Below are 57,671 nucleotides of genomic sequence, written 5' to 3'. Positions count from 1 at the left end.
AGATAGTCCAAGCCGCTTGGCTTTTGCCGGTAAACGTTCCCACTGCAAGGTCCGGGAACCAGGTCAGCAGGGAGGGCCGCGGGGTGCCTGCGTAGTTGTAGTAGCCCATGGGATCGTCCGTTATCGTCCCGGTCGTAGCCTTGCTGAACGCCAGCGACTGGTGAAAGGTCCACTTCGGCTCGGTCTGCGGGAAACCGCCGATGTTTCCGCAGTAGTGGGCATGCCCGACCGTGTAGACGGCCGTGTCCGAGGCAAACACTCCATATGAATCCCCGTGGCAGTCTTCCACCCAGTTGATCTGGCCCCCGTTCCAGCTGGCCGAGAACGAGCCCTCGAGGTTGCCGCCCGTGCCAAACACGTATCCGCTCCCGTACACATTCGTTCCGTCGGTCGTCAGGCTGAAAATGGAAGCCTCCGTTCCACCATTGCGCACGAGCCCGTTAACCGCCCAGGGCAGGAGCGCGCCGGTCGAGGTGTCCAGGGCCGCCATTCCATAGCCGGGGTCACTCGAAGCGTTGATGCTGGTGAAATTCCCGCCGACCACGACTTTGGCCCCGTCAGGGGAGATGACCATGCAGGTCACATCTCCGCCTGCCACGACCGGATTCCAGCTCAGCAGTGCAGCGTCCGAGGCCCGGACCGCGGCAAGGCGTGTCCTGCTGACCGATCCGACGCCGGTGAACCAGCCACCCATGAAGACAGAAGTGTTCGTTGCCGCCAAGGCATTGACGCGCGAATTAACCTGCGGCGCGAAACTGGTGATCAGCGCCCCGGTGACCGGGTTGAGTGCTGCCACGTACGGGCGCGACACGCCATTGACCTGAGTGAACGCACCCCCGACGTAGATCCGGGAACCATCAGGCGAGGCGGTAATCGTCTTGGCCTGGCTGTTCAGGCTCGCCACGAAAGTTGTGTTGAGCTTTCCCGTGGTTATGTCATAGGCAAGAATGTTGTTGCGCGCCACCGTGTTCGTACCGGGGGCAGAACCGGCCGGCCGCGCGGTCGTGAAACTGCCCACCACATAGACCGTGTTTCCCACGACCAGCTGCTGCCAGGCCACACCGTCTATCTGGACCGTGGGCAATGCATCCGCGGACACCGTAGTTGGGGTGGCCGGGTTGGTCGGGTCCAAGGGTGCAGTGTCGGCGCTGGCGGCTGGCACAGGGAACACTGCGATCGCCAGCATCATGGCAACCGACACACCCGCCGTCAGCACTCTCCTGCCGGCTTCCCGCAAGGACCGCATTGTCCAAACTAACGGCGGCCCGCTGGGTGCAAGGTTCTTCTCCGCGCGCGGCCGCGCAGAAACACTTCTGGATCTCTGCACGATGCTCATGACTTTCCTCCTGATGTTGGCACGGCACCGGTAAAGGCCGCGATAGGTGAAGAAACTTGATGATTTAGATAGATCTGCACGTGGTCACGCTGGTCCAGCGGTAGTGAGAACACGAAGACAGCAGAAGCCGCGGCACCGGCATCGACAGAGGCCGGAAACCTCGTGGCCCCTGGCCCGCTCAACTGCAGGGCCGGTACCCGCTTTGCGCCTCCCTCTACGTGAATGAAAGCGTTTTCGAGGGAGAGCGCCTGGGCGGAGTGGTTCGTAACGGTAACCGTGAACCGAATCGCAGGTCCGGCGATGTCCCCGGGGACCACGGCCTCTCCGGCCACAGCCCTAAGGCCGGCGATCGTTGCGGTCACGCCGGGCCGCAGCGAGGCCGAGTCAGTGAAGGCCACGGGTGCGGAAACGAGCTGCGGCGTAGCAGCAAGTTCTGCCTCGGATTTGCCCTTCGCGGCTGCTTCGCCGGTGGCGCTCGGCGCCGGTGCTGCAGCTTTGCCGGTGGTGCTCGGAGCCGGTGCTGCAGCCGTACCCGGCGCAGCCTTGTTCGCGTGCGGAGTCGGCGTCGCCGCCGGTGGGGGCGGGGCGGCACCGGCCTGTGTCGCATCCACCGCGCTTGGGGATGTGCTGGCGGCAGACAGGCTGGATCCCCAGATACTCCCGCCGACCAGAATCCCCACCAAGGCAAGTCCGATGGCCAGGGTCTTTTTCCTTCTCCGGTCTTCGGGAGAAGGGTTTCCTTCGGTTTTCGTGCTGTTCATGATTCGCTCCGAGTTGAGACCGGTTGGGACACTGACAGGCTTTTCATATCGCCGAACCACCGGACTGAAGCCAGAACGAGGTGCATGGTGTTGGCGACGAAAAACAAGGAATAGATGGTGAAGAAGAGAGGCGGTGCGCCCAGTAGGACGAAAAGCAAACACAGCACGCCGTAGTCCGTAGGGGCCAGGAGGACGGACTTAACTGCCGAACCCCGCCTCCGAATGGCCTGCCGGCCCGACTTGAGGAGGACGATTGCCTTGAGCTGGTCATTGAGGATCATGGCGAAGAACGAAACCGTCCCGACGATGGCGTATCCGATGGGCACCAGGAGCCAGGCTTCCGGATGGAGCTGGAAATGACGGAAGGCCACCACCAGAACCGCGAGGTGCAAACTGACGATCTTCGTGCTGTCCACTACGTGGTCCAACCACTCACCGGCCACAGTCCCGCCTCCCCGGAGGCGTGCCAACTGCCCGTCGGCTGAATCGAAGATGTATCCGAGCGCCAAGGCACCCCAGACGGTGACCCCAACCCACCAAGTTGGGGTGGCCAGCGCCAGCAGAAAGATTCCCCCGAAGGTGAAGACTGCGCTAATGCCGGTGACCTGATTTGGTGTCATTTTTGCCCGATATGTCAGCGCGGCGGCATATCGGCCCAGCCTCCGGTTGACCAGGATCGAATACGGTGGAGCCCCCGCCGCAGCGGCCTTCTGGGCAGCGCCCAGCGCCGCCAGAGTTTCGTGGAAACTGGGCCGTGACGGTGAGATCCCTGTCTGCTGCGCGCTTCCGGGGCTCACGAGGCCACCCGACTTTCGTCCGGGACCTGGCTGACCGACGCGGCTCTATTGTTGCGTCCGCGGCCCTGCGCACGGGTCAGTGTCCGGGAATCCAGCGCGTAGCACAGGGCCTCATACCCGTCGGTCACGACGTCCCAGTCATACCGGGCGGCGATTTCCCGGGCTTGGCTCCCCCTGGTTCGAATTCCGGCAGGGCGTGCTTCCGACTCCTCCGCCAACCGCGCGACGTCGTCCGGGTTCCGGAAGTATCTGCCGGCTGAACCGAGCACTTCCCGGTTGAAGTTCACATCGAAGGCGTTCGTCGCCGCGCCGGCACCTATGGCCCGGAGCAACGAAGGATTGGTGCCTCCTACCGAGTGCCCGTGCCAGTAGACCAAGGCGTTGGCATAGAGTTCATCCAGCAAATCCTGGTCCCACACTCCGCCAAGGAATTTCACCCTCGTGTCCGCGGCTTCCCTGATTTTTTGGTCGTATCCATGGCCATAGGGCGTTGAGCCGACGACGATCAACGGAAGCTTGGCAGAGCTGCGGACATAGCCTTCCACGATCGTGTGAACGTGATTTTCCGGTTCCAGTCTGGCGACCACCAGATGGTATTGGCCGGAGACCAGCCCGACGGACGCCAGCTGCCTGGGCTCCTGAGGCGCCAGTAACGGCGCCCCGTAGGAAATCAACTCGGTGGCAGCATCAAAGGTGGTCCGGTAGTAGTCGCGAATCCCGGCGGCATCCGCGATCAGGGCATTGGAGAACCGCACTGCAAATCGCTCGGCCCAGCGGTAATACCGTTTCCCGACCGGTCCCCATTTGGCGCGCTTCCATTCGAGCCCGTCCATGTGGGTGGCAACCGGAAGTCTGGCCAGCCTAAGCAGCGGGAGCCAAGGCGCATTGGCTGCATTGAAAACTATCGTGGCGTCCGCCCTGCGGGCCAGAAGGTGGGCAACCGACAGCCCGGTGTGGCTCAGGGTTTCGAGTGACCGCCGGCGAAGAGCGGGCAGATGCACAAGCCGCATCCCGTCAAATTCCTTAACAGCCTTGTCCGGGCTGTTTCCGGTTCGGCAGTAAACGGTGACCAGGTGTCCGCGCTCGGCAAGCCGGCGTCCCACTTCCTCTACGCAGGTTTCGAACCCGCCATAATGGGCGGGCACACCCCGTGTACCCACCAAAGCAATGCGCAAACCTGCACGCCTAGGCGTTGCTTCATTCACTTTTACCCCCACGAATTATGTATTCCTGTTGATGGAGACCGTGCTGTTGATGGAGACCGTGCTGTTGATAGAGACCTATGGAGACCGTGCCGAGACCAGTCGCGATCGGAAATGGCTGCCTAGGGCAGGCTTTGTCGAGTTCCCAGCTCCCGGGGTGCGGAATTCAGGAGTTCCAGCGTCCGACGGAGCGCGGAGCTGGACGTGTGCATTGTGTACGGGAAATAGACGACCTCCACCCCTACAGCCGCAAACTCCCGCTCCAGGGCCAGGCCTTTTGGCGTGCCCCTCCAGTCGTCCCCCTTGAAGAAGACGTCGAACGGCCTGCAACGCCACGTGTCGATCTTGCGGGGAAATGTCTCCGCTATCGCTTCGTCTACATATCGGATGTGCCGGACGATTTCCAGGCGCTCCGCCAAGGGAATCACCGGCGCGTTGCCCTTTGTTTTGATCAGCAATTCATCAGTAACGACGCCGGCGATCAGGAAATCACACTGCGCCTTCGCATGACGAAGCAAATTTAGATGGCCGACATGGAATAGATCGAAAGCCCCGGCTGCGTAGCCAACTCGAGTAGTCATCGCATCTCCTTCAGTAAGCGCCGACTGGGCTGCGCATGGCTCTGAAAGTTCTCCACATGATGATGAGGTCACCGGTGAGCGACCAGTTCTCCACGTAGTAGAGGTCCAAACGGATGCTCTCCTCCCACGGAAGGGTGGAGCGGCCGTTGATCTGCCACAATCCCGTTATTCCAGGCTTAATTAGCAGGCGACGGTTGGTGAACTTCTCGTAGCCCTCGACTTCCGTGGGCAGCGGTGGGCGGGGTCCGACCAAACTCATTTCGCCGGTAAGGACATTCCAGAACTGTGGGAGCTCGTCCAGGGAGTACTTGCGCATCCAGTGCCCGCACTTGGTGATGCGTGGATCATTCCGGATCTTGAACAGCAGACCGGAACCTTCATTGAGATCACGCAGGGCGTCAAGATCAGTTTCAGCAGTCTGAACCATCGACCGGAACTTCAGCATGTGAAAGGGCACGCCATTTCTGCCCGCCCGGAGCTGGCGGAAGATGATGGGACCTGCGCTGTCCCGTTTCACGATGATGGCGAGAACCAGCAGGAGCGGCGACAACACCAGCAGTGCGAGAGAAGCGGCGGCGATATCCACCGCACGTTTCAGAACATGCTTGCCCCCCGTGTACTGGGGAAGCTCCACGTGCACTAGAGGCAATCCGTCGACAGGTCGCCAATGGATTCGGGGACCGGCAACGTTCGTGAGGCTGGAGGCCAGGACGAGTTCCGTTCCCGTAGCCTCCAGCTTCCACCCCAGTTCCCGGATGTACTTGCTGCCACCGGGGACCGGACCTGCGACGATGACGGCGTCCGCGCCGGCGACTGCGACCATCCGCGAGACATCGGCCAGGGTCGATACAACCGGGACCCGATACCATGGAGGCCGCAGCTCCATGGACTTGTCCAACGTCGGCAGCGCCACTCCCGAAATGTGGTATCCGGCGGTTGAGTTCTTTGCGATCTGGTTGATCACGTACTCGACGTCAGTCGCCTCGCCGATCACAATCACTCGGGAAAGGTACTTTCCCTGGATCCGCTTCTGGTTCAGCCACTTGCGCCAAAGCCATCGGTTGCCTGTGAGAAGCAGCAACCCCAGGGGCAACGCGACGGCGAAGTAGCCACGCACCACGTCAAACCGGACAAAGACCATCGCTATGGCCAGCGCGCCGAACAGTTTCAGGGTGGCTTGGGCCACTCGCTTGTACTCCGCGGCGCCGACACCAAACGTCCGGCTGTCGCGGGTGTGGTAAACCTCCAGGACAGCGATCCAGGCCACAAGGAGCAGCGTGGAGACCACCAGGTATCGCGCTTCAAAGTCCCCTCCGGCGGAAGTCGTTGCATCGGCGCCGAACCGGAACACGTATGCCGAAGCCACCGACACGACAATCGCTGCCGTGTCGGTGATTCGAAGGCGGTTGGCGAAGTCCCTCCACCGCTGGGTGGCGGCGCTTCTTGGGGCGGCACTATTAATCGGGGATTTGTCGTCCCAAACCGAGTGCTGAGGCCTCGCTGAACCGTGCGTGGGTGCCTGGATCCGGACCGAATCCGCCCGGGCCGTAGTGTGGAATGGGCGGCGCCGCTGCCTGACTTCGCTCACGGCCGCCGCCGCCCAGTGCCAGCAGGTTTAGCATCCCTTTGGAAGACGGCGGCGATGTGCTTGGAGACGGCACCTGGCCGGCAAAGTCCATCCGTTGACAACCTAGGATGGACTCCCATCAACGTCAGATCAAACATAGCGGGACCTTCTAGCAACTGGGTTGGCTGTGGTCCCCCCAAGTAAAATAGATGACTTTAGGGGGCGCACGAGTGGGCTCTACCCCTCTTTGATTTGCTGACCACTCGCCACGACGTGCTTGAATTACCCGGATCTGAGACGGGGCTACCCGTTCGACGGCGGACTTTGTCCCCGAAATCTTCTGGCGCCTGAAGAAAATGGCGCCAGCATCGGACAGGCAATGCGGCAAAATCTGGGTTGCTCGCGGGTCCAATGTTCTACCGCGCCGCCAGACTGAGGTAATGTAAACCTCGTTGTTCGGGCCTATCGACTGAAATTCAGGACAGTCCCACTGCGGCTGTAGCTCAATGGTAGAGCGCTAGCTTCCCAAGCTTGATACGCGGGTTCGATTCCCGTCAGCCGCTCCAATCGTCCCCCGCGCTTCCGCGCCGCTCTCCCGCGCTTCGGCGTCAGACATCCCCCGGCTCCCATTAGGTAGCTACCTGTATGGTCAGAAGTCAGGAACCTCTTCGGTTCCGCTACAGGAGCAATCATGGCTGACAAGTCCCCCCGTCAAGCAGCATCCAAAAAAGCCGGCAAATCCATCAAGGAAAAGCGCGCTGACAAGAGGGCCGCTTCAGCGCCGGCCAGCTCCCTCGACAAGGTGACCGCCGCCAAGACGGCGAGCCCCAAAAAGAAGTGACCGGTTCCTCGAACCACCTCACCCTCGGCGTCCTCGCCAGCACGCGCAAACCGGACGAGCGACGCCTCCCCATCCACCCCCTGCACCTGGACCGCATCGCACCGGAAATCCGGGACCAGCTGATCCTCGAGGAAGGCTACGGCGAGCGCTTCGGCCTTTCCGACGCCGAGCTCGCGCCCCTCGTGGGCCGCATCGCGCCGCGAAAGCAGCTGCTGGCAGAAGCCGACGTCGTCCTCCTGCCCAAGCCGCAGCCCGAAGACCTGGCCGAACTCCGCGACGGGCAGGTCCTTTGGGGCTGGCCGCACTGCGTCCAGGACCGGGCCATCACCCAGCTGGCGATCGATAAGAAGCTCACGCTTATCGCCTTCGAGGCCATGAACCACTGGGCCAGCGACGGCGGCTTCGGCCTGCATGTCTTCCACAAGAACAACGAGCTCGCCGGCTACTGCTCCGTGCTGCATGCCCTGGCGCTGACCGGTTCCACTGGAGACTATGGCCGCCGGTTGAGCGCCGTCGTGATCGGCTTCGGGGCCACCGCCCGCGGCGCTGTCACGGCGCTGAATGCCCACGGCGTCCATGACGTGCAGGTGCTGACCAACCGTGGGGTTGCCGCGGTTGGCTCACCCATACACTCGGTCCGGATCGTGCAGTTCGACCACGACCACAAGGCGCCGTTCCTGAGCCAGGTTATTACCGAGCGCGGGCGCGTGCCGCTGGCGCCGTTCCTCGCCGGCAGCGACATCGTGGTCAACTGCACGCTGCAGGACCCCAACGCGCCGCTGACCTACCTCCGCACCGAGGACCTGGCCGCCTTCCGGCCCGGCAGCCTGATCGTGGACGTGTCCTGCGACGAGGGCATGGGCTTTAGCTGGGCGAAAACCACCACCTTCGCCGAGCCGATGTTCCAGGTGGGTCACCACATCGACTACTACGCCGTGGACCACAGCCCGTCCTATCTCTGGAATTCCGCCAGCTGGGAAATCAGCGAGGCGTTGCTGCCGTTCCTCGAGACCGTGGTTTCGGGCCCCGGGGCTTGGGCGGAGAACGAGACCCTCCGCCGCGCGATAGAAATCCGCGACGGCGTGGTCCTCAACCCGGACGTGCTGCAGTTCCAGCAGCGGGAGCCGGAGTTCCCGCACCGCTCCCTGGCGCGCTAATATAGCTAGCTCCTGACGATCCGCAGCAGCCTACGCCGGTCCTTCAGGTCCACCTTGAGCATCAGCTGATCCCGGCGTGCCAGCACGACGGCGACTGTCGCCGCCGCGAGCGCCGGCACCCCGCCGGAGACCAGGATGGCGGTCTGCGGATCCACGTGTTCGGCCAGCCAGCCGATCATCGGCCCGCCGATCGCCTGCCCGCCGATCAGCACCATGATGTACAGGCTCATGACCCGCCCGCGGATGGCCAGGTTGGAACTGATCTGGACCAGCTGGTTGGCCGCCGTCAGGAACATCAGGCACCAGAACCCCGCCAGCACCATCGCGGCGCCGAACCACGCCATCGACGGAGCCAGCGATGCGAGGCAGAGCATCAGCCCGTACATCCCGGCGCCCAGCATCACCGAGCGCAGCCGCAGTTCGCGCCGCCGGGCCGAGGTGATGGCACCGGCCAGCGCGCCGAGCGCCACGAGGGTGTTGAGCAGCCCGTAGCCGCCGGCTCCGGCGTCGTACACGCGGTCGGCGAACGCGGCCAGCAGCACCGGCAGGCTCATCGCGAACACCGCGATAAACCCGGCCATCAGCCAGGGCCAGTAGATAGTGGGCTTGCTGAGCGCATAATTCAGCCCCTCCTTCAGCATGCCCTTGCGCTTGGCGGTCGGGGCGCTGATGTACAGCTGGTCCTTCCGCAGCGTGAGCAGCATCGCCACCGTGGAGCAGCACGCGACGGCGTTGGCGGCAAAGGCCCAGCCGGCGCCCACGGCGGTCAGCAGGATCCCGGCGATCGCAGGGCCGATCAGGCCGCCGAGCTGGAAGATCGTGGAGTTCACGCTGATCGCGTTTCGGAGGTAGCCGGGGCCCACGAGTTCGTTGACGAACACCTGACGGGCCGGCTGGTCCAGTACGGTCACGAGGCCCAGCACCAGCGCAATCGCGTAGACGTGTCCCACCTCGATTCGCTGGCTGAGCGCCAGGACGGCAAGGGCCGCGGCCAACGCGGCGGTCATCGACTGGCACAGCAAGAGGATCTTCCGCTTCGCGAAGCGGTCGGCCATCATGCCGCCCCAGGGGCCGAGGAACAGGGACGGCAGGAACTGCAGGGCCACGGTGATGCCGACGGCGGTAACGGAGCCGGAGAGCTGGAGCACCAGCCAGTCCTGGGCGATTCGCTGCATCCAGAGCGCAATCACGGCGATGAAGTGCCCAATCGCGAAGATGCGGAAGTTGCGGACCTTCAGCGAAATGAATGTGTGGCGCCAGGGCAGACGCTCGTTGACGACGGCGAGTGGTTGGGTGATGGTGTCCGGCAGGGAAGCTGCGTTCGCCTCTAACGGCGGAGGGGGTGCCACGGAAAAGTCCTCAAAAGAGCGGGTGAGCGGGATGGACTTAACGCTAGGCTGGCCCCAATAGATTATGGAAGCCTATTCCACGCATAACTCGCATTACAAAACGCAATGCCGGGTTTGCTACACCCGATTCGGGAGACCCCCATGTTCGAACCCGCCCAGCTCCGCTCGTTCCTGGCCGTGGCCGAAACCTTGAGTTTCACCAAGGCCGCGGAACGCCTCGGCCTGGCCCAGCCCACGGTCAGCCAGCACGTGCGCAAGCTGGAGTCAGCCGCCAAGCGGGTACTGATTGCCCGGGATACCCGGGATGTGCGGCTGACCGATAATGGCGATGCCATGGCCGGTTTCGCCCGAAGCATCCTCGCCGCGCACGACTCCGCCGCCCGCTATTTCTCCGGCTCCGCCATGCGCGGGCGCCTGCGCTTCGGCACGGCCGACGACCTCGCCATCACCGGCCTGCCCCGCATCCTCCGGGAGTTCCGGCAGATCTATCCGCAGATCAACCTCGAGCTGACCGTCGGTCAGAGCGACCAGCTCTACAAGCGCCTCAACGCCGGTCAACTGGACCTTGTTTTTGTGAAATGGGTGGCGGGGGCCAAAGACGGGACCGTGGTCCAGCAGGACGCCTTCGCCTGGGTCGGCCTGGAGCAGACCGTGCTGGATCCGGCCGATCCTGTCCCTCTCATCGCCTACCCCTCCCCCAGCCTGAGCCGGAAGCTGGCGATCGACGCCCTTGAGGCCACGGGCCGCACCTGGCGGATCACCTGCACCACGCGGCAGATCAGCGGCGTGCTGGCCGCCGTCCGGGCCGGCATTGGAGTGGCAGTCATGCCCTCCTCCCTCGTGCCGGAGGACCTGAAAATCATCACCCGCCGCTTCGACCTGCCGCCCGTGGGCGACGTCGATTTCACGCTCATCCGCAACCCGTTGGCCAATACCGAGGTGATCGATGCCCTCACGCAGGCGATCGTGGGCCGGACCCTGAAGCGCCCGGCCTGATACCCGGCCTGGTGCCGGGCGGGTGGCGCTCCGGCGCGGCGCGGGTCATTCCGCGGTACTTACGTAGCGGACTACCGGGACGGGAGCAGTACTTACTTGACCATTGAACGGTGCAGGTACTTCATCTATCCTGACAATACTTAAGATTCACCGTTCGAGGTCAAGCAGTGGCCCGCGACAACGATTCGAAATTACGAACGCTGTGCGTCGCTGATGCCGTGTGGCTGACGCCGGAGCGTTCGGGATAGGCCGCCAATGATGCCAGCCATTAACCACCCCCGATTGCCCGCCCCCCGCGCGCCCAAGGCCACCCGTCCGGTAACTGCGCCGGCGCACCCCGCAGCGGCCATGCATCACCCGGGCGCCGCAATCCAGCACTCCAGCGCCGCTCAGCACGCAACCACCACGGGCCACCGGGGAATTCGCCCGGCCACCCTCGCGGAGTCCGAATATGTGGCCAGCCCGTACTGCGAACGCTGCGGCACGGACGAGTTCATTTACCTTGAGACCTTCGTCCCTGCCACGCACCGGCGGGACGGCTCGGTCAGCAAGCTCGGCGAGGTCACCTACTTCTGCTCGGGCTGCGACGACTTCTCCGCCCACGCGGTTCCCGCCTCCTGGGTCCCGCCGGGCTGGTACTTCGGCTAAGCGGCCCGGCACTAACGCCACCGCCCCTGAGCACATTCGCCGCCCGCGCTTAACGCCGTCGCCCCTTAACGCCGTCGCCGCCGTGCCTCACCTCACGGTGCTGCACGGCGGCGATGGCGTTTTAGCACGCCCTGGCTGGGGTTTTAGCAGACCCGGTCTAGATCAGGGCGTCCGAGATGTGGTTGGGCGTACCGAAACGGTGCGCCGTGATGCTGATGGCCTGCTCGTGCAGGAACGGCAGCAGTTCCACGCGTCCGGCTTCCGTGACGGGGTGGACATACACCGCCAGGTCCGGGCGGCCGCCCGTGGCCTCGGACAGTGCCTTGGCGTCCCCGCCGATCAGCCGGATCCGGGCGCCGGAGAGCTTGCCCGCCGCGGCGAGCGTGCCGGCGGAAGCGAGCCATTCGGCGTCGTTCTCAACAGTGGCGGCGATGCCAAGCCCGGACAGCACCGCGCGCAGCTGGGCGGGCAGTTCGACGGCGGTGGAGACCGTCAAGTCGGACCCGGCCAGGACGCCCGCGGCCACGGTCCGGACGAGGCCGGCAAGCGGCTCGCCTTCCGCGAGGCGGACCGTGACCGGCAGTGCACGGTAGCGGAAGACGTTGCGCTCAGCGCTCAGGCCGGAGACGTCCTTCGCGGTGCCGAACTCTTCGGCCCAGGCGCGGGCGTCGGAGGCGAGTGCGCGCTGGAGCGGTGCGAGTTCGTCGGCTGTCAGGAAGCCCTTGGCCGCGTCCTCGATCCGGCGGACGCCGGCGTGGGCCGGAGCAGCGCCCGGCGTGCCGGCGGCGGTGCTGGGCTTGCTGACCCATTCGCCGAGGCCGACGAGGTAGTTCGGCCCGCCGGCCTTGGTGCCTGCGCCGACGGCGGATTTCTTCCAGCCGCCGAAGGGCTGACGCTGAACGATCGCGCCGGTGATGCCACGGTTGATGTAGAGGTTGCCGGCCTGGATGGTGTCCAGCCAGATCCCCAGCTCCTCGGTGTTCAGCGAGTGCAGGCCCGCGGTGAGTCCGTATTCGATCTGGTTCTGGATCGCAATGGCCTCCTCGAGGGTTTCCGCCGTCATGACGCCGAGGACGGGGCCGAAGAATTCGGTGAGGTGGAAGTAGGATCCGCGGCGGACGCCCGAGCGCACGCCGGGGCTCCAGAGCTTGCCCGTATCATCGAGCTTCCGCGGCTCGACGGCCCAGCTCTCGCCCTGGCCGAGGGTGGTGAGGGCGTTCAGGAGCTTGCCGTTGGCGGGCTCGATGATCGGGCCCATCTGGCTCGCCGGATCCTCCGGGTAGCCGACCTTTAAGGAGGTGACGGCGTCGATCAGCTGGTTGTGGAAACGCTTCGATTTCGCCACCGATCCGACGAGGATCACCAGCGAGGCGGCGGAGCACTTCTGGCCGGCGTGGCCGAAGGCGGAGTACGCGACGTCCTTGGCTGCGAGGTCCAGGTCCGCGCTCGGGGTGACGATGATGGCGTTCTTGCCGCTGGTCTCGGCCAGCAGGGGCAGATCCTTGCGGAAGGAGCGGAACAGCTCGGCGGTCTCGTAGCCGCCGGTCAGGATGACGCGGTCCACGGCCGGGTGGGAAATCAGCTGCTGGCCCAGTTCCCGCTCGCCCAGCTGGACCATGGTGAGGACGTCGCGGGGAACGCCGGCCTCCCAGAGGGCCTCGATCATGACGGCCCCGCTGCGGCGGGCCTGCTTGGCGGGTTTGATCACGACGGCGGAGCCGGCTGCGAGGGCCGCGAGGGTGGAGCCGGCCGGGATGGCGACCGGGAAGTTCCACGGCGGCGTCACGACGGTGAGCTTGGACGGGACGAAGGTGGCGCCGTCGACGTCGTCGAGCTTGCGGGCGGACTCGGCGTAGTAGTGCGCGAAGTCCACCGCCTCGCTGACCTCGGGATCGCCCTGGTCGATCGTCTTGCCGGTCTCGCTGGCCATGACCTCGAGGAGGTCCGCGCGGCGGGCCTCGAGGACGTCGCCGGCGCGGTGCAGGATTTCGGCGCGCTCGGCGCCGGAGAGTGCACCCCAGGCCTTGCCCTTCTCGACGGCGGTGTCGATGACCGTGTTCAGGGTCGCGGCATCGTTGATCGTGGCGGCCGCGACGGCGGCGTTGCCCAGTGTCGATGTCGCCACGCGGCCCAGGATGGCCCGGCCCCAGTCGCGGTTCGCGGGCAGCGACGGATCGGTGTCCGCGGTGTTCTCGAAAGAGTCGTGCGGCAGCGGTGCGGCCGGGAGGGCGCGGTTCTGCAGGCGGTTCGGGGCCGGGACCTCGTCGTCGAGCTTGGCGAGCGAGGCGAGGAAGCGCTGCTTCTCACGCTCGAAGAGGGATTCGTTCTCGCTGAGTTCGAAGACCGCGGACATGAAGTTGTCCTGGCTGGCGCCCTCTTCGAGGCGGCGGATCAGGTAGGCGATCGCGACGTCGAACTCGGCGGGGTGGACCACGGGGGTGTAGAGCAGGAGGGAGCCGACGTCTTTCTTGACGGCTTCGGCCTGGCCCTGGGCCATGCCGAGCAGCATCTCGAATTCGATGCCGGACTCCACGCCGCGCTGCTTGGCCAGGAGCCAGGCGAAGGCGATGTCGAAGAGGTTGTGGCCGGCGACGCCGATCCGGATGTTGCGGATCCGGTCCGGGTGCAGCGAGTAGTTGATGACGCGCTTGTAGTTGGTGTCCGAGTCCTGCTTGGTGCCCCAAGTGGCGAGCGGCCAGTCATGCAGGGAGGCTTCGACCTGCTCCATCGGCAGGTTGGCGCCCTTGACGACGCGGACCTTGATGGCGGCGCCGCCGTCGGCGCGGCGGGCGGCGGCCCAGTCCTGCAGGCGGATCATGGCGGACAGGGCATCCGGGAGGTAGGCCTGGAGCACGATGCCGGCCTCGAGGTTCTTGAACTCGGGCTTGTCCAGGATCCGGGTGAAGACCGCGATGGTCATGTCCAGGTCCTTGTATTCCTCCATGTCCAGGTTGATGAACTTCGCCTTCTGCCCGGGGACGGCGTAGGAGGCGGCGCGGGTGAAGAGCGGGGTGAGCTTCTCCACGACGTGCTCCACGGCCTCATCGAAGGCCCACGCGGAGTGCGGGGCCACAGTGGAGGAGACCTTGATCGAGACGTAGTCGACGTCGGGCCGGGACAGCAGCGTGTGCGTGCCCTCGAGCCGGCGGGAGGCCTCGTGCTCGCCGAGCACGGCCTCGCCGAGGAGGTTGACGTTGAGCTTGATGCCGTCCTTGCGGATCTTGGCGATGGCCGGGCCCAACTTGGCGTCGGTGGCGTCGACAATGAGGTGGCCGACCATTTCACGCAGCACCCGGCGGGCAACCGGGATGACCACCCAGGGCAGGACCGGGGCCATCGTGCCGCCGAGGCGGACCGCGCTGCGCATGTACCAGGGCAGGAAGGCCGGGACTTTGGGGGCCAGGGCGGCGAGGTTGCGGGCGGCGACCTGCAGGTCTTCGGGACGGACGACGCCGTCGACGAAGCCGACCGTGAAGTCCAGGCCGTTGGGGTCCTTCAGGACGCCGGCGAGCTGCTCGGCCGAGGCGTCGACGGGCACCTTTGCGGCTTCGGTGAGCCAGTGTCGCACCAGCGCGATGGTGTCCTCGGCGAGGGCTGCGGCCTCAAGAACCGTCGACCCTTCCGAAACGGCGGCGTGCGTGGCTTCGTTGCCTGCGGCGTTTCCGGTGGCTGCGCCGGGCTCCGTGGAGATATTGGTCATGGTTGGAACTCGTTCTTTCTCAAAATGTGGACCTCTTATGAATCAGTATGCGACCGGATTTTCATAAGACAAAGCGAAGTTTTCCGAACAATACCGGTTAGAAAAACCGAAGCTTCGCTTTCCCGTCCGAACGTTCGGAAACCACCCCGCGACCCTCCCTCACATCCAGCACTTATTCGGGCGACCCTCCCTCACTTCCCGCACCTATTCGGGCGACCCTCCCTCACATCCAGCACCGAAACGACGAACCCCCTACCAAGAAGTGAGAGAGGGTTCGCCGATATTGGGCCGGACCCGAGGGAGTGTCCGGATAATTGCCGCCGGACGTGAGGGAGCGTCCGGATATTTGTCGCAGGACGTGAGAGAGCGTTGGGGGGTGGTTACGGGAGGGGGCGGTGCATCTCCACGATCTCCTCGTGCCGCGGGCTGTCCGGGTTCATCAGCGAGTGTTTGCGGCCGTAGGTGAAGTAGATGATCAGGCCGACCACAAGCCAGATGACGAACCGCAGCCAGGTCTCCCAGTGCAGCTGAAACATCAGGAACAGCGAGGCAAACACACCGAACGCCGGAACAAGGGGCATCAGCGGCAGGCGGAAGGTCCGCGGGGCGTCGGGCTTCTTGTAGCGGAACACGATCACCGACAAGCAGACGACGACGAACGCGGCCAGGATGCCGATGTTGGTCAGGTCTGCCACGGCCTTGATCGGGAGGACGCCGGCCAGGACTGCGGCCCCGGCGCCCGCGATCCAGGTCACGCGCTGCGGCGTGCCGTGCTTGTCCGTCTTCGAGAACCAGCCGGGCAGCAAGCCGTCGCGGCTCATCGAGAACCAGACGCGGGTGACGCCGAGGAGGAAGGTCAGCATCACCGTAAGGATGGACAGGACGGCGAACACGGAGATGATGGTCGCGATCACCGGCAGCCCGACACTGTTGAAGGCGGAGGCGAAGCCGGCCTTGGGGTCGATCTCCGTGAAGTTCTGCATGCCGGTGAGCACCAGGGTGGCGGCGACATAGAGCAGCATGGCAATGACCAGCGAGAGGATGATGGCCTTCGGCATGTGCTTCTTGCCGTCCGTGGCTTCCTCCGCCGCGGTACTCATGGCGTCATAGCCGAACACCGCGAAGAACACCGTGGCGGAGCCGGCCACCACGGGACCGAAGCCGCTGGGGAAGAACGGGTTGTAATTGTTGGTGTTGATGTAGAAGATGCCCAGCCCGATGATGAACAGAATCAGCACCACCTTGATGCCGACGGCGATCAGCTCGAAGCGTCCAAAGGTCTTGGTGCCGCGGGAGAGGATCCAGGTCACCAGCAGGCAGACGAGGATCGCGGGAAGGTTGATGATGCCACCCGTGCCCTCATCGGGCGTCGAGGTCATCCAGTCGGGCATCTGGATGCCGACGCCGGAAAGGGCAGCATCGAAGTAGCCCGAGATGCCGATGGCCACCACGGCCACGATGGCGATGTACTCCAGCAGCAGGTCCCAGCCGATAAACCAGCCAATTATCTCGCCGAGGGCAACGTAGCCGTAGGTGTAGGCCGAGCCTGCCCGCGGGATCATGCCGGCGAACTCGGCGTAGGACAGCGCCGCGGCGGCGGATGCCAGGCCAGCGATCAGGAACGAGACAAGCACAGCCGGGCCGACTCCGGGCTCGGTCTCGCTGCCGTGGGCCACAAGACCCGCCAGGGAGAAGATGCCGACGCCAATAATGCCGCCGACGCCGATGGCCGTCAGCTGCCAGAGCCCCAGGCTCCTGTGCAATCCGCTGTGTTTGTTTTCTTCTTCAATGTCGTCGATGGGCTTGCGCCGCATGACCGACTGGGCCATATCCTGTGTAGCCATCAGGGCCTCCTACTTAGGTGTGATGCCCATCAATCCACCCTGCGATGGGCGTTACCGAGTGACAACAGTATGCAAGCCCGATTGCATTAGATAAAGTGAATTCTCTTAACGAATAACCATCAGAATTCACAAAGGAATAGCGATGCTTGACGTCCGGCGTTTGCGACTGTTGCGCGAACTGAAGATCCGGGGCACTTTAGCCGAAGTGGCCGAAGCGCTCCAGTACAGTCCGTCGTCAGTCTCGCAGCAGTTGGCCCTCCTTGAGAAGGAGGCCGGAGTGGAGCTCCTCCGCAAGACCGGACGGCGGGTGCAGCTGACGCCTCAGGCCGAAGTCCTGGTGGCCCACACGTCCCAGCTCCTTGAGACCTTGGAGCAGGCGGAGGCGGATCTGGCCGCGTCGCTGACCACGGTCACCGGCACCGTGCGGATTGCGGTCTTCCAGTCCGCCGCGCTGGCACTCATGCCGGACGCCCTGACCAGGATGTCCTCCAGCTACCCGGAAGTCCGGGTGGAAATGACCCAGCGGGAACCGGAAACGGCCCTTCACGAGACGTGGGCCCGAGACTTCGACCTCGTGATCGCGGAACAGTACCCTGGCCATGCCGCCCCGCACTACGCCGAACTGGACCGCGTGGCCCTGACCCGCGACGCCATCCGGCTCGCCGTTCCACCCCCTTCCCCCGAACGCGACGCCATCAGGACGCTGGCCGATACCGCGGGGCTGCCCTGGGTGATGGAACCGCGCGGAGCGGCCTCCCGGCACTGGGCCGAGCAGGCCTGCCGGAGCGCCGGCTTCGAGCCCGACGTCCGCTTTGAAACCGCCGACCTGCAGGCCCAGATCCGGCTGATCGAATCGGGAAATGCGGTGGCCCTGATGCCCGACCTCGTGTGGACCGGCCGCGGCACCAGCGCGCTGCTCCTGGACCTGCCCGGGGATCCGCACCGGACAGTGTTCACCTCGGTGCGGCGCTCGAGCGCGAGGCGACCCGCCCTGCTGGCAGCCCGCGAAATCCTGGCGCTGACGGCGGCATCAATCGTCCCGGCGGCGGCGGCCGGCGCCCTTGATCCGGCCCCCGCGGACCGACCCGCGTAACCGGCCCGCGTAACCGGATCATGCGTGTGCAGTGGGCCACAGCGCGCGGGGTTGCCCCGCGTTAGACTGGTGACGTTATGAATCGCACAATATTCAAATCCAAGATCCACCGCGCGACGGTCACGCACGCGGACCTCCACTATGTCGGTTCCGTCACCGTGGACCTGGATCTGTTGGAGGCGGCCGACATCCTTCCCGGGGAGCTCGTGGCGATTGTCGACGTCACGAACGGCGCCCGGCTCGAGACCTACACGATTGCCGGCGAGCGCGGTTCCGGCGTGATCGGCATCAACGGCGCCGCCGCCCACCTGATGCACGAGAACGACATCGTCATCCTCATTACCTACGCCCAGATGAACACGGAAGAGGCGAAGGCGTACAGCCCCAAGGTGGTCCACGTTGATCAGGACAACAAGATTGTCCAGATCGGCAACGACCCCGCGGAGGGCATGACGCCAGGGCTCATGCGCCCGCCGCACTCGCTGAACAACGCCGCGCTCAACTAGCGGCAACCGCCCCGGGCCCGCGTCCCGAGTCCGGCAGCAGGCATGCGACGAGAACGCCGCAGCACGCCTACGGGCGTAATAGGACGGTCAGCGGAATAAAGCTGATTATTCTGGAACGGTGACCCTTACCCGCCGCTCTGCCGCCCCGCTGCGAAGAACCAAGTGCTAGGGGTTCTGGCAGGGTTCTTTGTCGTCTGGGTCATCATCCTGGTTGGCATGTTCGTGGGCCGGCGCAACATCCTGGGCGAGAACGCGCGCCCCGTCCTGAGCGCCCTGACGTTTTTTGTGGCAAGCCCCGCCCTGCTGTTCGAGACCCTCAGCAAGGCGAAACTCCACGACGTCTTTGCAGCGCCGTTGCTCGTGACGGCAGTCGGGGGCGTGACGACGGCGGTCCTGTTCTTTGGCATTGTGCGCTTCGTTCTCAAGCGTCCCGTGCCGGAAGCCCTCATCTCCTCCATGAGCGCGTCCCTGGCCAACTCGGCCAACCTCGGCATTCCCATCGCCGTCTTCGTGCTCGGCGATGCCAGCTATGTGGCGCCCCTGCTCATCTTCCAGCTGGCCTTCTTCACCCCCCTGTTCCTCATGGCTTTGGACGCCACCACCAGCTCGCACCGCACCACGCCGCTGGGATTCGTGCTCATGATCCTGCGGAACCCGATGATCGTGGGGTCCGCATTGGGTCTGGTGGTGGCCGGGACCGGCTGGCAGGTGCCGCCGCTTGTCATGGAGCCCATCCACTTGATCGGCGGGGCCGCCATCCCGGCCATGTTGATCGCCTTCGGCATGAGCCTGAACGGCTCCAAGCCGCTGCAGGCAGCCGCCGGACGCCGGCTGGACACGCTGCTGGCGAGCTTCTTCAAGCTCATTGTCCATCCGCTGGTGGCGTACCTGTTTGCCCGCTTTGTCCTCGGCATGCAGGAGCAGGCGCTGTTCGCCGCCGTCGTCACGGCAGGCCTGCCCACTGCCCAAAACGTATTTGTCGCGGCCAGCCGTTACCGCACCGGCGTCACAGTAGCCAAGGACACCGTGCTGATCACTACGGTGGTAGCTGTCCCGGCGATGATCGGCGTGGCCCTGCTGCTGGCCTGAGCCCGCCTGGTCTTGCCCGGGCGGGCGGGCCGGCACCTAACCCCGGAGGAGAACCCTTGAAAACAACCCTGGACACTGTGGTCATCGGCGGCGGCGCGATGGGCTCCGCTGCCGCGTGGGCACTGGCCCGGCGCGGCCGGGACGTCACCCTGCTGGAACAGTTCGGGCCCGGCCACCGCAACGGGGCCTCCCACGGCACAACCCGGAACTTCAACCCCGGCTACGCGGATCCGGACTATGTCGCCATGCTGGCCGAGGCGGCGCGGCTTTGGAGCGAGCTCGAAGTGGACTCCGGCGAACGGCTGCTGACGCGTACCGGCGTCGTGAACCACGGCACCGACCCGCGGCTGCCCGAGGTCCGGAACGCGCTGCTTGCCGCCGGGCTCCGGGCGGAGTTCCTCTCCGCCGAGGAAGCCGCCGAGCGCTGGCGGGGCATCCGGTTCGATCAGCGCGTGCTGCACATGGCGGACGGCGGCCAGTTGAATCCGGACGCCGCCTTGCCGGCGTTGCAGCGCCTCGCCGCCGGCCTCGGTGCCGAGATCCGCCATCACGTTAAGGTCCTTGAGCTGAAAGTGCTCGACGACGGCGTCCGGCTCACGCTCGAGTCCGGCGGGCGCACCGAGATGCTCTCCGCCAGGCAGGCCGTGGTCACCGCCGGCGGCTGGACCACGAAGCTGCTGGCCGGCGTGGCGCCCCTGCCCCGGCTGACGGTCACCCAGGAACAGCCCGCACACTTCGCCATCACGGACCACGGCGCCCAGTGGCCGGGGTTCAACCACATGCCCGGCCGCGGGGAGGCGTACGCGTACTGGCGTTCGCCCGTTTACGGCATGCAAACGCCCGGCGAGGGGATCAAGGCCGGCTGGCACGGGGTGGGTCCGGTGGTGGATCCGGACCGGCGGACCTTCGCTGCGGAGCCCGAACAGCGGGCCGCCCTGCAGCGCTACGCCCGGGACTGGCTCCCCGGGGTCGACGCCGACTCCCTCACCGACATCAGCTGCACCTACACAACCACCGTGGATGAGAACTTTGTCCTGGACCGGACCGGCCCGGTGGTCATCGGCGCCGGCTTCTCCGGCCACGGATTCAAGTTCACGCCGGTCGTGGGCAGGATCCTGGCCGACCTCGCAACCGGCGACGGCGGGGCGCCGGCCATCTTCTCGGCATCCCGGCCCGGGGGCCGCTGACTCCCGCGGGGCGCCTGCATTCTGTTCGGCCTGTCCGGTTTCCGTCCGGAGCGCCGCGGCGTCACATCGTGTTGCTGTGTGCGCCGGTAGGCTGGGACCGGTCTTAAGCCGCCCCTCGGATACCAGGGGCAACAGCATGAAGTGGGGAAGAGTTGCACAGCATCAAATCAGGCAGCACCGCCAAATCAGGCAGTCTCCAATCAAATAGTGCCCACGGCCGGAAGATCGGCGCGGTCGACTGGATCGTCCGCGGGGTGGCGGGCCTGCTCCTTGTGGCGACGTCAGCGTGCGCCAGCCCCGCGGCAGTCGCCCCGGCCGCTGGAACCGGCGTCCGCCCCGGCGTGACGGCTGCCCCCGCCACCGCGCCAGCCGGCACGGACAGCGCCTCGCCGGATCCGGTCACCACCCCCGGCGTCGATGCTCCCGCCGTCGTCGCCCCGCACCAGCAGCCAGCCTTTGCGCGCAAAGCCCTCCAGGTGCTGGCGACGCTGCCGGTCAAGGGCCGCGCGCCCAAGACGGGCTATTCGCGCGAGCAGTTCGGCCCGGCCTGGTCCGACGTCGACCACAACGGCTGCGATACGCGCAATGACATGCTCCGCCGCGACCTCACGGCCCTCGCGCTCAGGCCCGGGACGCGGGACTGCGTGGTGCTCTCCGGCGTCCTGGCCGACCCCTACACGGCCGCCGCCATCAACTTCCGGCGCGGCAGCGCCACCAGCTCCGCGGTCCAGATCGATCACGTCGTGGCCCTCAGCGACGCCTGGCAGAAGGGCGCGCAGAAGCTCAGCCCGGCGCAGCGGCTGTCCTTCGCCAACGATCCCCTGAATCTTCTGGCGGTGGACGGCCCGGCCAACCAAAGCAAGAGCGACGGCGACGCCGCCACCTGGCTGCCGCCGAACAAGTCCTACCGCTGCAACTACGTCGCCCGCCAGATTTCAGTGAAATCCAGCTATAGGCTCTGGGTGACCCAGGCCGAGCACGATGCCATGGCCCGGGTCCTCTCGGCCTGCCCGGACGCCCTGGCTCCGACCAAGGAGCCGGCATCCGCTCCAGCGCGGGCCGCGCAGGCACCATCCGCACAGCAGCCCGCCGCGGCACCCGCGGCCGTGCCCGCCCCGGCACATGCACCCGCGGCCGTGCCCGCCCCGGCACATGCACCTGCACCTGCACCTGCACCTGCACCTGCACCTGCCTACGGGGTGGCTTACGCGAACTGCGCCGCGGTCCGCGCAGCCGGCGCGGCGCCCATCCACGTCGGCCAGCCGGGGTACAGCCGCAAGCTGGACCGCGACGGGGACGGCGTCGGTTGCGAGTAGCGGCGGCGGCCTGCCTCCGGTAATTCCGTTGGCGGTCAGGTCTTCTGGTGCTCGTGCAGGAGCCGGGCGCAGCGGATGAAGCCCAGGTGCGAATACGCCTGGGGATGGTTGCCCAGGTGGGTTTCCGTGCCGGGATCGTATTCTTCCGGCAGCAGCCCCGTGGGACCGAACAGGTTCACCAGCTGGTCAAAGAGGTCCCAGGCCTCCTCGATCCGGCCGACGGCGATGTAGGCCTCGATCAGCCACGTGGTGCAGATGTGGAAGCCGCCCTCCAGGCCCGGCAGGCCGTCGTCGTACCGGTAGCGGAAAACGGTGGGCCCCACCCGCAGTTCCCGTTCCACGGCTGTGACGGTGGCCAGGAAGCGGGGGTCATTGACGTCCAGCAGGCCGGAGAGGCCGATGTGCAGCACGGCCGCGTCCAGGTCCGGGCTGTCGTACGCCACCGTGTAGGAGTACGCCGACTCGTCCCATCCTTCGCGCAGGACTTCCTGCCGGATTTTCGCCGCCGTGGGCGCCCAGGCCGGCAGCGGTTCCCGGCCATGCCGGGCGGCCGTGCGCAGCGCCCGGTCAAGCGCCACCCAGCACATCACCTTCGTGTAGACATGGTGCCGTGGCGCCCGCCGGGCCTCCCAGATGCCGTGGTCCGCCTCATGCCAGCGGGCCAGCACGGCCGCGGCCATCTGGCCCAGCAGTTCCCAGTGGTCGTCGGAGAGCATGCCCTGGCGGGCGCTGAGGGCGTCGATCAGCTCGGCAATCGGGCCAAACACGTCCAGTTGCACCTGGTGGTCGGCAGCATTCCCGATCCGGACCGGGCGTGATCCCGCGTAGCCGGGCAGGCTCTCGATGATGGCCTCGGTGGACAGCGGCGCCCCGGTCACGGAGTAGAGCGGATGGAGCCACTCCGGGCCCGGGGCGTGGGCCAGGATCCGGGCCAGCCAGGCCAGGAAACCCTCGGCCTCGGCGGTGGAGCCCAGGTCCACGAGGGTGTTGACGGTCATGGAACCGTCCCGCAGCCAGCAGTACCGGTAGTCCCAGTTGCGCGTGCCGCCGATTCCCTCCGGCAGTGAGGTGGTGGGCGCGGCCAGGACGGCGCCGGTGGGTTCGTGGACCAGGGCCCGCAGTACCAGCGCGGAGCGGCGGACCAGCGACGGCTTCACGCCCGGCAGTTGCAGCTCGTGGACCCAGCGCCTGGAGTGATGGGCGACGGCGGCGCGGCGCCCGGTCTCGTCGTCGGGCACCGCCGGCTGCGGTTCGGTGTCGCCGCAGCGCAGGTTGAGGACCACGGGCCCGTCCCGCAGGTCGACGTCGCCCGTGGCGGTGGCGTGACGGCCGTCCGAGGTGATGGAAAAGGCCACTCCGGGCGCCCGAAGCGCGATGGGGTCCGCGGTTCCGACGACGTGGAGTTCCGTCCCGCGCGCCTCCATGCTGAATGGCGCATTCGCGTAGTCCGGCCGCGGCGCGAAGACGATCCGGGCTGTGCCGGTGCCGGAGAGGACCCGGACCAGGCTGGTGATGCCTTCCGGGGCCGGCTCCAGGTAGTCCGTCACGGTGACGTCGGCCCAGCGGGTTTCGACGATCATGGTGCTGTCCACGTAGCGCTGGCCAAGGACTTGCGAGGACTTCACCGGTTCCACGGAGAAGTGGCCGGCCGCATCGCCGCCGAGCAAATGGGCAAACAACGACCCCGAGTCCGGCAGCGGGTGGCTCATCCAGCAGATCTTGGCGTCCGGCGTGATCAGGGCGGTGGAGGAGCCGTTGCCGATCATGGAGTGCCGTTCCAGCCCCACGGCGTCCTCGCCGAAGAGCCACGCCCGCCGCAGTTCGAACAGGATCGCCAGGACCCGGGCGAACGACTCCGTGTCCCGGAGCCTGTGGTTCGCCACGCTGGGCCCCTCCCCCACGCGCAGCGCCATGTCCGGGCCGCGCAGGGTTGCCATGGCCAGCTCATCGCTGGACGCGTCACCGGCGTAGAGGGCGGCACTGACGCCGAGCACGGAGCGCAGGTGTTCCATGGCCGCAGCTTTGGACGGTTCGACGACCGAAAGGTCCAGCACCGAGCCGTCCACGATGAAGTGCAGCCCGTTGTCCTGGGCGATGTGCGTTGCCTTTTCGAGGGCCAGGGCAACGATGTCCGGCGCCGCGGACCGCGTGTGGACGGAGACCGCGACGGGCTTGCGTTCGATGCTGATGCCGCGGTACGCGCCGACTGTTTCGGCGAGTGCCTGGTGGGCGTGCTGGAGCACGGACTCGGTGGCCAGCGAGAGGCTGTGGGCGTAGCCCATGTCGAACTCGGCACCGTGCGAACCCACCAGATGCACCTCGGCGGGCAGGCGTGAGACGGCGGCGAGGTCGCGGAGGGACCGGCCGGAAATGACGGCGGCGTGCGTATTGGGCAGGGCGGCGAGCGCGCGGAGGGCGATCGCGGCGCTGGCCAGCGGCAGGGTCTCGGTCGAGGTCCCTTCCGCCGCGCAGAGGGTTCCGCCGTAGTTGCACGCCACCAGCAGGCCGGGGGTGCGGGCCAGGATCTTGAGCTCAGCCAGCAGTTGCGGCGTCAGCCCGTCGTCGGCGGCCTCCGTCTGCACGAAGGCCCGGAGCAGGCCCAGCGGGAGGGATTTGGTCAGGAGGGCAGAGTCAGCCAAGGACTGGTTGAGCGGAGTGGGCATGCGCGGAGTCCTTCGAATAGTCCCCAATGCCTTGCATGAGAATCGTCCTCGGGAGGGCGTAGTTCCAGTATCCTCCGGGCACAGTTTCGCCCGGGTGTCCCGGCGGTTGCAGGTATGTAACGTCTGCTGGCCGCCGGGAACGGGCGTGGGCGGCTAGCCCTGGTCGGCGCGGTAGAAGTACATCTCCCTGGATCCCTTGGGGGCATCCCAGCCCTGGGCAAAAACCCAGCTTCCGCCGAATTTGAGCAGCCCTCCCCACGCCAGTGATCCGCCTTCGTTGATCGCTTTCTGCGTGAAGGGCTGGTCAATGTCATACAGTGCTTGCGCCGCGGCGAACTGGCCGTCGGCGTCGGCATAGAAGAAGTCCAGGACCAGCTCGGTCCGCTCGCCTTCGTTGACGATTGCGCAGGCCACTTCGTGCAATGAGCCGCCCAGCGGTTCAAGGTCCAGGTAGTCCTGCGGCTCAAATGTCCAGTTCACCATGTCGGAGGACCGTCCAACGTGGGTGGTTGCGCCGCAGCCCTCAGACAGATACATCAGGTAGTGCCCACCGATTTTGACGGCTTCGCCGCGGGAGTTTCGCGGGATGACGGCACCTTTGGCCCAATATCGCGAAATCTCGGGGGGGACGGCCAAACCGAGCTTTTCCCAGTGGATCAGGTCATCTGAGACTGCAACGTTGATGTCGCAGCCAACATCGCCCAGGGGATAGGCCTCGGAGTTCTCGCCGGTCTGCTCATCGCTGCGGTCGATCGTCCAGATCCCGTTGTAGAACATGTAGTACCGACCATTGGCCAGGTACACCTTGGGATCTTCGCAGCCGAGGATCTCGTTGTCCATGGTGGGGTAGATCACCGGATTGGCCGGGTTGTCCTGCCACCCGGTTTGGGGATCGAGGACGGCAACACCGATGCGGCTGGAGACTGATTCCTTGCGCGGAGAGGCCCGGTAGAACAGGTAGAGCTTGCCGTCCCGCTCCATGATGGACGGGTTGAAGATCGAGTCCGCCGTCCAGCCGATGCCGGCGGGGTCTTCCCAGTCCTGGACTTGCCGGAAGGTCAGGGAATCATCCTTGCGGAACGGGCCCACAGCCCATTCCGGGCGCTCAGGGTACTCGGCGGAGAATTGCTCGGTGGAGATGGTATCGGTCAGCGGATTGCTGAACGTGAGCGCTCCCTCATAACTCTGGAGCAGTGCCTGGGTGTTGATTTTCTGCATGGGATCTTCCTGTTCTTGAATTGCATGCCAAGCCGCCGGGACCAGGGGTCCGCGGTGATAGGTATTAGTTGCGGGCCAACGTCACCCAGGTGAATCCGCCCGGGGCCACAGCGACCCGGCCGGACCGGTCCGCCTCGTTCTGCCGGGGGCCCGGGGCGACCGGCCGGCCAGACGCATCAAAGGCCTCCTGGCTCAGGTGGAAGCCTGCGGGCAGGTTCACCTTCCGTTCGATGCGTTCCGGGGCCGCGCTGACGTAGAGCGTGGACTGGCCGCCGGCTCCAGAGACCGAGACTGTGGAGAGCTGCGGCTGGACCAACAGTGCGTCGAGGGCGACGTCGCCGTCAGTGGTGCCGACGACGGCGGCCGCCGGGGCGGGCAGCGCGCGTTTCAGCGCGAACGGGAAGAGGATGCCTGGCGCGTCGGTGATGCCTTGGGCGCCGGCGCCGCCGTTGAGGGTGCTGCCGAGCGGGCCTTTGCCCGCGGTCCAGCTGGTGCTGCCGGCGGGGGCAATCCCCTGGTTGATGATCGGGTAGATGTTGCGGGGTTCGTCGGCGGCCGGCAGCGGCAGGCTCAGGGACGCTCCTGCCTTGAGGGCGACGTAGGCGCCGTCGGAGATGTTGGCTTCCCCGGTCCAGGCTGAGGCGGGCTTGACCACGGTGCCGTTGCCGGTGATGGCCCCGGATTCGGCCTCGACGACGCTCAGCCCGTGGGTCGAGACGGTGCGGGTGATGCCGAGGGCCTTGCTCTTCAGTTCCGGGTTGGCGTCCAGCGCCAGCATGGTCAACAGGGCGTGGATGGTGGATTCGGCGCCGGAGTTCGGGTTCACCCGGCCGTCGGGCTCGATCCCGTCGATCGCGGTGCCGGCGGCGGGGTTGTAGGCGGGTGCGCCGCTGGGGTTGGCGCCGAAGAACCAGCCTGCCGCGATGGCGGCGACGTCCAGCAGGCCGGGGGCCTTGGCGGCCTTCGCGGTCGCCACGAGGCCCTGGACGCGGGAGTCCACGCCGTAGGCGATCTGCGCCTCGCCGGGCGTGGGGCTCCAGGCGTTGTCCGGCCCGCCCGCGGCGAGCAGCTGCGGGGTGAACTGGGCGGAATCCTTCACCGCGGCCTCGAGCAGCCGGGGCTGGTTCAGCACGGTTGAGGCGGTGGCGGCGGCGGCCGGAGCCATCCCGCCCCAGGCATGCCAGAGCGTGCGGGACTTGTTCCACGGCAGGATCGCGCCGAACGGCCATTGAGTGCCGGAACCCGAGGACATCGCGGCGACGCCCTCGCCCAGCCGGGTCAGCGCCTGGGTGGCGACGCGGTCGCCGGGGGCGGCCTTGACGTAGGCGGTCAGCCCGAGCACGGCCTCCGCGGAGGCGTCGGCCCCGCCGGAGATCAGCCAGGCGGGGACCTTGACGCCGTCGGCCGTGTCATACGTGCCGTACTTGGCGAGGGACTGCTTGTTGAGCGAGCCAACGGCCAGCTGCAGGCGCTGTTGCAAGAAGGAAGCGAAGGCCGGGTCGGCGCCGGCGAATGCGGCGTAGCCTTCGCCGAGGGCCCAGACGGTGCGGGCCAGCCAGTAGGACTCGGCCGAATCGGAGGGGTCCGGAAGTTCCACCGGCTTGGCGCTCGGCGTGAGCGTTCCGTCGGGCTGCTGCCAGAGGACCACATTCCCGGCGTTCGGCCCGGCCGTGGTCTGCAGGTACGTCAGTGAGCGCAGGGTCTGGAAGGCGTGTTCCTTGCTGGCGGCGTCGCCGGTCTGCTGCCAGTGGCGCAGGTAGACCACGGCGGTCCGGGCGATGTCGTCTGCGTTGTAGGCGCCCTGGCTCCAGTGGCCGGTGGCCGGATCCAGGCCTCCGCCGCCGATCCGGGCGTAGCTGCCGTCCGCCTTCTTGTCCGCGTAGGTCCACGGGGCCTGGGCCGAGGGGATCCGGTCCAGCTGGTAGGTGGTGTGCCCCTCCACCGGGGAGAGCGGCACGGTGTCCATCAGGAAGTTCAGATGGCTGAGGTTGGTCAGGGGTGCCGCGGCGGCCGCGGCCGGAACGGCGGCCCGCTTCCCAGTGTTCCCCGGCGGGACAGTTGCCGTCCCCGGGGCGGGTGCCGCGCTGGCGGCACCCGCCCCAAACGGGGACAGGAGCAGGAGCATCGATGCGGACACGGCGACGGCCGTGAATCGATTTCTTGATTTCAAGCGGACATCGTTGTGCGTCATCGGTGGCTCCTGGCTGGCTGGCTGGTTGGCTGGCTGTCTGGTCGTCGGGCGGGGACGGCGGCGGCAGTCCTAGCTGGCGGGAATCCGGTCCAGCTTGGCGACGCCGATCTTCGAATCAGCCATGCCGTAGAACACGAAGAGCTGCTCGCCGATCTTCTCGATCGCGGTCGGGAAGACGACGTTGGGCACGATTCCGGACATCTCGTCCTCGGTTTCGGGCGCCAGGAGCGGCTTGTCGCTGCGGGCGATCACCTTGGAGGGGTCATCGCCGTCAAGGATCATCGCGGCCGCGGTGTAGTTGACGTTCTGCTGGTGGTCGAACGCCGACTTCTCCAGCGCACCGGACACGCCGTGGTGGATCAGCAGCCAGCCTTCGTCGACGCGGATCGGGGCGGGACCGCCGCCGATCTTCAGTTCCTCGAACGGGAACTCGCTCAAAGCCACGAGCCGGTGCTTAGCCATGTGCACGAGGTTGCGGATGTCCTTGTCGACGTCCGCGACCGGCGCGTAGGAGATCCAGATGCCGGGACGGTTGTCGGTGATGCCAGCCGGCAGGTGCTCGCCCTCGCCCTCACGGACCCAGCCGAGGTCCCACATGGGGCGGTGCAGCATCGCGTAGGAGGGCACGCCGTCGGGGTCGTTGACCGGCTCCGGGAAGAACACGGCGTCCTTGTTCGGGAAGAGGTTCAGGTCCATGGAGAGGTCGGCCTGGTAGCCGAAGAGGCACGGGCCCAGGCGTTCCCAGTTGCGCAGGTCCTCCGAGTAGGCGAACGCCAGGCGCGGGCCGAGCGGTCCGTAGGCGACGTAGGTCATCAGGTGCTTGCCGAGGGCGGGAACCCAGGTGGTGCGGGGGTCCTCGGTGCCGGCGTTGTTCAGGCCGCGCTCCCAGCCCTCGTCGGGCGCCAGGACGATGCCCTGGCGTTCGACGCCGGTGGGGACGCCGTCCTCGATGATCACCTTGGCCAGTCCCACCCGCGAGACGTTGCCCTTGGCGACCAGGCGCGGCAGCAGGTACAGCTCGCCGTCGGTGCCGCGGCCGCTGGCCGGGTTGAGCACACCCTCGGCCTCGAATTCGTTGCCCGGTTCCGGAGTCATGATGACGCCGGCGCGGGTGAGGGTGAAGGGGACGGTGGGCAGTGCAGAAGTGTGGGGGGAGGTCATGGATTAACCCTTTACGCTGGAGCCGATATTGGTGGAAATGAACTGACGCTGGAAGAAGATGAAGAGTGCGACGGCGGGTGCTGCGAGGACGCAGGCGCCCGCCAGGATGGCGCCGAACGGGTTGGACGCCGTCGCGGAGATGTTGGAGATGTAGTTCGCCAGGGACACGGCGAGCGGCTGGATGGACTGGTCCTTGGTCACGAGGAACGGCCAGAGGAACTCGTTCCACGGCCCGATGAAGGTCAGCAGGACCGCCGTGACAATCGCGGGCTTCACCAGCGGGATGGCGATCTGCCACAGGATCCGCAGTTCGGAGGCGCCGTCGATCCTGGCCGCCTCGAAGAGGGTGGAGGGCAGCTGCATGAAGTACTGGCGGAAGACGAACACGGCCGTGGAGTTGATTGCGAAGGGCAGGATCATGCCCAGGTACGTGTCCGCCAGGCCGTAGTCCCGCACGATCATCACGTAGAGCGGGATGAGCAGCAGCTGGAACGGGATCATCTGCACCAGCAGCATCATGCCGAACACCAGCCCCTTGCCGCGGAAGTGCATCTGCGCCAGGGCGTAGCCCACGAGCAGGCCGAAGACCACGGTGAAGAAGATGACGCCGCCGGTGAAGATGCCCGAGTTGATCAGGCCCTTGAGCAGATTGATGGAGTTGTTGATGTTCAGGTAGTTCTCGCCGGTGATGTTCGCCGGGTTGGGGAACGCCCCGGCCACCGAGGTGTCCGGTGAGGTCTGCAGCGAGCCGATGAACATGTAGTAGAACGGGAAGAGGAAGACGAACGCGCCCAGGGCCAGCAGTACGAAACTGCCGACGCCGAGGCTCCTGCGCTTCTCCACACCGGAGGCGCCTGCACTCGTGTTTCTGTTGCTGTTGCTGGTCCCGTCATTCTCATCGTTGGGGGCAGCTGCCTTGCTGAGAATTGACATGTCAGTCCTCCTTCCCGCCCACGAGGCGTTTCTGGATCAGGGCAATCAGCAGCACGCCGATCACCAGCACCACACCCAGTGCGGCTGCCAGATCGGGATTCCCTTGCAGGATGCCCATCTGGTACATCAGGAACACCGGCGAGGTGGAGGCCCCGTCCGGGCCGCCGCCGCCGGTGAGCAGGTACGGTTCCGTGAACAGGTTGGCGCCGGTGATGGTGGCCAGCAGCGTCACCAGCACGCTGGCCGAGCGGACGCCGGGAACGGTGATGTTCCAGAACTGCACCCACTTGTTGCCGCCGTCCACCGAGGCGGACTCGTACAGCTCCTCCGGGATGTTCTGCAGCGCGGCCAGGTACAGCAGGATGAAGAACCCCAGCTGCTTCCAGGTCACGAACAGCGCCACGGTGGGCATCGCGAGCCAGGAGTTCACGAGCCAGGAGGGGTTCGGCGCCAGCGGCCCGAGGACCGCGTTGACCAGGCCGTTCTGCTGGAACAGGAACAGCCAGACGCCGACGACGGCGACGCTCGCCGTGACGTACGGGACGTAGTAGCTGACCCGGAAAAAGGTCTTGAGCTTCGTCACACGGTTCAGGGCGTTGGCCAGGACCAGGGACAGGCCCACGGTCAGCGGGACGTTGATGAGCAGGAAGATCCCAATGTTGGCGAAGGAACGCTGCACGGCGGGGTCTGTCAGGACGGTGACGTAGTTCTCCAGGCCCACGAACGGGCGGTCAACCTTGACCCGCGGCGCGGTGAAGAAATAGTCGTGGAAGGAAATGTAGACGGCGTAGCCAAGCGGAAACGCCAGCACACCCAGGACGTAGATGACGTAGGGGGCGCTGAACAGCAGGCCCAAGGGCTGGCGGCCCAGGAAGTTCTTACGCTTCCTGGGCGCCGTCCGCCGGTCCCCTGCCCTCCCTTCGGTGTCGCCAGCAGTTTGGCCGGTGGCCGCGCCGCCGTCAGCTGAGCGAAGTGACATGGAGATTCACCCGCTACTTCTGGGCTGCCAGTTGGTTGATCTTCTCGGCGGAGGCCTTGAACGCGGCGTCTACGCTTTCGTTGCCGAAGATCACGGACTTGGCGTAGGCGGTGCGGAAGGTCTGCCAGACCTCAACGGAGTTAGACACGTTGGGCACCTCGACAGTGTGGCCGGCCTGCTCCGCGAACTGCTTGTAGAGGGGGTTCTTGGCGAAGTAGTCCGCGTAGGCGGCCGGGAGGTCCTTGCGCATCGGCATCTGGCCGGAGTCGGCGAGGAGCTTGCCGTCCTGTTCCTTGCTGGTGGCGAACTTCATGACTTCCCAGGCCGTGCCCTGGTTCTCGCAGGCAGAGTACATTGCAACATTCTTCGCGTCCGAGAACGTGGAGCCTTCGGTCTGGGCCTGTGCGGCGGGTACCGGCACAGCACCCCAGTTGACCTTGTTCTTGTAGGCGGCGATGGCCCACGGGCCGGCCAGCGACATGGCGGCCTTGCCTTCGGCGAAGGAGTCACCCTGGTAGACCTCTTTCGAGGCCAGGTTTTCCTTGTACAGGGTTTGGAACATGGTGGCTACCTGCTTGCCCTGGTCGCTGTCGAAGGTGGCCTTGCCATCCTTGACCAGCGGCGCGCCACCGGAGTTGGCGGCGTAGAAGGGGTAGAAGTCGAACCAGGACTGGAAGAAGTCACTGGCAGGGGACGGCCAGACGGCGTGGGCCGCGGCTCCGGACTTCACCAGGGTGCGGGCAGTGTCCAGGAATTCGGCCTGTGTGTTGAGCTTGGGGTTCTCGGCGTCCAGGCCAGCCTTCTTGAACAGGTCCTTGTTGTAGAAGAGGACCACGGGGTTGGACTTCCAGGGCAGCTGGTACATCTTGCCGTCGGCGGACTTGTACTGGTCGGCGAGGTCGCCGGTGCGATCCTTGATGTACTGGGCGCCATCAGGGAAGGAATCCAGCGGGACGAGTCCACCCTGCTTCTGGAACTGGGGAACGGCGACGGGAGCGGTGTTGAACACTAGGCAAGGGGCATTGCCGGCGGTGATGGCCGCGCCGATGACTTCCTCGGAGCTCTTGCCGGCCGGGATCTCCTGGGCATCGATCTTCTGGTCCGGGTGTGCGGAGTTCCACGACGCCACCATGGCCTTGCCCCACTTGACCTCGAACTCGTTGTTCGAGTACCAGATCTTGATGGGGCCCTTGGCCGTCGTTGCCGACTCGGCGCTACCGCCGTCGGCGCCGCCGCCGCAGCCGGCCAGGCCCGCTCCCATGATGGTCAGTGCGGCCATGGACAAGACTCGCGTGGCAATTGAAAAGCGCTTCATTGCGTCTCCTTGAGAGGGGTTGTTCTGGCGATGCGTGCCAGGGTTACGTGTTCAAGCAGGAAGGGGGTGAGGATCGTGCAAGCAGGAGAGGTGTGAGGGTTGTGAGGGAACGAAATTTCAGTCGACGGGGTCAGTCAGGGGCCGGTCCGGTGGAGGCCCTGATGACGAGGCGGGGCGCCGGGAGGGCGGTATCCTCGCTCTGGTGGGCCCCGGCCAGCTGGTTCAGGAGGACTTGGGCTGAAACCCGCCCCCACAGCATGGGGTCGGTGGCCAGGGTGGTGAGCGGCGGGTTGAGGTACTGGGTGAATTCCGCGTTGTCGTAGCCGGTGACGGAAAGGTCTCCCGGGACGCTGAGCCCGAGGGACTGTGCGTAGGACTGCCCGGCGGTGGCCATGAGGTCGTTGGCGTACACGATGGCTGTGGGCCGGTCCGCCCGGCGGAGCAGTTCTGCGGTGGCGGCCACTCCCCCCGCGGCGGTGAAGTCGGCGGCGGCAAAGTGGTCCGAGGGAAGACCGGCAGCGGCCAGCGCATCCTCCCAGGCCTGGCGGCGGCTCCGCCCGTGGATATACTCCTGCCCACCGCCCACATGGGCGATCCGGCGGTGTCCGAGGGTCACGAGATGTTCCACCGCCGCGAAGATGCCGGCCGACTCGTCCACAGACACAGCCGGGAACGGGGAACTGGCATCGGGCCGGTTCAGTGTTACCGCAGGCAACTTAAGCTCAAGCAGGAGCGGGATGCGGGAGTCGCCCCGCCGGACATCGGTGAGGATCACGCCGTCGACCCTGCCGTTGTCCACCAGCTTGCGGTAGCAGCGTTCCTCGGCGCCCGGGGCCGTGGCGACGCTGAGGACCAGGGTGTAGTCGTGCTCGGCGAGCGCGGTCTCGATCCCGGCGATGAAGGCCGGGAAGAACGGGTCAGTTCCCAGCAGGGAAGGGTCCCGGGCAACGACCAGGCCCAGCGCGTAGGCCTTGGCCGAGGACAGCCCTTTCGCCCGGAGACTCGGTTTCCAGCCGAGGTCCTTGGCCACCCTGAGGATGCGGTCCCGGGTGTCCGGGCTGACCCCGGGCTGGCCGTTGAGGGCGTAGGACACGGCACCCTTGCTGACGCCGGCCGCGAGGGCGACGTCGCTGATGGTGACTGCCATGGGCCATTCCCTTCGGATGTGGTCCTGAGGCAGTTCCCTGCACTGAACCGGTTAAGTGATGTCAACTACTAAACCGGTTCAGTTGCTGCTTGTCAAGGATAGGAAGCTGAATAGCGTCGGCCTGGCGGCATCGGAGCAGCCGCCAGGCCACGCGCTTCAGCAGTTGGCTGGCCTGTATTCGTAAGCCCCTGCATCGGCCGCCCCATCGCCGTGGCAGTCGCCCTCTTGGTTCGCCGGCCGCCCGTCCAGATCCATGGGGAACGGGCTGACCCCGGCCCGGTCAATGGCCGGGCTCGCGCCGGAGAGGTGAAGATCGGCGGGTGCATTTACAAAGTCGGCCGGCTCGGTGGTGGAGGTGGCGCTGGGAACGATATTGGTGGGGCCGTTGAGGACATTCCCTTGCTCCGTCCAGCCGGCACCGTCCATCCACAGCGCGCCGCGGACCGCTACGAGGATGTTTCCCCTGATGACAGTGGAGGCCGGGCATGATGCGTGGCAGACGAGGGCCTGGGAGTCCGGGCCATCCAGCCATACGGTGTTGAATTCGAACGTGGTGCTGTTGGTCGGGCCGAAGGAGGACGTCCTGCCGCGCGCGATCAGCCCCATGGCCTGGGAACAATTGGGGCCGCAGGTGGACCGGACGAGGTTGTAGCTGTAGGTGTTGCCGTTTGCGGTTCCGCCGCCTCCGCGCCCCAATTCGGAGAAGACGTTGTTATCCACGGCCACATTGTGGTGGATCCTGTTCCGGTTGCCGTTGAATATTTCGAAGGCGCTGCCGTCGTGGCCAAAGTCGTAGGACACTGCGGTAGAACCGGTGATGGTGTTGCCGGAGAACTCGTTGTCGCTGCCGTTGATCAGGAAGCCGAAGGCGCCCGAATCATCGGCGCAGTTCACGGCCGTCGCGGTGCCGCACCGCTCCCCCGGCGTGTTGGCGTTCATGATGTTGTTGTCAGCGAGCGTGTTGTTGGCATAGCTGCCGAAGTCGGATCCCTCGCTCACCTTGATACCCGCGGCGTTGTTCTTCGCGGCGGAGTTCCGTATGGAACCGTGGTCGCCGTAGATGCTGAACCCGGCATAGCCGCACGATTCCACCCGCAAGCCGTCCACGGCGATGTAGTCGCCGTCGAGGCTGACGCAAGTACCCGTCAGCCCCCCGGTAATGACAGGGAGATCGCCGGTTCCGTAGGCATTCAGGGTGATCTTGAGCCGGCTGGTGCCGCCCTGGCTGACCACAAGGCCGCCGGAGAAGACGTCTCCGCGGCGAAGGCTGACAGAGTCCCCGGGCCGCAACGCCGTGGCGTTGACCTTATCAAGCGTCCGCCAGGCAGATTCTGGCGATGTCCCGGCGTTGGCGTCGCTGCCGTCCGCGCTCAGGTAATACGTGGCACCCCCGGCCGAGGCCGGCGCGGATGCGCCGCCGAGCAGTCCCCCCAGGAACAGCAGGACGAGCAGCGTGGCGGCGGCTGTGGGCCTGATCTTCATGGGTGCACCTGGGTTTTCGCCATGTATCCGCGGATCCGGGCGCCACCGCCGGCCGGCGGACCACATCGGCACCCTGAGGAGGTTAACGCTATGAGCGGGTCGGGACTTAGTCAACGGACAAGTACCGGCGACAGCGCCGTAATGTTCCTTTTTGCTACTTGACGTTCTTTATTGTGCGATTATGATAGCTAATTATGTGAGCTGCTTCACGCCACCCGCGTTATTTCAAAGGAGAAATTATGACCATGCATGAGGACGCACTGCTCCGGGCCTCCAGCCAAGGCGGGTGGGACCGGAGGACGCTGCTGAAGACCTTAGGCGCCGGAGCAGTAGCGATGGCCGGCATTCCCCTGCTCACAGCCTGCACGGGCGGCAGCGCACCAGCCAGCAGCGGCGCCACGACGGGCACCTTCGGCTCCGGATCCTCCGACGAGGTCCCCAAGGCCGCCTACAAGGCGGTGACCGACGCTTTCCAGAAGAAGTCCGGCAGCACGATCACCACCAACGTGGTGGCGCACAACGATTTCCAGAACAAGATCAACACCTACCTCCAGGGCAGCCCGGACGATTCCTTCACCTGGTTCGCCGGCTACCGCATGCAGTACTACGCCGGCAAGGGACTGCTTGCCCCGATCGACGATGTCTGGGAAAAGGTCGGCGGAAACTACTCCGACGCCCTGAAGAAGGCCTCGACGGGCGCCGACGGCAAGATGTACCTGATCCCGAACTACAACTACCCCTGGGGCTTCTTCTACCGGAAGAGTCTCTGGACGGCAAAAGGCTACGCCGTCCCCACGACGTTCGATGAGCTGAAGGCGCTCTGCACCAAGATGAAGGGTGACGGCCTGATCCCGATTGAATTTGCGGACAAGGACGGCTGGCCCGCCATGGGCACCTTCGACTACCTGAACATGCGCCTGAACGGCTACCAGTTCCACATGGACCTCACCGCGCACAGGGAAAGCTGGGACCAGAAGAAGGTCAGCGATGTCTTCGACACCTGGAAGGCCCTGCTGCCGTTCCAGAACCCGAACGCCCTCGGCATGACCTGGCAGGACTCGGCGAAGTCCCTCGCGGACAAGAAATCCGGCATGTACCTGCTCGGTTCCTTCCTCACCCAGCAGTACACGGACAAGGCAATCGCCGACGACATCGATTTCTTCCCGTTCCCGGAAGTCGCGGTGGAAGGCCGGGACGCCATCGAGGCGCCCATCGACGGCCTCCTGCTCTCCAAGAAGGGCGGCCAGAACCAGGCCGCCCGGGACTTCCTGGCCTACGTCGGCACCCCGGAGGGCCAGGATGTGTACGCCTCGGTCGACTCGTCCAACATCGCCACCGCCAAGGGCGCCGATACATCCAAGTTCACTCCACTCAACAAGAAACTGGCCGAGGCCATCAGCGGCGCCAAGAACATCAGCCAGTTCTTCGACCGCGATGCCCTGCCCGCCATGGCCAACAACGTGATGATCCCGGCCCTGCAGTCCTTCATCAAGGACGGCAACGTCGATGTGAAAAACCTGGAAGCCCAGGCCAAGTCCCTCTACGCCGCGCAGTAGCGGCGTGTCACAACGCAAGGAAACTCCATGAGTGTCTCTACCAATCCGTCGGCGCGGGGGCGCAAAGCAGTCCCCGCCCCCGCGCGGCGGGTTCGGCGGCTGTCCGGCCGCGACAAAGTGGTGCTCGGCATGATGGTGGGCGTCCCCACGCTGATCCAGCTCGTATTGGTCTGGATCCCCACGCTCATGTCGGTCGGGCTGTCCTTCACCCGCTGGAACGGGCTGGAGCTGACCGACATCAAGCCCGCCGGCGTCGAGAACTACCTGTTCATCGCCCAGGATTACCCGCCGTTCTGGCCGGCCATGCAGCACAACTTGCTGTGGCTGGCGTTCCTGGCATTTGTCGCCACCCCGCTGGGGCTGCTGCTGGCCGTGCTCCTGGACCAGAACATCCGCGGCACGCGGATCTACCAGAGCATCTTCTTCGCCCCGGTGATGCTGTCCCTGGCTCTGATCGGGATCATCTGGCAGCTGTTCTACAACCGTGACAGCGGCCTCTTGAACTTCCTCCTCGGCACGGCGGGCACGCCCCAGGCCGTCGACTGGTTCGGGGATTCCAGCGTCAACATCTGGGCTGCCCTCTTCGCCGCCACGTGGCGGCACGCCGGCTACGTCATGATCCTGTACTTGGCCGGGCTCAAGGGAGTGGATCCGACCCTGCGGGAGGCGGCCCAGATTGACGGCGCCAACGCGGTCCAGACCTTCTTCCGGGTGATCTTCCCGGCCATGCGTCCGGTCAACGTCATCATCATCGTCATCACCGTCATCGAATCGCTCCGGGCGTTCGACATCGTCTACGTGATCAACCGCGGCACCAACGGCCTGGAACTCATCAGCGCCCTGGTCATCCAGAACCTGGTGGGCGAGGGGCAGGTGATCGGCATCGGCTCGGCCCTGGCCGTCATCCTGCTCGTCATCTCGCTGATCCCCATCACGTTCTACCTGTCCCGCGCGTTCGGAAAGGACAAAGAGGCATGAGCATCGCCCATCCAACCGATGCCGCCGCGGCCGGCACACCGGCGGACGCCAGGCAGCGCAGCTCCGCCGTGGGCAGGACCGCCCCCCGGCCCGGCCGGCCGGCCAACAACAAGCAGGGCAGGCGGCACTACGGCACCCACGTCTTCCTCATCGTTATGGCGGCGATCTGGCTGGTACCGCTGGGCTGGGCCATTTTCACCGCCCTGCGGCCCAAGGCGGACACGGACAAATACGGCTACTTCAGCACCGGCGGGGCCTTCAACTTCGACAACTTCACCCAGGCCTGGACGCAGGGCGGCTTTGCCCAGCTGTTCTGGAACTCCGTGCTCATCACGGTCCCGTCGGTGTTCCTGATCCTTTTCTTCGCCTCCATGATGGCGTTCGCCGTGAGCCGGGTGAGCTGGAAGTTCAACATCACCCTGCTGATCATGTTCACCGCCGGAAACCTGCTGCCCCCGCAGGTGCTCGCGGCGCCGCTCTTTGAAATGTTCAAGCACTTCGAGCTGCCCTACGCCGTCAGCGATTCCGGGAACCTGCTCAACACCTACATCAGCGTGATTGCCGTGGACACCGCCTTCCAGATCGGCTTCGTGACGTTCGTTCTCTCGAACTACATGAAGGCCCTGTCCCCGGAACTGACCGAGGCGGCGCTGGTCGACGGGGCCGGCGTCTGGCGTCAGTACTGGGACATCATCCTGCCGCTGTGCCGCCCGGCCCTGGCCGCCATGGGCACGCTCGAGGTGATCTTCATTTACAACGACTTCTTCTGGCCCCTGCTCTTCATCCAAAGCGGCGACCGCCTTCCGGTCACCACCGCGATCAACAACCTCCAGGGCCAGTTCCTCTCCAACTACAACCTGATCGCCGCCGGCGCCATGATCACGGCCATCCCCGCCCTGATCATCTACCTGCTCCTGCAGCGCCACTTCGTGGCGGGCCTGACCCTCGGCTCCAGCAAAGGATAAACGTGGACAACGACATCAATGACAAAAAAGCCGCTGCCATGGACTACATCACCGCCCGCCTCGGCGCCGAAGGCTCCCCGATGCTGGCATTCGGCGGAGACTACAACCCGGAGCAGTGGCCCGAGGAGACCTGGGACGAGGACGTCCGGCTGATGCGCGAGGCCGGCGTCAACCTGGTCAGCGTGGGCATCTTCAGCTGGTCCCTGCTGGAGCCGTCCGAGGGCGTCTACGAGTTCGGCTGGCTGGACCGGGTCCTGGACCTGCTGCACGCGAACGGCATCCGGGTGGACCTGGCGAACGCCACGGCGTCCCCGCCGCCCTGGTTCAGCCACAAGTACCCCGAGTCCCTCCCGGTAACGGCCGACGGCGTGCGGCACAGCTACGGTTCCCGCCAGGCCTTCGCAGCCTCGAGCGCCGAATACCGCCGGGCCGCCGCGGCACTGACCGAGCAGATCGCCGTCCGGTACAAGGACCACCCCGCCGTCGTGATGTGGCACGTCCACAACGAGTACGGCTGCCACAACCAGCCGGATTTCTCCGACGGCGCCGCCGCAGGCTTCCGGCGCTGGCTCGAGCGCCGGTACGGCAGCCTCGAGGCCCTCAATGCCGCGTGGGGCACCGCCTTCTGGTCCCAGCGCTACTCGGCCTGGGAGCAGATCCTGCCGCCGCGCACCTCCGGGACCTGGGTTAACCCGACCCAGCAGCTGGACTTCGCCCGCTACTCCTCCGACGAACTGCTCGAGTGCTACAAGGCCGAGGCCGCGATCATCCGCTCGCACTCAGGGCATCCGGTGACCACCAACTTCATGGGGTTCAGCATGGGCCTGCACCGGCCCGTTGACTACTGGCGCTGGTCCGAGGAGATGGACGTCGTTTCCAACGACCACTACCTGATCGCCGAGGACCTGCGGAACTTCCAGGAACTCGCGGCAACCGCGGACCTCACCCGCGGCTGGGCCAAGGGCAAGCCGTGGCTGCTCATGGAGCATTCCACCTCTGCCGTGAACTGGCAGCCCCGCAACATCGCCAAAGCGCCCGGCGAGATGCTGCGCAATTCCCTGCAGCACGTTGCCCGCGGCGCCGACGGCGCGCTCTTCTTCCAGTGGAGGGCCTCGCGCGCGGGCGCCGAGAAGTTCCACTCCGGGCTGCTGCCGCATGCCGGCACGGACACGAAGGTTTGGCGCGAAGTGGTCCAGCTGGGCCAGGCGCTGCGCAGCCTGGCCGAAGTCAGCGGCTCGGTGGTCACGGGCGCATCCGGCCGGGTGGACGTCGCGATCCTCCACGACACCGACGCCCGCTGGGCCTCGGAACTGGACTCGCACCCGAGTGTGGACGCCTCCAACATCGCGGAAACACGGCGCTGGCATGATGCCTTCTACCGTGCCGGCATCCCCACCGACTTCCGCCAGAGCACCGACGACCTCTCCGGCTACCGGCTCGTCGTCGCGCCAATGCAGTACCTCGTCAGCGATGCCGGGGCCGCGAATCTGGACGCGTACGTCCGCTCCGGCGGCCACCTCGTGGTGACCTACTTCTCCGGTATCGTGGACGAAAATGACCACATCAGGCTTGGCAGTTACCCCGGCGCGTTCAGCGGACTGCTGGGCGTCCGCATGGAAGAATTCTTTCCGCTGCGTGGCGGCGAAAGCGTCCGGCTCAGCGGTTTCGGCGCGGGTACCTGCTGGAACGAAATGGGGCGGGCTACCACCGCCGAGGTGCTCGCGGCCGTGGAAGAGGGACCGGCCGCCGGCTCCCCCGCCGTGACCCGCAACCGCGCCGGAAGCGGCCGCTCCTACTATGTCGCCACGACACTCGCGCCGGAGGGCCTGGGCGAACTGCTCGCCGTCGTCTGCGCCGATGCCAGGGTGCAGCCGCTCGTTCCGGAGCTGCCGGACAATGTGGAAGTTGCCCGGCGCAGCAAGGACGGGACCGACTGGACGTTCTGCATTAACCACGGGGACCACGACGTCCGGCTGCCGCTGGACGGCGTCGACCTGCTCACCGGCGCCGAGCTCGACGGCGGGCTCGGCCTCGCTGCCGGAGCTGTCGCCGTCGTCCGTTCCCGTGCCGCCCAATTGGTCGGCACGTCCGCCAGCCACTCAAGCCACTCAAGCCTGTAAGGACTCCACATGCTAGCCGCAGCCCGCCATTCCGCCATCCTCGCGGAGGTCCAGCGTGAACGGATCGTCCGTGTCGCCGACCTCGCCAAGATGCTCGGCGTCTCGCTGATGACCGTGCGGCGGGATATCGAGGCACTAGACGCGGCGGGCGCCGTGGAGAAGATCCACGGCGGGGCCAAACTGCCCGGCGGAGCCGGCACCCACGAGCCAGGCTTCGAGCTGAAGGTGACCCAGCTCAAGGACGAAAAGATGGCGATTGCGCACGAGGCGGCCGCACAGGTGCGCGAGGGCATGGCGGTGGGGCTCAGCGCCGGCACCACCACGTGGGCGTTGGCCCAGCTGCTGTCCGCCGGTCCGCGGATCACGGTGGTAACTAACTCGGTGCGGATCGCCGACGTCTTCCACCAGAGTTCGTCCCCGTCCACCGTGATCCTGACCGGCGGCGAACGCACACCCTCCGATGCCCTCGTCGGGCCGCTGGCCACGTCCTCGCTCAAGCAGCTGCACTTGGATGTGCTGTTCCTCGGCGTCCACGGCGTCGACGCCGACGCCGGGTTCACCACCCCCAACGTGCTGGAAGCCGAAACCAACCGGGCCTTCGTCACTGCGGCCCGCCGGGTGGTGGTGCTGGCCGACCACACGAAGTGGGGCACCCTCGGCATCAGCACGATCGCCAGCCTGGAGGATGCCGACGAACTGATCAGCGACGACCTCCTCGGCAGCGAGGCCCGGCGCATCCTCGGCGAGCGCGTCGGCCGGCTCCGCCTGGCCAGTACCGGCGACGCCCCGCACACCAGCGCTGCGAGCCCCACAGCAGCCGCAGGCTGACCGGCGCGGCCCCATCCCATCCACCCACTACGCCTGGAGCTACCGTGAACAACCCGGACCTCACCCTTGCCGCCGAGACCCGCTCCGTCCTGGGCGTCCCGGACCTGTTGTTGTCGGATCTGGAGCCGTTGTACCTGCGCCGGTCCGGCACGTCCCTTCTCATCGACTTCAGCACGGGCGAGGCCGCGCTGCTGCACTTCGGCGCCGACCTCGGCCCGGCCCTGCCGGACCTTTCGCTGCTCGGCGACGCCGTCCCGCACTCGGCCTTTGACGTTCCGGTCACGCTGGGACTGATCCCGCAGGCGTCCTCCGGCTGGCGTGGGCGGCCAGGCCTCCGCGGGCACCGGAACGGCCAGGCGTTCTCGGCCCGCCTGCGCGTAGTCAGCGTTGAGCGTTCCGGCGGGGAGCGTTCTGGCGGGGAGGCCTGCTCTGCCGTCATCACCCAGTCCGACCCCGAGGCCGGTGTCAGCGTCCGCACGGAGATCAAGATCAACGACGGCGGCCTGCTCCAGCTCCGGCACCGGCTCGACAACGATGGCGCCGGCCCGTACAGCCTTGACGAACTCGCGGCCGTGCTGCCGGTGGGCCGCGCCGCCACAGAGATCCTGGACCTGACCGGCCGCTGGTGCCGGGAGTCCCACCCCCAGCGCCAGCCGCTGCACCAAGGCACGTGGGTCCGCTCCGGCCGGCACGGCCGGACCGGCCATGACGCCTCGCTCCTGCTGGCAGCCGGAACCCCCGGATTCGGCAACCGCCACGGGCAGGTCTGGGCCGTGCATCTGGGCTGGAGCGGCAACCACGAAAGCTTCGTGGACGCCGCAGCGGACGGCCGGACCGTCATGGGCGCCTCGGAACTGCTCGGTGCCGGCGAGATCAGCCTGGCCGCGAATGCCAGCTACGAGACCCCCTGGCTGTTCGCGGCGTACTCCGCCGCGGGGCTGGACGGCATCAGCGATGCTTTCTACACCTGGTTCCGGGGCCGCCCGCACCACCCCGGCGTGCAGTCCGGCAAAGCCCGCCCCGTGGTCCTCAACGTCTGGGAAGCGGTGTATTTCGACCACCGAATGCCGGTACTGCTCGATCTCGCCGAATCCGCCGCCCGGCTGGGCGTGGAACGCTACGTCCTCGACGACGGCTGGTTCCGCGGCCGGCGCAACGACCAGGCGGGCCTGGGCGACTGGTACGTCGACGAGGACCTCTGGCCCGGCGGCCTGGCCCCGCTGATCGACGCAGTCACCGGCCACGGCATGGAATTCGGCCTCTGGGTCGAACCCGAAATGGTCAACGAAGACTCGGACCTGGCCCGCGCCCACCCGGACTGGATCGCCGGCCCGGCCGGCCGGCTGCCGGAACGGTGGCGGCACCAGCAGGTCCTCGACCTCGTCAATCCGGAGGCCTGGCAGTACATCTTCGACAGGCTCGATGCCCTGTTGAGCGAATACCGGATCAGCTATCTCAAATGGGACCAGAACCGGGACCTGACCGAAATGGGCCACGCCGGCCGCCCCTCCGTGCACGCCCAGACGCGGGCCGTTTACCGGCTCCTCGACGAGCTCCGCTTGGCCCACCCGGACGTTGAGATTGAAAGCTGCTCCTCCGGGGGCGCCCGCGTGGATCTCGGAATCCTGGAACGCACCGACCGGATCTGGGCCTCGGACTGCAACGATGCACTGGAACGGCAGACGATCCAGCGCTGGACCGGCATGGTGGTGCCGCCGGAGCTCGTCGGTTCGCACATCGGACCCACCACGAGCCACACCACCGCGCGTACGCACGATCTCTCCTTCCGGGCGATCACCGCCATGTTCGGCCACTTCGGTCTCGAATGGGACGTGAGGCACCTCGCCGATTCCGAGCGGACCGAGCTTGCCGGGGCCATCGCGCTGTTCAAGCAGTACCGTCCCCTGCTGCACAGCGGACGCATGGTACGGGCCGACGAGCCAGACCCAGCCCTGCGGCTCCACGGTGTCGTGTCCCATGACGGCGGCGAGGCCCTCTACGCCCTGGTTTCCCTGGCGACGTCGTTCGCCGAAGTCCCGGGGCGGGTCTGCCTGCCGGGGCTGCTGCCGGACGCCGCGTACCGGGTGGAAGCGGTCTACCCCGCGGCTGATGACAGGCGGGCGTTTCTGCAGGCGGTGCCTCCAGCGTGGCTTGCCGGCGGCGTCGAGGCGACCGGACGGTTCCTGGCGGAGTCCGGCCTCCCAATGCCTGTCCTCAACCCGGAGCACGGGCTGCTCCTGGCCGTCCGCCGCGTCACCGCTGCCGCTCCAGCCGCTGCCGGCGGCCACCCCGTGAGGAAATCCTGACAATGGGCCAGATTACGAAACGTTCCTATAAGCTCTCCGACGGCCGGGACATCATCTACTTCGATGATGCCGATACCGTCCTGCCCCCGGACCGCGGGGACGATCTCCGCGAGCCGACGCTCCGTCCGCCCACGGCCACCATGCGCCAGGACGTCCTGTCCGGGGAGTGGATTTCCATCGCCGCCGCCCGGCAGAACCGGGTGGTTCTGCCACCGTCGCACCTGGACCCGCTGGCCCCGGCGTCGCCGGAGAATCCCTCGGAAATTCCGAGCCTCTACGATGTCGCCGTCTTCGAAAACAAGTCCCCGTCCTTCGGACCGGACCTATCGGGGGCCGCCGCGCCGGAGGGACTGGATGACCTCGCCGTGGTGGGGCTGGGGCGCAGCCGGCAGTCTGTGGGCCGGTGCGAAGTGGTGTGCTTCTCCCCCGAACACACCGGATCCCTGGCGGGGCTGCCCCTGTCCCGGATGCGCACGGTGGTGGAAGCCTGGGCGGACCGGACGGCCGCGCTGTCCGCGCTGCCCGGCGTCGAACAGGTTTTCCCGTTTGAGAACCGCGGCGAAGCGATCGGCGTGACGCTGCACCACCCGCACGGACAGATTTACGCCTACCCATACATCACGCCCCGCACTGCCCAGCTGGTCCGCACGATCGAGAGCTACGGCGGCTCGCTGTTCGAGGACATCCTCAGCTTCGAGCAGAAATCCGAGCGCGTGCTGCTCCAGGGCGAGCACTGGACGGCGTTTGTCCCGTTTGCTGCGCGCTGGCCGCTGGAAGTGCACATCCTCCCGCACCGGCACGTCCCGGACCTCGCCGCCACGACGGACGAGGAACGCGACGAGTTCTCCTGGCTGTACAGCCGGCTCCTGCGCGCCGTCGATGCCCTCTACGACACCCCCACTCCGTACATTTCGGCGTGGCACCAGGCTCCCGTCCACGCCCATCGGGACGACATCCGGCTCATGCTGCAGCTGACCTCGCCCCGCCGGGAGGAGGACAAGCTCAAGTTCCTGGCAGGGTCGGAGGCCGCGATGGGCGCATTCATCGCGGACATCCCGCCGGAAACGGCAGCCGCCCGGCTCCGCGAGGCCATGGAAAAGGCCGGGCTCGAGCCATTCCGCCCAAAACTGCCAGCAACGGAACAGGAAGCAACAGAACAGCCAGTAGCAGAACAGGAAGCCGCCCAGCCATGAACGAGGTCCTTCTGGGAAGTGAGTACTTTGCCAGCCAGTTCGGCGGCGCGCCGGACGGCTTGTGGTCGGCGCCCGGGCGGGTCAACCTGATCGGCGAGCACACGGATTACAACGACGGCTTCGCGTTTCCGATCGCCATCGACAAGCGCACCACGGTGGCGGCCCGCGCCCGTGCAGACCGCCTGCTCCGGGTCACAAGCAACTCCTTCCCCGGCGTGGTCGAGGTGAGCCTCGACCACCTGGACCCTGATGCCCTGACCGGCTGGGCCGCTTACCCGCTGGGCGTGGCCTGGGCGATGTCCCGGGCGGCGCCCGGCGGTGCGTTCGACGGCGCGTCCGACGGCGCCGGTTCGTTCGTCGTCTCCCCAGCCGGTTCCGGCGTCGGTCCCCGGATGTCCGGCCTGGACCTGGCGTTGACCTCGGATGTCCCGGCCGGCGCCGGGCTGTCCTCCTCTGCCGCCGTCGAATGCGCGGTGGCCCTGGCCCTGAACGATCTCTGGGAGTTGGGGCTGGACAGGCAGGAACTGGCCCGGATCGGCCAGCTGGCCGAAAACCGGGTGGTCGGTGCACCCACCGGCATCATGGACCAATCGGCCTCGCTCCTGGGCGAGCCGGATCATGGCATCCTGCTCGACTGTCAGAACCTGTTGACGGAGACCGTTCCCCTCGGCTTCGCCGGTGCCGGGGTGGGGCTCCTCGTGATCGACACCCGCACCAGCCATTCCCATGCCGACGGCGGCTATGCCAGCCGCCGTCGTTCCTGCGAGGACGGCGCCCGCCGCCTCGGCGTCGGCAGCCTGCGGGCAGTGAGCACGGATGATCTCCCCCGCGCCGCAGCACAGCTCGACGGACAGACCTACCGCAGGGTCCGCCACATCATCACGGAAAACCAGCGCGTGCTGGACACCGTCGCTGCATTGCGGACCTCCGGCGCCGCCGCCATCGGGCCGTTCCTCAACGAATCGCACCTGTCCATGCGGGACGACTTCGAGATCTCCACCCCCGAGCTCGACCTCGCCGTGGCCAGCGCGCAGGATCTGGGCGCCATCGGCGCACGAATGACCGGCGGCGGCTTCGGCGGGGCCGCCATCGCCCTGGTCCGGAACGACGACGCCGGCAAGGTGGCCGGGGGTATTGCCCGCGACTTCGCCCGCGCCGGGTACGCGGCCCCGCACATCTTCCCCGTCACCGCCTCGGAGGGGGCCCGCCGGGAAGAGTAGCCCGGGACGCCGGCCGGAGCGCCGGCCCTTAGGCCGTAAGGCCTTTAGGCCCGCACCAGCCGGGCAGCGTCGGCCAGAAGCTCCACCGAGCGGAGCCGGGCCTCGGTGCCGGTGCTCTGGTGCGCCACGATCAGTTCGTCGGCGTCGGCGTGCTCCGTGAACTCCTCGAGGTACGCCAGGACGGCATCGGGAGTGCCGACAGCGGAGTACTTCATCATCTGCGCCATGTGCTGGCCCTGGGGCGAGTCGAGGATCATGTCCGCCTCGTCGTCGCTGAACACGCGGCCGTTGCCGAAGAACAGCGAGACCCTGGCCCGCTTGGTGGCCTGGAACATCGCCTGGGCGTCGGCGGCCGTGTCCGCGGCAACGACATTGACGCCGGCGATCACGTGCGGGGCGTCGAGCTGTGCGGACGGCCGGAATTCGCGGCGGTAGATGGCCACCGCGTCCTGCAGGGCGTTGGGCGCGAAGTGCGAGGCGAAGGCGTAGGGCAGGCCCAGCTGGGCTGCCAGCCTGGCGCCGAACAAGGACGAACCCAGGATGTACAACGGCACATTGGTGCCCTTGCCCGGGGTGGCCTCCACGCCCTGAATGCGGGTGGGGCCGGTCAGGTAGCCCTGGAGTTCCAGGACGTCCTGCGGGAAGCTGTCTGCCGACATCGGATCGCGGCGCAGGGCACGCATGGTGTTCTGGTCGCTGCCCGGCGCCCGCCCCAGCCCGAGGTCGATCCTCCCCGGGTGCAGGGTTTCGAGCGTGCCGAACTGTTCCGCGATGGTCAGCGGCGAGTGGTTGGGCAGCATCACGCCGCCGGCGCCGAGCCGAATGCTGGAGGTGTGGGCCGCGACGTGGGCGATCAGCACGCTCGTGGCGGAGGAGGCGATCGAGGACATGTTGTGGTGCTCGGCGTACCAGATCCGCCGGTAGCCCCGGTCCTCGGCGAGCTGCGCCATGGCCACGCTTCCGGCGAAGCTCTCGGCCGCCGTCTGGCCCGGGCCGATGGTTGCGAGATCAAGAATGGAAAGCGGAACAGTCACGGAAAAGCCGGCCTTTCGTAGCGGAGCAGTGTTCGGGCCGGAGTTTGGGGCTGCGGTCCTGGGCGGCGCCGGGTTTCCGGCGCGGGCACACTGGGATCAACGACGGCGGCCCCCGGGATATTTCTGCACATGTTTCTGCACATATTTCTGCACATATTTCTGCACTGCGCGGACGGCCCACCCTCAGCCGGGCCGGCAACCGACTGCTGCCCGCTGGCCTCTGTTGCCTGCTTCTGCCTCTACTTCACCGGTTCAGCGGGATCCCGTGCACGAGTAGTTGTAGTCGAGGCCGCCGGAGATGTACTGCGTCATCGAGACGCGGCTGCGCGGGGCGAGTCCGGGGCGGGCGCAGTTCGCCTTGGCGACGGCCGCCGATCCCGCTCCAGCGAGCCAGCTCGGCAATCCTGCCAGCGGGCTGGTGAACTTCACGGTTCCGGCGATCTTTCCCCACTGGTAGGCGGTGGAATAGAGGCCCACGCGGGCGCCGATCCTCTTGAAATAGGCGGTCATGCCTTCCAGGACGGCGACATTGGCGGCCTTGTCTGTCTGCCAGGTGTTTTCCGTTTCCACATCCAGCCACCAGAGGTAGGACTGCGGGTTGCTGACGCCGCGGCGCTTGGCGTCGTCGGATGCCTTGGCCCACCCGTACATGTAGGAGCAGGCTTTGAGCGACCCCAAGGCGCAGTTGCCGTAGGGGTTGGTGACCTTCACCCCGTTGTAGGTGTTCAACGTGGGCCACCAGGATCCCTGCCGGGCGGGGTTGGCCGTGTTGACGTACAGCGCCACCCTCGGCTGCGCCGTCGTTTCCGGGGACTTTGCGGTCTTCGCCCAGGCCAGCTGGCTGGCGAGGCAGGGGTTCGTGTTGTTGGCCAGGCCGTGGTTGACGCCGACGATCGCGAAGGCGGGCTGCTTTGGGAGGGCCTTGCCGCACTGCGGCCAGGACACATCGATTCCGGGTCCCGAGGTACTGGCCGTAGCGGCCGAGGCGGGGCTTCCGCCCAAGAGGACAAGGCCGAGGGTCACGACAAAGGCCACTACGAAGCGCGGGAACGAGTTGGGCATGCCACAGTCTAAGGCAAAATCGAAGAAACGCTAATCGGTGGCGTAATTGGCCACGGCGCCGATTTTGCCGCCGAAACGCCCACAGCGCACCCGGATGAGCACCCCCGAGTCGCCCGGGCGAGGACCCAATACACCGTGGTTCGTGGAGGATGTCCTGAAGGCCGGGTCCGGGAACCCCGGACCCGGCTAAGCTAACCGCATGGCCATCAAATCCACTGCAGACAAAGTCGCCACAATCGTCCAGGGCTACACTCTGGACGGCCCGACCATCGAGCTCGGAGCGGCGATCGTCGACGGCGAACTCCACAAGGACGCCCCCGTCCGACTGCCGCTCGCGATGATGAACCGGCACGGCCTCGTGGCCGGGGCGACAGGCACCGGCAAGACCGTCACGCTGCACATGATGGCCGAACAGCTCTCCACGGCGGGCGTGCCCGTGTTCCTTGCAGACATCAAAGGCGACCTCTCCGGTCTGGCCACTGCGGCCACGGGCAGCGACAAGCTCCTGGCCCGGACGGAGAGCATCGGCCAGGCGTGGGCAGGCAAGACCTTCCCGGTGGAGTTCCTGGCCCTCGGCGGCGACGGCCAGGGCATCCCGGTCCGGGCCACCATCACCTCCTTCGGCCCCATCCTGCTCTCCCGGGTCATGGACCTGAACGAGACCCAGGAATCCAGCCTGCAGCTCGTCTTCCATTTCGCGGACAAGAACAACCTGGAGCTGATCGACCTCAAGGACCTGCGGGCCGTGATCCAGTTCCTGACCTCGGCCGAGGGCAAGGACGAGCTTGAGGAACTCGGCGGCCTCTCCAAGGCAACCGCCGGCGTGATCCTGCGCGAACTGATCACGCTCGAGGCGCAGGGCATGGAGAAGTTCTTCGGCGAACCCGAATTCGACACCGCCGAACTGCTGCGTACCGCGCCGGACGGCCGCGGCGTGGTCAGCTGCCTGGAGCTGCCGACTCTGCAGACCAAGCCCATGCTCTTCTCGACGTTCCTCATGTGGCTTCTCGCCGACCTCTTCGAGGACCTGCCAGAGGCCGGGGACCTCGACAAGCCCAAGCTCGTGTTCTTCCTGGATGAGGCACACCTGCTGTTCAACGGCGCCTCGAAGGCCTTCCTTGACGCCATCACCACCACCGTCCGGCTCATCCGGTCCAAGGGCGTCGGCATCTTCTTCGTGACGCAGACCCCCAAGGATGTCCCCGCCGACGTCCTCGGCCAGCTGGCAAACCGGGTACAGCACGCCCTCCGCGCCTATACGCCGGAGGACGCCAAGGCCCTCAGGGCCACCGTCTCCACATTCCCGACCAGCGACTACGATCTCGAGGAGACCCTCACGACTGCCGGCATCGGCGAGGCCGTCATCACCGTCCTGAATGAGAAGGGCGCGCCGACCCCTGTGGCGCTGACCCGGCTCCGCGCCCCGGAATCCGTGATGGGGCCCAGCACCGACGCCCTGATCTCCAGCACCGTCGCTGCCTCCGCGCTCCTGCCCAAATACGGCACCGCCGTCGACAACATCTCGGCCTACGAGAAAATCACCGCCGAAGGCGGTGATTACACAGGCGCTGCCCCCACCGGGCCGGCCGCCGGGACCGCACACCAGGGCGACGATCTGGACCCCAACGCCGTCGACGCCGAAGCCCGACGGATCGAGGAAGAAATCCTTGGCCGTCCCAGCAGCCGTCCCGCGCCGGCGCCGGGGACGCCCGAACACGGGAATGCGCCCGAGCGTCGGGCCCCGCGCCCGGCGCAGCCGGCGGACGGCGGCGGGATCGGCGGTGACCTCGCGGGTGCCCTCGGCGGAGGCCTCAAGAGCATGGCCCGATCGCTGGGGACCCAACTCGGCAGGGAGCTGCTCCGCGGCGTCTTCGGCACTTCCTCGAAACGCCGCCGCCGCTAGGGACAAACACGGGGCGGAGTCCCACCGAATGGTCCTGGCCCGACGGCGGCCAGCCATGCTCCGCGTCACAGATGCGGACCGTGACACGGAGATTCCTGTGGGGTGCAGGTAACGTAAGAATCGTGCAAATGAGTCAGTCGTTGGTCAAAATCGCAGCAGTGTGGCTGCTCGGACTGATGCTTGCCGTGGCCGGGGCCATCGTGTCCATCAACCTGGTGAACAACTCCATTGCCGGGCCCCAGCAGCCAGTCCGCGAATATCTCAGCGCCCTGCAAAAGGGCGATGGCGAAAAGGCGTTGGGGCTGTTGCGCGCCTCCGTGCCACAAAGCAACCCGGCGATGCTCGACGGAACCGCCCTGCAAACCGCGGCCGCGCGCATCACCGACGTCAAGCTTGGTGACGCTGAAGAGCGCGGCGGCAACCAGGTCATGGTGCCCATGGACTACGCCATCGACGGCAGCCACTTGCGGACAGAGTTCCTGCTGGAACGCTCCGGCACCGAGTGGCTGTTCTTCCACAAATGGTCTTTCGTCCCGGCTGCACTGCCCGTCATGGACGTCACCGTGGTCAACTCCAGCGAGGCCACCCTCAACGGGGTACCGGTAAACATGCCCAACGGCCGCAACTCCTTCGCTGTCTTCTACCCCGGCGAGTACGAGGCCGCGCTGAACGGCCAGTACTTCTCCGCCCCGGCCACCCGGGCAACAGTGACGGGCGGGGACGCGCGCCCGGCCTCGCTGAACCTGCTGACCGAGGCCACAAACACCCTAAAGGACGCCGTGAGCGGCAAGGTCAAGGAGTTCCTGGACTCCTGCGCCGACGAGGCCGACAAGCAGCAGAAGCTGCAGCCCGACTGCCCGTTCTACCACGCCACCAACAACCGCGTGATGGACGGGACCATCGACTGGAGCATCACGGACTACCCCACCGTCAGCATCGAGCCGTTCGGCGGCCGCTGGGTGGTAGCGCCCCTGAACGGCAAGGCACGGATCAAGGCTCGCCAGGTGGACCTGTTTACGGGCGCCCCGACCAACATCAACTCCGTCCACGATTTCAGCTTCACGACCCGCCTGGACATCGACGGCGACACCGTCAAGCTCACGCCGCAGATCAACTACTAGAGCCCGGCGGGATTCCCCGCCGCAGGGTCCCTCTCCCGTCACGCAGCGCAGACTTTGAGCCATTCGAGAGCCCGGCTCCCCTGGAAACCCACGGATATCTTCTCCCGTTACTGTTTTCTGGGCCCTGGTTCCTGCCTTGCGGCAAGCGTTGCTTCGCTCTTGACAAGGCAGGCAACGCCCTAAAGTCTTTGGACATGACAATTCGATTCGCCCTAAGCCTCGCAGCCGCGGCAGGGTTGGCGCTGTTGTGTGGGTGCGCGACGCAGGGGAACGCGACGCAGGGGAATCCGACAAGTGGGCCCCCGACAGGCCCGGCCGCCGCCGCGAACTCGCCCTATAACCTCTACACGCACTGCGGCATCCATGAAGCGCTTGTACAGGGCACATACTTCGTTGCCGACGAGGCGCTGGACGATGGCCATGGCAACCCGCCTGAAGGCTGGAATAACCCCTACCAGCCCGGCACCATCATCGTCACCGGCCCAAAGGCCACCTTCCACGATGACGCCGGCCACACGGTGACCTTCCAGGCACGCCCTGGCGCCACAGGTTTCCTCAAAACCTGCTCATGATTCGCCCCGCCTAGCAGGCGCGGCACCCCAGGCGGCCGTATGTGGATAATTCCGCGTCACGCCGGGCAGCTTTTTGAAGCCCCGGGAGTCGACGAGCGGCGGGATTCCGCGGCTACAGGTTCCGAAGAAAGCCAAAAGGCTGCTGTCCGTGACGCCAGGTCACGGACAGCAGCCTTTTGCTTAGAAGCGGGTCAGTCCATTCCGCGCAGGTCCAGGACTAGCTCGGTGTCGCCGTCGGCCTGCAGGAGCACGGGGATCCCCCAGTCCTGCTGGTACAGGTGGCAGGCCGCGTGGTCCGGGATCTCGCCGTCGGCGTCCTCGGGTCCGTCACACGCCGCCGCGCGGGCGGTGATGTGCAGGACGCCTTCGGGAACGTCGGAGGAAAGCTCCAGGGTGCGGAGGAGCCCCACTGAGGTCCCGCCGCCGGAGACCAGCAGTTCGGGCGGTGTGGACGAGATCTTCAATTGGGTGGGATCGCCCCAGCGGTCGTCAAGCTTCTGCCCGGTGGGCGCCGTGAAGCGCACCGCCAGTTCGAGCAGCCCGGGCGCCACTGGGCTCTTGGGCCGGTGGGTCTGCGCAGCGCCCTCGTCCACCTGCTGGGCTTCCTTGGGGATGGGCACGTACACCAGCTGGTGCTTGTTGGCCTCGACCACCACCAGCAACGGCTCGGCTCCGGCGACCTGGGTGTGGTCAACAATCACGTCGGAGGGCTCGGACAGTCCGCGCGCCAGCGTGGAGACCATGCCCGTTGCCGGGTCGTAGCGGCGGACTGCACCGTTGTACGTGTCCGCGATGGCCACCGAGCCGTCAGGGAGCACCGTCACACCGAGCGGGTGCTGCAGCCGCGCCTCTGCGGCGGGGCCGTCGCGGAAGCCGAAGTCGAACAGGCCCTTGCCCACGGCCGACTCAACGGTGACGCTGCCGGCGTCGCCAATTACGAGTTTGCGCAGGGCGGAGGTCTCGGAGTCAGCCACCCAGATGTTGCCGCCGGCGTCCTCGGCGAGGCCGGAGGACTGGGCGAACCAGGCTTCAGCGGCCGGGCCGTCCAGGAGCCCTTCGAGGCCGTTGCCGGCGATGATCTTTACGGCGCCGGAGGTCGGTTCGAAACTGAAGATCTGGTGCACTCCAGCCATCGCCACCACCACGGCGTTGAGTTTGGTGGACCAGACGACATCCCACGGCGAACTCAGGGACACCGCAAGCGGATCCGGCTCGAGCCGGGTGCCGTAGGCGGCGCCCTCCTCGTCCACGCGGGCCGGGCCGGTTTCCAGCAGCCGCTGCACGCCGTTGCCGGCCAGGGTCCGGACGGTTCCGTCCGCGAGGGACAACCCGCGGAGCCGGTGGTTCACCGAGTCGGCAATTACGACGTCGTATCCGGCGTCCGCGGCGACGTCCTCAGGCAACAGCACCAGGCCCTGCGGTTCATTGAACCGGGCGGTGGCGGCGTCGCCGTCGGCGTGGCCCTTTTCACCTGAGCCGTACGTGCCCAGCACCGTCTTAAAGTCGGTGGAGAGTTCCACGAGCCGGTGATGACCGGTGTCGGTCACCAGCCACGAGCCGCCCCCAGCGCTTCCGACGCCACGGCCGGCGGGCAAGAACAGGGCCTTGCCCGGGAAGCGCAGCGTGCCCGACGTCGGTTCCGGCGCCACATAGGGGCCGTCGCCGCGGTGCAGGGTGCCCCTGGCCTCATGCTCGGCGATCAGTTCGGGGATCAGCACGGCGAGGCCGTCCGCGTGGCCTTCTCCCGAGAGGTGCGCCACGATGTAGCCCTCGGGATCGATGACCACCAGAGTGGGCCACGCCCGGGCCGTGTAGGCCTTCCAGGTGTCCAGCTCGGGGTCGTCGAGGACCGGGTGGCGGATCTCGTAGCGTTCGACGGCGGCCGCCAGCGCCACGGGATCGGCCTCATGCTCGAACTTGGGCGAATGCACGCCGACCGTCACCAGGACATCCGAGTACTGCTGCTCGAGCGGACGGAGCTCGTCCAGGACGTGCAGGCAGTTGATGCAGCAGAACGTCCAGAAGTCCAGCAGCACGATCTTGCCGCGCAAGGCTTCGAGGTCCAGGGACTTGCCGCCGGTGTTCAGCCAGTTGCGGCCCACCAGTTCGGAGGCCCGGACCCGGAGGTGGGTGCGTACGGTTTCGGTCATGAGCGTCCTTCCAGCTTTGAATTGCGTTCGGCAAGCCTGGCGTCGCGCTCGGCCAGCTTGGCAAACATATCGTTGTAAGCGGTGAGATCGGCGTCGTTATTCCTGTCCGCCGCCCGGTCGGTGCGTTTGGACTCGCGCGCGTCGGACTGGGACCACATAACGGCGACGCCGATCGCCACCAGCAGGGTTGGCACTTCGCCGATGCCCCAGGCCACGGCACCGCCCATCTGCTGGTCAAGCAGGGCCGAGGGGCCCCACGTCCGCCCCAGGTTGCCGAAGTAGTCCGCGGCCAGCAGCCCCGTGCCGCCCATGATGGCGACGCCGAAGAACGCGTGGAAGCCCATGGTGGCCAGCAGCAGCAGCAGCCGCATGGGGTACGGCGCGCGGCGCGGCAGCGGATCGGTGCCGATCATGGTGAGCACGAAGATGTAGCCGGTGAGGGCGAAATGCAGGTTCATGAGCTCGTGGCCCACGTGGTCCCGCATCGCGTAGCCGAACGCGTCCGAGTAGTAGAAGAGCACGATCGAGCCGGCGAAGTTGGCGGCCGCGAACAGCGGATGGGTCACCAGTTGCGAGAACTTGGAGTGGATGAAGATCATCAGCCACTCACGCGGTCCGCGGGAGCTGTCGCGCCGCGCGGTGAGCGCCCGGAGCGCCAGCGTCACGGGGGCGCCGAGGACCAGGAAGATGGGGGCGACCATGGTCAGGGCCATGTGGTCCACCATGTGCGCCGAAAACAGCACCCTGCCGTAGACCGACGGCGGCCCTGAGGTCACGTACGTGAGGACCGCGAGCCCGATCACCCAGTTGACCGTCCGGAACCAGGGCCACGAGTCGCCCCGTTGCAGCACCTTCCGGACACCGAGGACATAGGACACCAGGGCAAAGACTGCGACGGCGACCCAGAGCCAGTCGAACCGCCACTCCGTGAGCCAGCGTTCCGGGGTCAGTTCCGGCGGCAGCTCGTAGCCGGAGAGGATGAAGGCCGGCGACGCATCGGGGGCGAAGGTGGTGGGCTGCGGCGGGGCAGAGCGCCCCAGCGCCACGGCGATCCCGGACGTCGCTCCCATGATGACCAGCTCCACGATCACCAACTGCCACAGCACTTGGCGCGCGGACCTGCCCATGCCGCGGTTGCCCAGCTGCGGGATGACCCAGCGGCGGTGCATGAGCCCGATGCCGCCCAGCACAAGGACCGCCGCCGTCTTGGCGAGGATCAGTTGCCCGTAGGCCGAACCGAAGAGGTCTGCCCATGTGGTGAGGCGGATGCTGGCGTTGATCACGCCTGAGGCGAAGACCAGAACGAAGGCAAAGCCCGCAAGGGATGAGAACCGGCGCAGGGTTGGTTCGGTGATGTCTGCGGTCCGCGGGGATGCACCTGAGGTGCGCCCGCCGGCGCCGGTGCCGCCCAGGACGCCGGAAAGGACTGCCAGCATGATGATGCCGCCCACCCAGGCCGATACGCCCACCAGGTGCAGGCCGAGCGAGTTGATGGCGCCCTCGTGGTCACTGGAGCTTGAGGAGTGTCCGATCAGGGCGGCGGGGATCAGTCCGATCAGCGAAAGGACCAGCGTCAGTGCCAGCCCACCCCGGGAGCGCACCCCGAAAAGGGCGGTGGTAACCACGGCCGCGATGATCACGACAGCCAGCCAGGCGCGTCCCGTTTCGATGTCCGTCATGAAGTACACCAGGGAACGGGTGAATTCCGGGTCCCCGGAGATGCCCTGTCCTGAAATGTCCGCGTAGCCCAGGACCAATACGGAGATCGCGGAGAGCGTCCAGACGGCGCCCGCGGCCGCGGCCACGGCCAGCGCCCGGGTGAAGGCCGGATGTTCGGGGGCGTCCTGTTCCTTGGACCGGGAGCCGTTCCTGTTTCGCGGGAGGATGCCGACGGCGAAGATCAGGCCGCCGATCACGGTGGCCACGGCGATGTTGTGGACCGCTTTGCTCACCGGCAGCCCCCAGCGCACCAGCGCACCCGGATCCGAGACCTCGCGGGCGGCTGTCGCGCCGGAAAAGATGAGTGCCGCGGCCAGGCCCACGAACAACGCGCCAAGGCCGACAATCAGCCACGGCCGGGCAACCCCGCCGGGACCTTGGCCAGGGCCGCGCGCGTCCCCGGGGGGAACGGGCGCTGCGGTTGTGGGCGTGGGATTTACTGCGGAAGGCACACCTCCATTGTCCGCTACCCCGCTCTGCTCAGCGAATCGGCCCCAGGTGCCCGGCCTTGGGGGACCCGCTTAGTCGAACGGTCGTCGAACGGACCCGGCTCGGGCGGGGAACGCACGGGGATCGGGCGGGGAACGCAAAAGGAGCGGCAACCCGAGGGTTGCCGCTCCTTTCAAGCCTGCGAAGAAGACTACTTCTTCTTGGCGACTGCAGCCTTCAGCTTGGAGCCAGCGGTCAGCTTGACGCTGTGGCCAGCGGCAATCTGGATGGTCTCGCCGGTCTGCGGGTTGCGGCCGGTGCGAGCTGCACGGTCGGTGCGCTCGACTGCGAGCCAGCCCGGGATGGTGATCTTTTCGCCCGCGGCGACAGAGGTCTCGAAGACCTCGAACAGTGCGTCGAGCACGGAGTTGACTGCTGCCTGGCTGGTGCCGGCCTTGCCTGCGACCTCTGCAACAAGTTCACTACGGTTCTTAGCCATTTATGTCCTCCTGGACGGTCATGATATTTGGAGTCTGCACACGGCATGCGTACAAACCACTGTTCGAAAACTTACCAGCTTGGCGCCTCAGAGGTGGCAAATTCCGCGTGTTTTCGGCGTTTTTTGGGGAAAATCACTGGAATCGACGCCGATCGCGGCCAAATTGCGCCGAGAGCGGACGCCCCTTAGCCGGCGCCGATTCAGCGAGATCCGCCGCCGAGCCCGACGGCCGACTTTCCGCCGCCTGGCACTGGAGCGACGGCGGGGCCGGAGCGGCCTCGTGAGAGGCCTGGGCCGGCAGCCCTGGCGGGCTGTTTTGGGGGCTAAAGCGGGCTGTTTTGTCCGTTAAATGCGGGAGGACCCCCAACCTTGGTTGGGGGTCCTCGACCGTAATGGTGTTCCGGCGGTGACCTACTCTCCCACACCCTCCCGGGTGCAGTACCATCGGCGCTGTGGGTCTTAGCTTCCGGGTTCGGGATGGGACCGGGCGTTTCCCCCACGCTATGACCGCCGTAACCCTGTGTCCGCACCCTGCCGGCGCCTGATGGCGTGGGGGTGGGAAATCTGTGGTTACAACATGTTCGCTGCGGCGAAAGCCGCAGATGTGGTGTTGTTATTTGGTTGTGGTTTTGTTCCTGTTGCAACGTGCCGTTTAGTAACGGGTTTGTTGTTTGGGAACCACATAGTGGACGCAAGCAGTCTTGTTTCTTTGTACCCCTTCCATGGTGTGAACGTCTTTTGAATCCGTTCACGGAGGGGTGTGTGGTGTAAGTTATCGGCCTATTAGTACCGGTCAGCTTCACGAGTCGTTAGTCCTCGCTTCCACATCCGGCCTATCAACCCAGTGGTCTGGCTGGGGGCCTCTCACACACAAGGTGTATGGAAATCTCATCTCGAAGCGAGCTTCCCGCTTAGATGCTTTCAGCGGTTATCCCATCCGAACGTAGCTAATCAGCG

Annotated in this window: 43 protein-coding genes, 1 tRNA gene and 2 rRNA genes (1 of these 46 running past the window's edge); 21 read left to right on the top strand and 25 right to left on the bottom strand. The window is 66.5% G+C overall.

All coding sequences use genetic code 11. The annotated features are described in order from the left end of the window. The 6 genes from BLS42_RS09170 to BLS42_RS09150 form a co-directional block, all read right to left on the bottom strand. Positions 1-1,336: part of a LamG-like jellyroll fold domain-containing protein coding region (locus BLS42_RS09170; protein WP_090579830.1), annotated on the bottom strand (this coding region is incomplete at its 3' end). Its footprint begins 1,858 nt before the window's first position; the window shows 1,336 of its 3,194 annotated nt. Continuing rightward, entirely contained in the window at positions 1,333-2,097 is a 765-nt protein-coding gene (locus BLS42_RS19955; RefSeq protein WP_143019165.1) for a hypothetical protein, read from the bottom strand. The genes BLS42_RS09170 and BLS42_RS19955, both read right to left, overlap by 4 nt. Further along, a complete protein-coding gene (locus tag BLS42_RS09165; RefSeq protein WP_256336356.1) occupies positions 2,094-2,717 on the bottom strand; it encodes a CDP-alcohol phosphatidyltransferase family protein in 624 nt (207 codons plus the stop codon). Before BLS42_RS09165 ends, BLS42_RS19955 begins: the two co-directional genes overlap by 4 nt. 173 nt (positions 2,718-2,890) lie before the next feature. Continuing rightward, positions 2,891-4,039 (bottom strand): DUF1972 domain-containing protein, encoded by a 1,149-nt coding sequence (locus BLS42_RS09160; RefSeq protein WP_371129545.1) that lies wholly within the window; start codon positions 4,037-4,039, stop codon positions 2,891-2,893. 179 nt (positions 4,040-4,218) lie between these two features. Next, positions 4,219-4,677, bottom strand: coding sequence for an FAD synthase family protein (locus BLS42_RS09155; RefSeq protein WP_090579825.1), 459 nt, complete (start codon positions 4,675-4,677; stop codon positions 4,219-4,221). Between the two features lie 10 nt (positions 4,678-4,687). After that, entirely contained in the window at positions 4,688-6,265 is a 1,578-nt protein-coding gene (locus BLS42_RS09150; RefSeq protein ID WP_371129544.1) for a sugar transferase, read from the bottom strand. Positions 6,266-6,736: 471 nt separating this feature from the next. On the opposite strand from BLS42_RS09150, the gene BLS42_RS09145 reads away from it, so the two are divergent. The 3 genes from BLS42_RS09145 (at position 6,737) to BLS42_RS09140 (ending at position 8,242) form a co-directional block, all read left to right on the top strand. Beyond that, positions 6,737-6,810: transfer RNA gene (locus BLS42_RS09145), tRNA-Gly, on the top strand. Positions 6,811-6,935: 125 nt separating this feature from the next. After that, positions 6,936-7,085 (top strand): hypothetical protein, encoded by a 150-nt coding sequence (locus BLS42_RS20195; protein WP_167467922.1) that lies wholly within the window; start codon positions 6,936-6,938, stop codon positions 7,083-7,085. Further along, positions 7,082-8,242 (top strand): N(5)-(carboxyethyl)ornithine synthase, encoded by a 1,161-nt coding sequence (locus BLS42_RS09140; RefSeq protein ID WP_090579822.1) that lies wholly within the window; start codon positions 7,082-7,084, stop codon positions 8,240-8,242. The genes BLS42_RS20195 and BLS42_RS09140 overlap by 4 nt, the downstream gene beginning before the upstream one ends. A gap of 5 nt (positions 8,243-8,247) precedes the next feature. Here BLS42_RS09140 and BLS42_RS09135 read toward each other — a convergent pair whose 3' ends face one another. After that, entirely contained in the window at positions 8,248-9,591 is a 1,344-nt protein-coding gene (locus tag BLS42_RS09135; protein ID WP_090579819.1) for an MFS transporter, read from the bottom strand. A 141-nt stretch (positions 9,592-9,732) separates the two neighbouring features. Here BLS42_RS09135 and BLS42_RS09130 point away from each other — a divergent pair, with 141 nt between their 5' ends. Both BLS42_RS09130 and BLS42_RS09125 read left to right on the top strand, forming a co-directional pair. Next, positions 9,733-10,587, top strand: a complete 855-nt coding sequence (locus BLS42_RS09130; protein WP_090579816.1) for a LysR substrate-binding domain-containing protein — start codon at positions 9,733-9,735, stop codon at positions 10,585-10,587. Positions 10,588-10,869: 282 nt separating this feature from the next. After that, positions 10,870-11,235 carry a hypothetical protein gene (locus tag BLS42_RS09125; RefSeq protein ID WP_256336355.1) on the top strand — a complete coding sequence of 122 codons (366 nt, stop codon included), beginning with the start codon at positions 10,870-10,872 and terminating at the stop codon, positions 11,233-11,235. Between the two features lie 157 nt (positions 11,236-11,392). Here the strand turns inward: BLS42_RS09125 and BLS42_RS09120 are convergent, their stop codons facing one another. Both BLS42_RS09120 and BLS42_RS09115 read right to left on the bottom strand, forming a co-directional pair. Beyond that, positions 11,393-14,935 carry a bifunctional proline dehydrogenase/L-glutamate gamma-semialdehyde dehydrogenase gene (locus BLS42_RS09120; protein ID WP_090579810.1) on the bottom strand — a complete coding sequence of 1,181 codons (3,543 nt, stop codon included), beginning with the start codon at positions 14,933-14,935 and terminating at the stop codon, positions 11,393-11,395. 380 nt (positions 14,936-15,315) lie between these two features. Continuing rightward, positions 15,316-16,779, bottom strand: a complete 1,464-nt coding sequence (locus tag BLS42_RS09115) for an amino acid permease (RefSeq protein WP_090579808.1) — start codon at positions 16,777-16,779, stop codon at positions 15,316-15,318. A gap of 142 nt (positions 16,780-16,921) precedes the next feature. Here BLS42_RS09115 and BLS42_RS09110 point away from each other — a divergent pair, with 142 nt between their 5' ends. From BLS42_RS09110 to BLS42_RS09090, 5 genes are all read left to right on the top strand, one after another. Beyond that, positions 16,922-17,872, top strand: coding sequence for a LysR family transcriptional regulator (locus BLS42_RS09110; protein ID WP_090579805.1), 951 nt, complete (start codon positions 16,922-16,924; stop codon positions 17,870-17,872). Between the two features lie 77 nt (positions 17,873-17,949). Further along, positions 17,950-18,378 (top strand): aspartate 1-decarboxylase, encoded by a 429-nt coding sequence (gene panD / locus BLS42_RS09105; protein ID WP_176803306.1) that lies wholly within the window; start codon positions 17,950-17,952, stop codon positions 18,376-18,378. A 162-nt stretch (positions 18,379-18,540) separates the two neighbouring features. Then, positions 18,541-19,467 carry an AEC family transporter gene (locus tag BLS42_RS09100; RefSeq protein WP_090579801.1) on the top strand — a complete coding sequence of 309 codons (927 nt, stop codon included), beginning with the start codon at positions 18,541-18,543 and terminating at the stop codon, positions 19,465-19,467. 56 nt (positions 19,468-19,523) lie between these two features. Next, positions 19,524-20,654 (top strand): FAD-dependent oxidoreductase, encoded by a 1,131-nt coding sequence (locus tag BLS42_RS09095; RefSeq protein WP_090579797.1) that lies wholly within the window; start codon positions 19,524-19,526, stop codon positions 20,652-20,654. 152 nt (positions 20,655-20,806) lie between these two features. Next, a complete protein-coding gene (locus tag BLS42_RS09090) occupies positions 20,807-21,970 on the top strand; it encodes a GmrSD restriction endonuclease domain-containing protein (protein WP_090579794.1) in 1,164 nt (387 codons plus the stop codon). Between the two features lie 35 nt (positions 21,971-22,005). Here BLS42_RS09090 and BLS42_RS09085 read toward each other — a convergent pair whose 3' ends face one another. From BLS42_RS09085 to BLS42_RS09045, 9 genes are all read right to left on the bottom strand, one after another. Then, positions 22,006-24,633, bottom strand: coding sequence for a trehalase-like domain-containing protein (locus BLS42_RS09085; RefSeq protein WP_090579786.1), 2,628 nt, complete (start codon positions 24,631-24,633; stop codon positions 22,006-22,008). 153 nt (positions 24,634-24,786) lie between these two features. Further along, positions 24,787-25,851: a glycoside hydrolase family 130 protein gene (locus tag BLS42_RS09080; protein ID WP_090579783.1), complete on the bottom strand. Its 1,065-nt coding sequence runs from the start codon at positions 25,849-25,851 to the stop codon at positions 24,787-24,789. A 64-nt stretch (positions 25,852-25,915) separates the two neighbouring features. Further along, positions 25,916-28,042: a hypothetical protein gene (locus BLS42_RS09075; RefSeq protein ID WP_090579781.1), complete on the bottom strand. Its 2,127-nt coding sequence runs from the start codon at positions 28,040-28,042 to the stop codon at positions 25,916-25,918. Positions 28,043-28,111: 69 nt separating this feature from the next. Further along, positions 28,112-29,203 carry a glycoside hydrolase family 130 protein gene (locus BLS42_RS09070; protein WP_090579778.1) on the bottom strand — a complete coding sequence of 364 codons (1,092 nt, stop codon included), beginning with the start codon at positions 29,201-29,203 and terminating at the stop codon, positions 28,112-28,114. 3 nt (positions 29,204-29,206) lie between these two features. Further along, entirely contained in the window at positions 29,207-30,136 is a 930-nt protein-coding gene (locus BLS42_RS09065) for a carbohydrate ABC transporter permease (protein WP_090579774.1), read from the bottom strand. 1 nt (position 30,137) lies between these two features. Next, on the bottom strand, positions 30,138-31,115 hold the full coding sequence (locus tag BLS42_RS09060) for a carbohydrate ABC transporter permease (protein WP_090579772.1): 978 nt from the start codon (positions 31,113-31,115) through the stop codon (positions 30,138-30,140). Positions 31,116-31,128: 13 nt separating this feature from the next. After that, entirely contained in the window at positions 31,129-32,430 is a 1,302-nt protein-coding gene (locus BLS42_RS09055) for an ABC transporter substrate-binding protein (protein WP_090579769.1), read from the bottom strand. A gap of 130 nt (positions 32,431-32,560) precedes the next feature. Beyond that, positions 32,561-33,577, bottom strand: coding sequence for a LacI family DNA-binding transcriptional regulator (locus tag BLS42_RS09050; protein ID WP_090579766.1), 1,017 nt, complete (start codon positions 33,575-33,577; stop codon positions 32,561-32,563). Between the two features lie 156 nt (positions 33,578-33,733). Beyond that, positions 33,734-35,059, bottom strand: a complete 1,326-nt coding sequence (locus BLS42_RS09045; RefSeq protein ID WP_090579763.1) for a right-handed parallel beta-helix repeat-containing protein — start codon at positions 35,057-35,059, stop codon at positions 33,734-33,736. 239 nt (positions 35,060-35,298) lie between these two features. On the opposite strand from BLS42_RS09045, the gene BLS42_RS09040 reads away from it, so the two are divergent. From BLS42_RS09040 to galK, 8 genes are all read left to right on the top strand, one after another. Continuing rightward, positions 35,299-36,615 (top strand): ABC transporter substrate-binding protein, encoded by a 1,317-nt coding sequence (locus BLS42_RS09040; RefSeq protein ID WP_090579759.1) that lies wholly within the window; start codon positions 35,299-35,301, stop codon positions 36,613-36,615. 27 nt (positions 36,616-36,642) lie between these two features. Then, a complete protein-coding gene (locus BLS42_RS09035) occupies positions 36,643-37,593 on the top strand; it encodes a carbohydrate ABC transporter permease (protein ID WP_090579756.1) in 951 nt (316 codons plus the stop codon). After that, positions 37,590-38,558, top strand: a complete 969-nt coding sequence (locus BLS42_RS09030; RefSeq protein ID WP_090579753.1) for a carbohydrate ABC transporter permease — start codon at positions 37,590-37,592, stop codon at positions 38,556-38,558. The genes BLS42_RS09035 and BLS42_RS09030 overlap by 4 nt, the downstream gene beginning before the upstream one ends. A gap of 2 nt (positions 38,559-38,560) precedes the next feature. Beyond that, positions 38,561-40,678, top strand: coding sequence for a beta-galactosidase (locus BLS42_RS09025; RefSeq protein WP_371129543.1), 2,118 nt, complete (start codon positions 38,561-38,563; stop codon positions 40,676-40,678). A gap of 9 nt (positions 40,679-40,687) precedes the next feature. Next, positions 40,688-41,506 carry a DeoR/GlpR family DNA-binding transcription regulator gene (locus tag BLS42_RS09020; protein WP_090579750.1) on the top strand — a complete coding sequence of 273 codons (819 nt, stop codon included), beginning with the start codon at positions 40,688-40,690 and terminating at the stop codon, positions 41,504-41,506. A gap of 119 nt (positions 41,507-41,625) precedes the next feature. Next, positions 41,626-43,812, top strand: a complete 2,187-nt coding sequence (locus tag BLS42_RS09015; protein ID WP_090580376.1) for an alpha-galactosidase — start codon at positions 41,626-41,628, stop codon at positions 43,810-43,812. 2 nt (positions 43,813-43,814) lie between these two features. Next, on the top strand, positions 43,815-45,005 hold the full coding sequence (gene galT, locus BLS42_RS09010; RefSeq protein WP_090579746.1) for a galactose-1-phosphate uridylyltransferase: 1,191 nt from the start codon (positions 43,815-43,817) through the stop codon (positions 45,003-45,005). Continuing rightward, on the top strand, positions 45,002-46,225 hold the full coding sequence (gene galK, locus BLS42_RS09005) for a galactokinase (RefSeq protein ID WP_090579742.1): 1,224 nt from the start codon (positions 45,002-45,004) through the stop codon (positions 46,223-46,225). The genes galT and galK overlap by 4 nt, the downstream gene beginning before the upstream one ends. A 44-nt stretch (positions 46,226-46,269) precedes the next feature. On the opposite strand, the gene BLS42_RS09000 is transcribed toward galK, so the two are convergent. Both BLS42_RS09000 and BLS42_RS08995 read right to left on the bottom strand, forming a co-directional pair. Beyond that, on the bottom strand, positions 46,270-47,259 hold the full coding sequence (locus BLS42_RS09000; RefSeq protein ID WP_090579740.1) for an LLM class flavin-dependent oxidoreductase: 990 nt from the start codon (positions 47,257-47,259) through the stop codon (positions 46,270-46,272). 252 nt (positions 47,260-47,511) lie between these two features. After that, a complete protein-coding gene (locus tag BLS42_RS08995; protein ID WP_090579737.1) occupies positions 47,512-48,321 on the bottom strand; it encodes a glycoside hydrolase family 25 domain-containing protein in 810 nt (269 codons plus the stop codon). A 199-nt stretch (positions 48,322-48,520) separates the two neighbouring features. On the opposite strand from BLS42_RS08995, the gene BLS42_RS08990 reads away from it, so the two are divergent. The 3 genes from BLS42_RS08990 (at position 48,521) to BLS42_RS08980 (ending at position 51,917) form a co-directional block, all read left to right on the top strand. After that, positions 48,521-50,224 (top strand): helicase HerA-like domain-containing protein, encoded by a 1,704-nt coding sequence (locus BLS42_RS08990; protein ID WP_090579735.1) that lies wholly within the window; start codon positions 48,521-48,523, stop codon positions 50,222-50,224. Between the two features lie 128 nt (positions 50,225-50,352). Continuing rightward, positions 50,353-51,345: a hypothetical protein gene (locus BLS42_RS08985; protein WP_090579733.1), complete on the top strand. Its 993-nt coding sequence runs from the start codon at positions 50,353-50,355 to the stop codon at positions 51,343-51,345. 194 nt (positions 51,346-51,539) lie between these two features. Continuing rightward, positions 51,540-51,917 (top strand): hypothetical protein, encoded by a 378-nt coding sequence (locus BLS42_RS08980; RefSeq protein WP_090579730.1) that lies wholly within the window; start codon positions 51,540-51,542, stop codon positions 51,915-51,917. Positions 51,918-52,108: 191 nt separating this feature from the next. Here the strand turns inward: BLS42_RS08980 and BLS42_RS08975 are convergent, their stop codons facing one another. The 5 genes from BLS42_RS08975 to BLS42_RS08955 all read right to left on the bottom strand — a co-directional run. After that, on the bottom strand, positions 52,109-54,067 hold the full coding sequence (locus BLS42_RS08975; protein ID WP_090579723.1) for an NHL domain-containing thioredoxin family protein: 1,959 nt from the start codon (positions 54,065-54,067) through the stop codon (positions 52,109-52,111). Further along, a complete protein-coding gene (locus tag BLS42_RS08970) occupies positions 54,064-56,238 on the bottom strand; it encodes a bifunctional copper resistance protein CopD/cytochrome c oxidase assembly protein (protein ID WP_371129542.1) in 2,175 nt (724 codons plus the stop codon). Before BLS42_RS08970 ends, BLS42_RS08975 begins: the two co-directional genes overlap by 4 nt. Positions 56,239-56,426: 188 nt before the next feature. Beyond that, positions 56,427-56,714: an HU family DNA-binding protein gene (locus BLS42_RS08965; RefSeq protein WP_011776355.1), complete on the bottom strand. Its 288-nt coding sequence runs from the start codon at positions 56,712-56,714 to the stop codon at positions 56,427-56,429. 398 nt (positions 56,715-57,112) lie between these two features. After that, positions 57,113-57,229 (bottom strand): 5S ribosomal RNA (gene rrf / locus BLS42_RS08960). Between the two features lie 247 nt (positions 57,230-57,476). Further along, positions 57,477-57,671, bottom strand: a 23S ribosomal RNA gene (locus BLS42_RS08955); the annotation flags it as partial.

It is taken from the genome of Arthrobacter sp. ov407, assembly GCF_900102895.1.
In the GTDB taxonomy this organism is placed as follows: Bacteria; Actinomycetota; Actinomycetes; order Actinomycetales; family Micrococcaceae; genus Arthrobacter.
The sequence above is the reverse complement of the archived record's forward strand: the minus strand, read 5'-3'. Positions and strand labels throughout refer to the sequence as shown.

Excerpts from the sequence above, each read along its gene's own strand:
- galT (WP_090579746.1), top strand. The coding sequence starts at position 43,815 with ATGGGCCAGATTACGAAACGTTCCTATAAGCTCTCCGACGGCCGGGAC.
- BLS42_RS09130 (WP_090579816.1), top strand. The coding sequence starts at position 9,733 with ATGTTCGAACCCGCCCAGCTCCGCTCGTTCCTGGCCGTGGCCGAAACC.
- BLS42_RS09155 (WP_090579825.1), bottom strand. The coding sequence starts at position 4,677 with ATGACTACTCGAGTTGGCTACGCAGCCGGGGCTTTCGATCTATTCCAT.
- BLS42_RS08975 (WP_090579723.1), bottom strand. The coding sequence starts at position 54,067 with ATGACCGAAACCGTACGCACCCACCTCCGGGTCCGGGCCTCCGAACTG.
- BLS42_RS09035 (WP_090579756.1), top strand. The coding sequence starts at position 36,643 with ATGAGTGTCTCTACCAATCCGTCGGCGCGGGGGCGCAAAGCAGTCCCC.
- BLS42_RS08990 (WP_090579735.1), top strand. The coding sequence starts at position 48,521 with ATGGCCATCAAATCCACTGCAGACAAAGTCGCCACAATCGTCCAGGGC.
- BLS42_RS09050 (WP_090579766.1), bottom strand. The coding sequence starts at position 33,577 with ATGGCAGTCACCATCAGCGACGTCGCCCTCGCGGCCGGCGTCAGCAAG.
- BLS42_RS08980 (WP_090579730.1), top strand. The coding sequence starts at position 51,540 with ATGACAATTCGATTCGCCCTAAGCCTCGCAGCCGCGGCAGGGTTGGCG.
- BLS42_RS09110 (WP_090579805.1), top strand. The coding sequence starts at position 16,922 with ATGCTTGACGTCCGGCGTTTGCGACTGTTGCGCGAACTGAAGATCCGG.
- galK (WP_090579742.1), top strand. The coding sequence starts at position 45,002 with ATGAACGAGGTCCTTCTGGGAAGTGAGTACTTTGCCAGCCAGTTCGGC.
- panD (WP_176803306.1), top strand. The coding sequence starts at position 17,950 with ATGAATCGCACAATATTCAAATCCAAGATCCACCGCGCGACGGTCACG.
- BLS42_RS08985 (WP_090579733.1), top strand. The coding sequence starts at position 50,353 with ATGAGTCAGTCGTTGGTCAAAATCGCAGCAGTGTGGCTGCTCGGACTG.
- BLS42_RS09030 (WP_090579753.1), top strand. The coding sequence starts at position 37,590 with ATGAGCATCGCCCATCCAACCGATGCCGCCGCGGCCGGCACACCGGCG.
- BLS42_RS09120 (WP_090579810.1), bottom strand. The coding sequence starts at position 14,935 with ATGACCAATATCTCCACGGAGCCCGGCGCAGCCACCGGAAACGCCGCA.
- BLS42_RS19955 (WP_143019165.1), bottom strand. The coding sequence starts at position 2,097 with ATGAACAGCACGAAAACCGAAGGAAACCCTTCTCCCGAAGACCGGAGA.
- BLS42_RS09045 (WP_090579763.1), bottom strand. The coding sequence starts at position 35,059 with ATGAAGATCAGGCCCACAGCCGCCGCCACGCTGCTCGTCCTGCTGTTC.
- BLS42_RS09020 (WP_090579750.1), top strand. The coding sequence starts at position 40,688 with ATGCTAGCCGCAGCCCGCCATTCCGCCATCCTCGCGGAGGTCCAGCGT.
- BLS42_RS08965 (WP_011776355.1), bottom strand. The coding sequence starts at position 56,714 with ATGGCTAAGAACCGTAGTGAACTTGTTGCAGAGGTCGCAGGCAAGGCC.
- BLS42_RS09085 (WP_090579786.1), bottom strand. The coding sequence starts at position 24,633 with ATGCCCACTCCGCTCAACCAGTCCTTGGCTGACTCTGCCCTCCTGACC.
- BLS42_RS20195 (WP_167467922.1), top strand. The coding sequence starts at position 6,936 with ATGGCTGACAAGTCCCCCCGTCAAGCAGCATCCAAAAAAGCCGGCAAA.
- BLS42_RS09165 (WP_256336356.1), bottom strand. The coding sequence starts at position 2,717 with ATGACACCAAATCAGGTCACCGGCATTAGCGCAGTCTTCACCTTCGGG.
- BLS42_RS09055 (WP_090579769.1), bottom strand. The coding sequence starts at position 32,430 with ATGAAGCGCTTTTCAATTGCCACGCGAGTCTTGTCCATGGCCGCACTG.
- BLS42_RS09075 (WP_090579781.1), bottom strand. The coding sequence starts at position 28,042 with ATGACGCACAACGATGTCCGCTTGAAATCAAGAAATCGATTCACGGCC.
- BLS42_RS09080 (WP_090579783.1), bottom strand. The coding sequence starts at position 25,851 with ATGCAGAAAATCAACACCCAGGCACTGCTCCAGAGTTATGAGGGAGCG.
- BLS42_RS09060 (WP_090579772.1), bottom strand. The coding sequence starts at position 31,115 with ATGTCACTTCGCTCAGCTGACGGCGGCGCGGCCACCGGCCAAACTGCT.
- BLS42_RS09115 (WP_090579808.1), bottom strand. The coding sequence starts at position 16,779 with ATGGCTACACAGGATATGGCCCAGTCGGTCATGCGGCGCAAGCCCATC.
- BLS42_RS09040 (WP_090579759.1), top strand. The coding sequence starts at position 35,299 with ATGACCATGCATGAGGACGCACTGCTCCGGGCCTCCAGCCAAGGCGGG.
- BLS42_RS09070 (WP_090579778.1), bottom strand. The coding sequence starts at position 29,203 with ATGACCTCCCCCCACACTTCTGCACTGCCCACCGTCCCCTTCACCCTC.
- BLS42_RS08995 (WP_090579737.1), bottom strand. The coding sequence starts at position 48,321 with ATGCCCAACTCGTTCCCGCGCTTCGTAGTGGCCTTTGTCGTGACCCTC.
- BLS42_RS09065 (WP_090579774.1), bottom strand. The coding sequence starts at position 30,136 with ATGTCAATTCTCAGCAAGGCAGCTGCCCCCAACGATGAGAATGACGGG.